This window comes from Caballeronia sordidicola, assembly GCF_000729995.1.
Classification (GTDB): domain Bacteria; phylum Pseudomonadota; class Gammaproteobacteria; order Burkholderiales; family Burkholderiaceae; genus Caballeronia; species Caballeronia sordidicola_A.
Window position 1 is genome coordinate 1 of the sequence record NZ_JNFG01000038.1, and the last position, 57,671, is coordinate 57,671.

At 61.2% G+C, this 57,671-nt stretch carries 49 protein-coding genes and 4 riboswitches (1 of these 53 running past the window's edge); of the genes, 22 read left to right on the forward strand and 27 right to left on the reverse strand.

Annotated elements, in window-relative coordinates; all coding sequences use genetic code 11:
• From FH08_RS0128770 to pdxY, 4 genes are all read right to left on the reverse strand, one after another.
• Positions 1-989: FAD-dependent oxidoreductase (locus FH08_RS0128770; protein ID WP_031361667.1), on the reverse strand; the 989-nt coding region annotated here is incomplete at its 3' end.
• A gap of 35 nt (positions 990-1,024) precedes the next feature.
• On the reverse strand, positions 1,025-2,875 hold the full coding sequence (locus FH08_RS0128775) for a glycoside hydrolase family 15 protein (RefSeq protein ID WP_031361668.1): 1,851 nt from the start codon (positions 2,873-2,875) through the stop codon (positions 1,025-1,027).
• Complete coding sequence (locus FH08_RS0128780) at positions 2,868-3,668, reverse strand: SDR family oxidoreductase (RefSeq protein WP_031361669.1); 801 nt, start codon at positions 3,666-3,668, stop codon at positions 2,868-2,870. The genes FH08_RS0128775 and FH08_RS0128780 overlap by 8 nt, the downstream gene beginning before the upstream one ends.
• A gap of 193 nt (positions 3,669-3,861) precedes the next feature.
• The gene (gene pdxY, locus FH08_RS0128785; RefSeq protein WP_031361670.1) at positions 3,862-4,725 is read right to left on the reverse strand and encodes a pyridoxal kinase PdxY; all 864 of its coding nucleotides are present in this window, start codon (positions 4,723-4,725) and stop codon (positions 3,862-3,864) included.
• Positions 4,726-5,175: 450 nt separating this feature from the next.
• Between pdxY and glgC the strand changes: the two genes are divergently transcribed.
• Both glgC and glgA read left to right on the forward strand, forming a co-directional pair.
• A complete protein-coding gene (gene glgC, locus FH08_RS0128790; protein ID WP_031361671.1) occupies positions 5,176-6,453 on the forward strand; it encodes a glucose-1-phosphate adenylyltransferase in 1,278 nt (425 codons plus the stop codon).
• Positions 6,454-6,492: 39 nt separating this feature from the next.
• Complete coding sequence (gene glgA / locus FH08_RS0128795; protein ID WP_031361672.1) at positions 6,493-7,968, forward strand: glycogen synthase GlgA; 1,476 nt, start codon at positions 6,493-6,495, stop codon at positions 7,966-7,968.
• A 7-nt stretch (positions 7,969-7,975) separates the two neighbouring features.
• Here the strand turns inward: glgA and FH08_RS0128800 are convergent, their stop codons facing one another.
• From FH08_RS0128800 to FH08_RS0128845, 10 genes are read right to left on the reverse strand one after another with little or no spacing between them, the layout of a single operon-like run.
• Entirely contained in the window at positions 7,976-8,653 is a 678-nt protein-coding gene (locus FH08_RS0128800) for a response regulator (RefSeq protein WP_031361673.1), read from the reverse strand.
• Entirely contained in the window at positions 8,650-10,632 is a 1,983-nt protein-coding gene (locus tag FH08_RS0128805) for a type IV pili methyl-accepting chemotaxis transducer N-terminal domain-containing protein (RefSeq protein WP_051888615.1), read from the reverse strand. The genes FH08_RS0128800 and FH08_RS0128805 overlap by 4 nt, the downstream gene beginning before the upstream one ends.
• 37 nt (positions 10,633-10,669) lie before the next feature.
• Positions 10,670-11,224 carry a molybdopterin-guanine dinucleotide biosynthesis protein B gene (mobB, locus tag FH08_RS0128810; protein ID WP_031361675.1) on the reverse strand — a complete coding sequence of 185 codons (555 nt, stop codon included), beginning with the start codon at positions 11,222-11,224 and terminating at the stop codon, positions 10,670-10,672.
• A complete protein-coding gene (locus FH08_RS0128815; protein ID WP_031361676.1) occupies positions 11,221-11,967 on the reverse strand; it encodes a peptidylprolyl isomerase in 747 nt (248 codons plus the stop codon). The genes mobB and FH08_RS0128815 overlap by 4 nt, the downstream gene beginning before the upstream one ends.
• A gap of 22 nt (positions 11,968-11,989) precedes the next feature.
• Positions 11,990-12,667: a respiratory nitrate reductase subunit gamma gene (gene narI, locus FH08_RS0128820; RefSeq protein ID WP_031361677.1), complete on the reverse strand. Its 678-nt coding sequence runs from the start codon at positions 12,665-12,667 to the stop codon at positions 11,990-11,992.
• Between the two features lie 18 nt (positions 12,668-12,685).
• Entirely contained in the window at positions 12,686-13,363 is a 678-nt protein-coding gene (narJ, locus tag FH08_RS0128825) for a nitrate reductase molybdenum cofactor assembly chaperone (RefSeq protein ID WP_419178029.1), read from the reverse strand.
• The gene (narH, locus tag FH08_RS0128830; RefSeq protein ID WP_031361679.1) at positions 13,360-14,913 is read right to left on the reverse strand and encodes a nitrate reductase subunit beta; all 1,554 of its coding nucleotides are present in this window, start codon (positions 14,911-14,913) and stop codon (positions 13,360-13,362) included. Before narH ends, narJ begins: the two co-directional genes overlap by 4 nt.
• On the reverse strand, positions 14,910-18,656 hold the full coding sequence (locus tag FH08_RS0128835; RefSeq protein WP_031361680.1) for a nitrate reductase subunit alpha: 3,747 nt from the start codon (positions 18,654-18,656) through the stop codon (positions 14,910-14,912). The genes narH and FH08_RS0128835 overlap by 4 nt, the downstream gene beginning before the upstream one ends.
• Positions 18,657-18,684: 28 nt before the next feature.
• A complete protein-coding gene (locus FH08_RS0128840) occupies positions 18,685-20,070 on the reverse strand; it encodes a NarK family nitrate/nitrite MFS transporter (protein WP_031361681.1) in 1,386 nt (461 codons plus the stop codon).
• A 16-nt stretch (positions 20,071-20,086) separates the two neighbouring features.
• Positions 20,087-21,379, reverse strand: coding sequence for an MFS transporter (locus tag FH08_RS0128845; RefSeq protein WP_051888616.1), 1,293 nt, complete (start codon positions 21,377-21,379; stop codon positions 20,087-20,089).
• Between the two features lie 230 nt (positions 21,380-21,609).
• Here FH08_RS0128845 and FH08_RS0128850 point away from each other — a divergent pair, with 230 nt between their 5' ends.
• A complete protein-coding gene (locus tag FH08_RS0128850) occupies positions 21,610-24,165 on the forward strand; it encodes an adenosylcobalamin-dependent ribonucleoside-diphosphate reductase (protein ID WP_031361683.1) in 2,556 nt (851 codons plus the stop codon).
• Between the two features lie 100 nt (positions 24,166-24,265).
• On the opposite strand, the gene FH08_RS52670 is transcribed toward FH08_RS0128850, so the two are convergent.
• The 3 genes from FH08_RS52670 to FH08_RS0128865 form a co-directional block, all read right to left on the reverse strand.
• Entirely contained in the window at positions 24,266-24,403 is a 138-nt protein-coding gene (locus tag FH08_RS52670) for a hypothetical protein (RefSeq protein WP_160172512.1), read from the reverse strand.
• 15 nt (positions 24,404-24,418) lie between these two features.
• A complete protein-coding gene (locus FH08_RS0128860) occupies positions 24,419-24,772 on the reverse strand; it encodes a DUF4148 domain-containing protein (RefSeq protein WP_031361684.1) in 354 nt (117 codons plus the stop codon).
• Positions 24,773-25,133: 361 nt separating this feature from the next.
• The gene (locus tag FH08_RS0128865) at positions 25,134-26,144 is read right to left on the reverse strand and encodes a LysR family transcriptional regulator (protein WP_031361685.1); all 1,011 of its coding nucleotides are present in this window, start codon (positions 26,142-26,144) and stop codon (positions 25,134-25,136) included.
• 197 nt (positions 26,145-26,341) lie between these two features.
• Here FH08_RS0128865 and FH08_RS0128870 point away from each other — a divergent pair, with 197 nt between their 5' ends.
• The 5 genes from FH08_RS0128870 (at position 26,342) to FH08_RS48680 (ending at position 33,637) form a co-directional block, all read left to right on the forward strand.
• The gene (locus FH08_RS0128870; protein ID WP_081889601.1) at positions 26,342-27,196 is read left to right on the forward strand and encodes an alpha/beta hydrolase fold domain-containing protein; all 855 of its coding nucleotides are present in this window, start codon (positions 26,342-26,344) and stop codon (positions 27,194-27,196) included.
• 12 nt (positions 27,197-27,208) lie between these two features.
• A complete protein-coding gene (locus FH08_RS0128875) occupies positions 27,209-28,399 on the forward strand; it encodes an efflux RND transporter periplasmic adaptor subunit (protein ID WP_031361687.1) in 1,191 nt (396 codons plus the stop codon).
• 139 nt (positions 28,400-28,538) lie between these two features.
• The gene (locus FH08_RS0128880; protein ID WP_031361688.1) at positions 28,539-31,733 is read left to right on the forward strand and encodes an efflux RND transporter permease subunit; all 3,195 of its coding nucleotides are present in this window, start codon (positions 28,539-28,541) and stop codon (positions 31,731-31,733) included.
• Positions 31,734-31,744: 11 nt separating this feature from the next.
• The gene (locus FH08_RS0128885) at positions 31,745-33,277 is read left to right on the forward strand and encodes an efflux transporter outer membrane subunit (RefSeq protein WP_031361689.1); all 1,533 of its coding nucleotides are present in this window, start codon (positions 31,745-31,747) and stop codon (positions 33,275-33,277) included.
• A 120-nt stretch (positions 33,278-33,397) separates the two neighbouring features.
• Positions 33,398-33,637, forward strand: a complete 240-nt coding sequence (locus tag FH08_RS48680) for a hypothetical protein (protein ID WP_035567357.1) — start codon at positions 33,398-33,400, stop codon at positions 33,635-33,637.
• 12 nt (positions 33,638-33,649) lie between these two features.
• On the opposite strand, the gene ppk2 is transcribed toward FH08_RS48680, so the two are convergent.
• Positions 33,650-34,546, reverse strand: a complete 897-nt coding sequence (gene ppk2, locus FH08_RS0128895; protein ID WP_031361690.1) for a polyphosphate kinase 2 — start codon at positions 34,544-34,546, stop codon at positions 33,650-33,652.
• A gap of 259 nt (positions 34,547-34,805) precedes the next feature.
• Between ppk2 and FH08_RS0128900 the strand changes: the two genes are divergently transcribed.
• The 3 genes from FH08_RS0128900 to FH08_RS53590 all read left to right on the forward strand — a co-directional run bounded on the left by FH08_RS0128900 (position 34,806) and on the right by FH08_RS53590 (position 36,835).
• Complete coding sequence (locus FH08_RS0128900; protein WP_051888617.1) at positions 34,806-35,375, forward strand: DUF2878 domain-containing protein; 570 nt, start codon at positions 34,806-34,808, stop codon at positions 35,373-35,375.
• 92 nt (positions 35,376-35,467) lie between these two features.
• Positions 35,468-36,415, forward strand: coding sequence for a bifunctional Delta(1)-pyrroline-2-carboxylate/Delta(1)-piperideine-2-carboxylate reductase (lhpI, locus tag FH08_RS0128905; RefSeq protein ID WP_031361692.1), 948 nt, complete (start codon positions 35,468-35,470; stop codon positions 36,413-36,415).
• A gap of 84 nt (positions 36,416-36,499) precedes the next feature.
• Positions 36,500-36,835: a hypothetical protein gene (locus FH08_RS53590; RefSeq protein WP_235210530.1), complete on the forward strand. Its 336-nt coding sequence runs from the start codon at positions 36,500-36,502 to the stop codon at positions 36,833-36,835.
• Positions 36,836-36,904: 69 nt separating this feature from the next.
• On the opposite strand, the gene FH08_RS0128915 is transcribed toward FH08_RS53590, so the two are convergent.
• Positions 36,905-37,465, reverse strand: a complete 561-nt coding sequence (locus FH08_RS0128915) for a histidine phosphatase family protein (RefSeq protein WP_051888618.1) — start codon at positions 37,463-37,465, stop codon at positions 36,905-36,907.
• Between the two features lie 53 nt (positions 37,466-37,518).
• Positions 37,519-37,666, forward strand: a riboswitch (cobalamin riboswitch).
• 30 nt (positions 37,667-37,696) lie between these two features.
• Here FH08_RS0128915 and FH08_RS0128920 point away from each other — a divergent pair.
• Both FH08_RS0128920 and FH08_RS0128925 read left to right on the forward strand, forming a co-directional pair.
• Positions 37,697-37,930: a CbtB domain-containing protein gene (locus FH08_RS0128920; RefSeq protein WP_031361695.1), complete on the forward strand. Its 234-nt coding sequence runs from the start codon at positions 37,697-37,699 to the stop codon at positions 37,928-37,930.
• A gap of 8 nt (positions 37,931-37,938) precedes the next feature.
• The gene (locus FH08_RS0128925) at positions 37,939-38,706 is read left to right on the forward strand and encodes a CbtA family protein (protein WP_031361696.1); all 768 of its coding nucleotides are present in this window, start codon (positions 37,939-37,941) and stop codon (positions 38,704-38,706) included.
• A gap of 60 nt (positions 38,707-38,766) precedes the next feature.
• On the opposite strand, the gene FH08_RS0128930 is transcribed toward FH08_RS0128925, so the two are convergent.
• Genes FH08_RS0128930 through FH08_RS0128945 form a run of 4 tightly spaced genes read right to left on the reverse strand, consistent with a single transcriptional unit; the run spans position 38,767 to position 41,309 of the window.
• Complete coding sequence (locus FH08_RS0128930; protein WP_152602944.1) at positions 38,767-39,015, reverse strand: DUF1289 domain-containing protein; 249 nt, start codon at positions 39,013-39,015, stop codon at positions 38,767-38,769.
• The gene (locus FH08_RS0128935) at positions 39,012-40,310 is read right to left on the reverse strand and encodes a cobyrinate a,c-diamide synthase (RefSeq protein WP_031361698.1); all 1,299 of its coding nucleotides are present in this window, start codon (positions 40,308-40,310) and stop codon (positions 39,012-39,014) included. The genes FH08_RS0128930 and FH08_RS0128935 overlap by 4 nt, the downstream gene beginning before the upstream one ends.
• 1 nt (position 40,311) lies before the next feature.
• On the reverse strand, positions 40,312-40,914 hold the full coding sequence (cobO, locus tag FH08_RS0128940) for a cob(I)yrinic acid a,c-diamide adenosyltransferase (RefSeq protein WP_031361699.1): 603 nt from the start codon (positions 40,912-40,914) through the stop codon (positions 40,312-40,314).
• Positions 40,911-41,309: a cobalamin biosynthesis protein gene (locus tag FH08_RS0128945; RefSeq protein WP_051888619.1), complete on the reverse strand. Its 399-nt coding sequence runs from the start codon at positions 41,307-41,309 to the stop codon at positions 40,911-40,913. The genes cobO and FH08_RS0128945 overlap by 4 nt, the downstream gene beginning before the upstream one ends.
• A 181-nt stretch (positions 41,310-41,490) precedes the next feature.
• A riboswitch (cobalamin riboswitch) is annotated at positions 41,491-41,785 on the reverse strand.
• Positions 41,786-41,945: 160 nt separating this feature from the next.
• Positions 41,946-42,225: riboswitch (cobalamin riboswitch) on the forward strand.
• Between the two features lie 170 nt (positions 42,226-42,395).
• On the opposite strand from FH08_RS0128945, the gene cobW reads away from it, so the two are divergent.
• The 4 genes from cobW (at position 42,396) to FH08_RS0128965 (ending at position 48,930) form a co-directional block, all read left to right on the forward strand.
• Positions 42,396-43,484 carry a cobalamin biosynthesis protein CobW gene (gene cobW, locus FH08_RS0128950; protein ID WP_031361701.1) on the forward strand — a complete coding sequence of 363 codons (1,089 nt, stop codon included), beginning with the start codon at positions 42,396-42,398 and terminating at the stop codon, positions 43,482-43,484.
• Between the two features lie 3 nt (positions 43,485-43,487).
• Positions 43,488-47,261 (forward strand): cobaltochelatase subunit CobN, encoded by a 3,774-nt coding sequence (cobN, locus tag FH08_RS0128955; RefSeq protein ID WP_031361702.1) that lies wholly within the window; start codon positions 43,488-43,490, stop codon positions 47,259-47,261.
• Entirely contained in the window at positions 47,258-48,256 is a 999-nt protein-coding gene (locus tag FH08_RS0128960) for an ATP-binding protein (RefSeq protein WP_031361703.1), read from the forward strand. The genes cobN and FH08_RS0128960 overlap by 4 nt, the downstream gene beginning before the upstream one ends.
• A gap of 113 nt (positions 48,257-48,369) precedes the next feature.
• A complete protein-coding gene (locus tag FH08_RS0128965) occupies positions 48,370-48,930 on the forward strand; it encodes a vWA domain-containing protein (protein ID WP_031361704.1) in 561 nt (186 codons plus the stop codon).
• 1 nt (position 48,931) lies between these two features.
• Here FH08_RS0128965 and cobJ read toward each other — a convergent pair whose 3' ends face one another.
• The 4 genes from cobJ to cobG are packed head-to-tail and all read right to left on the reverse strand — an operon-like array spanning position 48,932 to position 53,259.
• A complete protein-coding gene (gene cobJ / locus FH08_RS0128970; RefSeq protein ID WP_152602945.1) occupies positions 48,932-50,611 on the reverse strand; it encodes a precorrin-3B C(17)-methyltransferase in 1,680 nt (559 codons plus the stop codon).
• Positions 50,611-51,339 carry a precorrin-2 C(20)-methyltransferase gene (locus FH08_RS0128975; protein WP_031361706.1) on the reverse strand — a complete coding sequence of 243 codons (729 nt, stop codon included), beginning with the start codon at positions 51,337-51,339 and terminating at the stop codon, positions 50,611-50,613. Before FH08_RS0128975 ends, cobJ begins: the two co-directional genes overlap by 1 nt.
• Positions 51,336-51,962 carry a precorrin-8X methylmutase gene (locus FH08_RS0128980; protein WP_031361707.1) on the reverse strand — a complete coding sequence of 209 codons (627 nt, stop codon included), beginning with the start codon at positions 51,960-51,962 and terminating at the stop codon, positions 51,336-51,338. Before FH08_RS0128980 ends, FH08_RS0128975 begins: the two co-directional genes overlap by 4 nt.
• Entirely contained in the window at positions 51,955-53,259 is a 1,305-nt protein-coding gene (gene cobG / locus FH08_RS0128985; RefSeq protein ID WP_235210531.1) for a precorrin-3B synthase, read from the reverse strand. Before cobG ends, FH08_RS0128980 begins: the two co-directional genes overlap by 8 nt.
• 100 nt (positions 53,260-53,359) lie before the next feature.
• Positions 53,360-53,537, reverse strand: a riboswitch (cobalamin riboswitch).
• A gap of 116 nt (positions 53,538-53,653) precedes the next feature.
• Between cobG and FH08_RS0128990 the strand changes: the two genes are divergently transcribed.
• The 5 genes in view from FH08_RS0128990 to FH08_RS0129010 are tightly spaced (at most 18 nt apart) and all read left to right on the forward strand, a layout consistent with a single transcriptional unit that may run on beyond the window.
• On the forward strand, positions 53,654-54,862 hold the full coding sequence (locus FH08_RS0128990; protein WP_031361709.1) for a bifunctional cobalt-precorrin-7 (C(5))-methyltransferase/cobalt-precorrin-6B (C(15))-methyltransferase: 1,209 nt from the start codon (positions 53,654-53,656) through the stop codon (positions 54,860-54,862).
• An 18-nt stretch (positions 54,863-54,880) separates the two neighbouring features.
• Entirely contained in the window at positions 54,881-55,972 is a 1,092-nt protein-coding gene (locus FH08_RS0128995) for a cobalt-precorrin-5B (C(1))-methyltransferase (protein WP_031361710.1), read from the forward strand.
• Positions 55,969-56,721, forward strand: a complete 753-nt coding sequence (locus FH08_RS0129000) for a cobalt-precorrin-6A reductase (protein WP_031361711.1) — start codon at positions 55,969-55,971, stop codon at positions 56,719-56,721. The genes FH08_RS0128995 and FH08_RS0129000 overlap by 4 nt, the downstream gene beginning before the upstream one ends.
• Complete coding sequence (cobM, locus tag FH08_RS0129005; RefSeq protein WP_031361712.1) at positions 56,722-57,450, forward strand: precorrin-4 C(11)-methyltransferase; 729 nt, start codon at positions 56,722-56,724, stop codon at positions 57,448-57,450.
• A gap of 17 nt (positions 57,451-57,467) precedes the next feature.
• Positions 57,468-57,671, forward strand: the 5' portion of a protein-coding gene (locus tag FH08_RS0129010) for a DUF4186 domain-containing protein (RefSeq protein ID WP_051888620.1). 192 nt of this gene lie beyond the right edge of the window; the window shows 204 of its 396 coding nt (coding positions 1-204); its start codon is at positions 57,468-57,470; the stop codon falls past the right edge of the window.

Here is a 57,671-nt window from a genome sequence, read left to right on the forward strand (position 1 = left end):
GCGTCGGAGAGGAATGGACGCGTGCCGTCGCAATCGCCTGCCATGAAGATGCTGCTGTCGCCACACTGCATCGACTGTTCGTTGAAGAGGGGGACGCCCTTGTCATTGAGTTCGATGCCGGTCTTTTCAAGCTGCAGTGAACTCACTGCCGGCTTCCTGCCGGTTGCCACGAGTACCCGGTTGAAGCGCTCGGTGCGCTCGGTTCCATCGAGCGCCTTGAAGCGTATCGTGGGTTCACCATCCTGCATCGATTTTTCGAGGATGGTCGCGTCGGGATCGAGGTAAAACTCCTGCTGCAGCGCTTGAATCAATGCGTTACGCACAGGGGTGTCCGATAACGCGCCCACCTTGTTCTTCTGGCTGAACATGAATACATCCACGCCGAGTCGCGCGAACGCCTGGCCAAGTTCAAGGGCGATAGGGCCGGCACCGAATACAGCGCAGCGCTTGGGCAAGGTCTTCAGTTCGAAGACATCATCGCTCGTCATCAGACAGTCGCCGAATAGCTTGAAGTCATCCGGAATGATGGATGCCGAACCCGTCGCGATGACCACGCTCGCGGCTTCCACGCGGGCGAACTCATCGACAGGATCATCGACAAGATCATCGACAAGAAGGACGTTACGTGATTCGAAGCGGGCAAAGCCGCGGATGATCGTGTCCTGGGGAAACGAATCCGTTTCCTTCAGCACGCCCTTGACGAAATGATCGCGCTCGCTGCGCAAATAGGCGAGCACACGCTCACCGTTGGCTTCAAGGGCATGCGTCCCTTCAATGCCCCGCGGCGCCTGCGCCTTTGCGTCGTGCAGGCCATTGGCCGCTGCAATCAACAGTTTGGACGGCATGCAGCCCACGCGCGCGCAAGTCGTGCCGAACTCGGCGCCCTCTATCAGCACGACTTGCTTGCCCGCCTGCCGTGCCGCACGATACGCGGCCATGCCAGCCGTCCCGGCGCCAATGACGGCGACGTCCACTTTGATCTGCTTCATCGAACCCTTCACGGAAGTTGTACTCGAACCTGTTTTCACGACCACTCCGGATGTGCCCCGTCCAGGCTTCGGTCGAGCTGGAACGCCGCGCTGATCAGCGCAAGATGGGTCAGTGCCTGAGGGAAATTGCCGAGCGCTTCGCCGCTGATCGCGACCTCTTCGGAGTAAAGGCCCACATGGTTAGCATAAGCCAGCATCTTCTCGAACACGAGCCGGCCTTCGTTCACGCGTCCCGCTCGCACGAGTGCTTCCGCGTACCAGAACGAACATGCGCTGAACCCGCCTTCCTCGCCGGGCAGGCCGTCGAGTGCGTCCCCACGGGTATAGCGAAAGATCAGCGGATCAACGCCCAGTTCCTTACCGATTGCATCGAGCGTGGAAAGCCAGCGCGGGTCTTTCGGGCCAATGAACCGTACGAGCGGCATCATCAGCGTCGACGCATCGAGGGCCTTGGAATCCGGCGTCTGAACGAAGCTCTGTATCTCGTTGTTCCAGAAGTGCGTGTGGATATCGCCGTGAATGGCGTCACGGATCGCGTTCCATTCGGCGAACGGCGCGGGCAGCGAACGTTTTTGCGCGAGGCGTATCGCGCGGTCCATCGCGACCCAGCACATCAATCGCGAATGCAATAACGGCCGGCCGCCGTTGCGAAATTCCCAGATGCCCTGGTCCGCTTGCTGCCAGTTCTCGGCAACGAAGTTCACGGTACGTGTGACGTGGCGCCAGCCATCGTAGGAAATCGCCTCGCCGTATTTGTTGTAGAGGTAGACTGCGTCGAGCAGCGCGCCGTAAATGTCGAGCTGTGTCTGATCGCGCGCGGCATTGCCGATCAGCGGGGGCTCGGTGCCGCTGCCGTACAGTTCGGGGATGGCTTCTTCTTCCGGCGGCTCTTCGCCATCTACCGCATACATCACGCTGAATGATCCGTCCGAGTCGCACTGCCTGTTGCGCTCCGCGATCCAGTTCTTGAAGTTACGTGCCTCGCCGATATACCCGAGACGCAGCAGCGCGTAAACGGAGAACGCGGCGTCGCGAATCCAGGTGTATCTATAATCCCAGCGACGCCCCCCGTCCGATGTTTCCGGCAAGCCGAACGTGGGCGCGGCGACAATCGCGCCGGTGGCGCGCGAGCTCAGCAATTTGAGTAGCAGCGCCGAGCGCATCACGACTTCGCGATAGCGGCCCGAGTAGGTGGATTGCCCCGACCATTCACGCCAGAAGTCGATGGTGTCGGACAGCGCCTCTTTGCACGGAAGCGTTTTGCGCATCGCTTCGGATTGCGCGCCGAAGATGAAGCAGGCGGTCTCGTCCTGCTTGAGATCGAAGCTGGCGATGGCGTCGTCATGATCGATCGAGAGGGGCACGGTTGCATCTAAGGTGAGTGCTTCCGTCGAAGCGCCGGCCGCCTCGCCTGCAGGCGTGAAACGCAGCGTATTGGTATCGACCTGTGCAGTTTCATGACTGCCCCGGGCATAGTCGAAACGCGGCGCGCAGCGCATTCGCACCGACATATCGCCATAAATCGCACGCACTATCCGCACCACGCAATTGGACGTCGCCATCGCGTCGTCATCCGCGTTGACGACCGGCATGAAGTCGATGACCTCGCACACGGCCTGCGCCGACATGAAGCGGGTCAGCAGCACGTTCGTTTCCGGCAGGTACATCTGCTTCGTGCGCGATACGTCGAAGGCCGGCGTGATGCTGAACGCACCGCCATGTTCAGGGTGCAGCAGCGACCCGAACACGGTCGGCGAATCGACACGCGGAAAGCACATGAAGTCGATCACGCCCTCGGTCGACACCAGCGCGGTCGTGCGCATGTTGCCTATCAGCCCATGCGCATCGATCCCGATGCCGGGGTGGTCTCCGCGGGGGCTAACCATTGTCCGCAAAGCCCGGATACAGCGTCATGCCGCCGTCCACGAACAAGGTTGTGCCAACCACATAGTCGCTGTCGTCCGAAGCCAGCCAGACCGCCGCCCGGCCGATATCCTCGCTCTCGCCAATCCGGCCGTAGGGCACGAGTTCGAGCAGCGCCTTCAACGCTTCGGGGTTGTCCCACGCCGCCTTGTTGATCGGCGTGCGGATTGCGCCCGGCGCGATCGAATTCACGCGGATCCTGTGCGGCGCGACTTCCTGCGCGAGCGATTTCATCATCATCTGGATGCCGCCCTTTGACGACGCGTAGTTCACATGCCCGGCCCATGGAATAACTTCATGCACCGAGCTCATACAGATGATCTTGCCCAGCGCCTTCGATACCGGGCGCGGGCCGCGGCGTAGGAATTCACGCACGGCACGCTGTGCGGTGAGGAACTGGCCCGTGAGGTTCACGTTCATCACGGCGTTCCAGTCGGCGAGCGTCATGTCGACGAACTTCGCGTCCTTCTGCAAGCCGGAATTCGCGACCACGATATCCACTGTGCCGAAACGCTTGATCAGCGTGTCGAACATGGCGTCGATATCGGCTTCGTCCGAGACGTCGGCCTGGATCGCGATGGCGTGGCCGCCAGCTTTTTCTATCGATACCGCGAGCGCTTCAGCGGCTTCGCCATGCGAGTGATAGTTGATGACGACGCTCGCGCCGGCATCGGCGAGCGCCTGCGCCACGCCGTACCCTATGCCGGAACTGCCGCCGGTGACGAGTGCGACCTGACCTGCGAGTACTGGATTCATAACGTTCCCGGATGGGATGCGAAGCTTGCCATGCGCTCCGCTTGGCTGCTGCGTAGCGCGTGCTTGCGATGCATCTGTCTGCTGAGGGCCGGCCTTGACCGGAGACGTCCCGGGATGAAGCAAGTGCCGGTCCCGGCCGCAAAAGGGGCTTCAACTCGGGCCAGTCGTGGGGCAGCAGTCCGGGGCAGCAGTCCTACTCGGAGTCCACTCCAAGCGCCGGAAACCGTTCCGTGGGATAGGCGATTTCGTCTTGCGACGCGACGATCTCAAGCTCGTAGCGCCCGGCCTGGAACGTGGTCCTGACCACGGCGTTCACCGCGGCCAGCGTGTGTTCCAGCGCGTCACGCACCGAGTCGCCCAACAGAGTGCGCGCGAGAAATACAGCGCTGGTCAGGTCGCCTACGCCTACCGGTTGCCGCGCGAACGGGTAAAGCGGCCGTTGCGCGAACCACGCTTCGGTCGCGGTCACGGCAAGCATGTTGAAGGTATCGGCGCGGCTGTTCCTGTCGATCAGGTGTTTGACGAGCACCACGGACGGACCACGGGCGATCACCTCGCGGCACGCGGCGACCGCTTCGTCCACCGTCTCGATGGTGCGTCCTGTCAGCTTCTGCAATTCAACGTGATTCGGTGTCATGGCATCGCTGACTTCCGGCATGGTGGTAACCAGAAATTCCTGGATGCCGGGTTCGACGATGCAGCCGGTGGTCGTCCCCATGACGGGGTCACAAAAATAGCGCGCTTTCGGGTTGACGGCTTTCACCATCCTGACAATTTCCACAACCGCGGCGCCTTGCTCGGGTGAGCCGAGATAGCCTGACAGGATCGCATTGCAGCGCGACAACACGCCGATAGCACCAATACCCTCGATCACGCGCGTCAGTTCGTCAGCGTCGACAACCCCGCCGGTCCAGCGGCCGTACTGCGTGTGATTCGAGAACTGCACCGTATTGAGCGGCCAGACGTTGATGCCCATGCGGCGCATGGGGAAGACCGCCGCGCTGTTGCCTGCGTGGCCGAAGACCACGTGGGACTGAATACTGAGGACGTTTTGCATGATGGTTTTTAGCGAGGTGCAGGACAGCGGCCCAAAGGCCGCGCACGAAAACCGCATGCATGTTCGGCATGCCAGACATCATTGTGCCGTGGTTTTTGCCCATACCGGAAGAACCTGCTCGCAGAACGCCAACAAGAGCCGGATCCACTTGGCATGAGGATTGCTAAATCATTGAGATTTTGTGCACTGCCCGTGAATCCAAGCCACTCCGCAAGGGTATTCCATCGGATTACCAAGCGATTTTGCCGAACTCCCGCGTCAATTTCCGAAAAGCAGGTGCGAACTATTCACCTTTGCAGCAAAATCATCCCAACCGCTCAATCAACTGCCGTTTAAATCCTCTGGAGAAAGCCACCCCCACCCAACCAAGCCATTCGCCAGCAAGCCCCGGTAAACAGCTGAAACAAGCCACAAACAGGCCAGAGACAGGCCGCAAAACAGGAGGTCGGTATGGAGACGCTGACAGGAAATCGTACGGATCTGCAGAAGAACACGCTGGCTATCGTCCTAGCGGGCGGCCGGGGTACTCGACTCGGACCGCTCACGAATAAACGCGTCAAACCAGCAGTGCATTTTGGCGGCAAATACCGGATCGTGGACTTCGCGTTATCGAATTGCCTGAACTCAGGCATCCGGCGCATCGCGGTCGTCACACAGTACAAGGCGCATTCGCTCTTGCGTCACCTGCAGCGCGGCTGGGGTTTCCTGCGCGGCGAGTTCAACGAGTTCATCGATATCTGGCCGGCGCAGCAACGCGTTGATTCAAGCTGGTACAGGGGTACGGCGGACGCGGTGTTCCAGAATCTCGACATCATCCGGTCGATCGGACCCGAGTACATCATCGTGCTGGCGGGGGACCACATCTACAAGCAGGACTACACGCGCATGATTCTCGATCACGTCGAGAGCGGCGCGGATTGTACGGTCGGGTGTATTGAGGTGCCGCGCATGGAAGCCACTGCGTTCGGCGTGATGCACGTCGACGCGCAGCGCCGCGTAACGGATTTCCTGGAAAAGCCGGACGATCCTCCCGCGATGCCGGGCAAACCCGACGTCGCGCTCGCGAGCATGGGCATCTATGTGTTCAGCGCGAAGTACCTGTACAAGCTGCTTGAAGAGAACATCCTGACGTCCGATACGGATCACGATTTCGGCAAGGACATCCTGCCGCGCGTGGTGTCCAGCGGCATGGCGATCGCGCACCCGTTCGGCATGTCGTGCGTGACCTCCGAAACCGATCCGAACGTGCCGCCTTACTGGCGCGATGTCGGCACCGTGGATGCGTACTGGTCAGCGAACCTGGACCTGGCGTCGACCATTCCCGCGCTCGACCTCTATGACCGGAAATGGCCGATCTGGACCAACCAGGAGCAGTTGCCGCCGGGCAAGTTCGTGCGCGACCTGCACGGGCAGCAGGGCGCGATCAACAACCTGCTCGTGTGCGGCGGCTGTGTGATATCGGGTTCGCAGGTCGCGCGGTCGGTGTTTTCATCGGCGGTGAGGGTGCATTCGTTCTGTCATATCAACGAAGCCGTGTTGTTGCCGCAGGTGACCGTGGGCCCAAGTTGCCGCCTGAAGCGCGTCGTGATCGATCGAGGTTGCACGCTGCCCGAAGGGCTGGTCATAGGCGAAGATCCCGATTACGATGCCGAGCGGTTTTTCCGGACTGAAAATGGCGTGGTGCTCGTGACACAGGATGCGCTGACACGTCTCGGACAAGCGAAGTAGTCATAATTCGGGCGACCGGAACAAGCCAATGGGGAACTGATGACCGTATGCGTGCTGCATGTTGCAGCGGAGATGTATCCGCTTTTGAAAACCGGCGGCCTCGCCGATGTCGTGGGCGCATTGCCGCCGGCCCAGACGCAACTGGGCACGAATGCCCGCGTGATCCTGCCGGCGTTTCCTTCGGTGGTCGCGGGCCTGACGCAGATCGAGCCGGTGGCCGACCTTGGCCGGGCGTTTGGCATCGATCACGTGCGGCTCGAGCGGGGTTTGCTCGAGCCGCACGGAATCGTGGTCTACGTGGTGCGTGCAGATGCGTTCTACGACCGGCCCGGCAATCCGTATCTGGACAGCTCGCACACGCAATATGCCGACAGCGACCGGCGTTTCGCGCTGCTCGGCTGGGCGGCGGCGCGGGTCGCGACCGGTGCCGATCCCGCCTGGAAACCCGATGTCCTGCACGCGCATGACTGGCATGCGGGCTTGGCACCTGCGTATTTGAGGGCACGCGAGCGTGAGACGGGGGTTGCGCGCGTGCCGTCGGTCATGACGGTCCATAACCTCGCGTATCAGGGCGTGTTTCCCGCCGCGGAATTCAATGTGCTGCAACTGCCGGCGGATTTTTTCTCCGTCGATGGCGTCGAGTTCTACGGTCATCTGTCGTTTCTCAAAGCCGGGCTTTTCTACTCGGACCGCATCACGACCGTGAGCCCGACCTACGCGCGCGAGATTCAAACCCATGCGCAGGGCGCCGGGCTCGACGGTTTGCTGCGAACCCGCACGCACGATATCAGCGGCATTCTCAACGGCGTCGATAAAACGGTGTGGAATCCGGCGACGGATGCCGCCATCAACACCCAATACTCGCTCGCGAAGTTCACCGGAAAAGCGAAGTGCAAGGCTGCATTGCAGGAACGTGTCGGCCTCGCGCGCGAGCCGGACGCGTTGCTGTTCGGCGTGGTGAGCCGGTTGACCGAGCAGAAGGGGATTGATCTTTTGCTGTCGGCTATTCCGGATATCCTCCAGCGCGGCGGCCAACTCGTCGTGCTGGGTACCGGGGACCCGGCGCTTGAGAACGGCCTCAAGAAAGCCGCGCTGGCGCATCCCAACGCGGTTGCCGTGGAGCTTGGATTCGACGAAACGCTCTCCCATTCGATCATTGCGGGCAGCGACATCGTCATGGTCCCGTCACGCTTCGAGCCGTGCGGCCTGACGCAGTTGTACGCGCTGGCGTATGGTTCACTGCCGCTCGTTCACCACGTGGGCGGTCTTGCCGACACCGTAGTGGATTCGTCGCTGGAGAATCTCGCCGACGAGCTGGCTACTGGCTTCGTGTTCGAGAAATTTGACCGTCCGTCGATTGTTGCCGCGATCCGGCGCGCGTTTGCATTGAAGCAGCGACGGCCGGAATGGAAAGCCGTCGTGCGTCGCGCGATGGAACAGGACTTCGGCTGGGAAGCGTCTGCATTGCGCTACGTCGATGTGTATCGCGAGCTGATCGGGACGCGTACGCGTTAGTAGGTCATCAGTCGGCCAGATCGCGTGCGAGCGCGTGGATTGCGATCTGCACGCGGCTCGACAGATTGAGCTTGCGAAGCACATTGCGCACGTGGATCTTCACGGTGCTTTCGGCCAGGTCGAGTTCACGCGCGATGTCCTTGTTGCTCGCACCGCGCGCGAGGATCCGCACGATGTCGCGTTCCCTTGGCGTTAATTCAGGCGACGCAGACGAGCCGCGTGGTTCGCCCGACGGGGGCGGCGCAGTGCCTTCCGCGCGCACCGGTGTTCTAATTTGCGCGATCAGCCGCTGGGTCATGCTCTCCGCGATCACCGATTCACCTGCGGCCGCCCGACGGATCATGGTGGCGAGTGCGTCGGCTTCCATGTTTTTCAGCAGATAGCCGCACGCACCTTCACGCAACGCGCGGGTCAGTTCATCCACGTCTTCCGACACGGTCAGCATGATGACCGCGGTGTCCGGCAAATCCTGCTGCAGCAACTGCAACGTTTCGATACCCGATAACCCCGGCATGTTCAGGTCGAGCAGGACCACGTCCGGACGATGCTGCTTTGCTCGCTTGAACCCTTCGATACCATCGGCGGCGTCGTCCACGACTTCGAAGTCGGGCTGACGCTGCAATAACGCGCGCACGCCGGAGCGAAACAGCGTGTGGTCATCGATTAGAAGAATGCGGATGGTCATGCTGCTTGCCGTTCGCTGACGGACAGCAGAAGGTGGACGCGTGCGCCCTTGCCAGGTTCGCTGCTTAAGTTCAATTGCGCACCGAGCCGCGCTGCGCGTTCACGCATGATGTGAAAGCCGACGTGAGCCTCGCCGCGGCTGGCGATATGGGCGGGGTCGTAACCGTCGCCGTTGTCTTGTATGGTCAGTTCAAAATCGCGGGCGTTCTTGAGCGCGATATGGACCTGCGTGGCCGATGCATGCTTGCGAACGTTCGACAACGCCTCCTGAAGAATGAACAGCACCTGTAGCTGCTGATCGGGCGGCAAGGGCAGGCCGCCCGCTTCGTCGTAGTCGAGTCTGACCAGAGTGTCGGTTTGGCGTTCGAAGCGCGTCACCGTCTCGTCCACGGCGTCGCGAAGATTGCCGGTCGCGAACTTCGTGCGGAAATTGACAAGCAGTTCACGCACATCCTCGTAACTTTCCTCAAGACCTCCGCGTAACAATGGCGCGATTTCGCGCACTTCGTTCATGTCGTCGCGGCTGGCGGCGTCGTCGAGTAAATGCAGTTGCAGCTTCAGGAAATTCAGGCTTTGCGCGATGCTGTCATGCAGTCCCTGCGCGACCAGATGACGTTCCTGTGCGACTGCAAGCTGTCGCGCGGCCGTGGCTAGACGATGGTTCTGCAAAGCCGTGCCGAGATGTTTGCCAAGCGTGTCAAGCAGGCGCGTCTCCGATGGCAGCACCGGACGCTCGCCGCGAAAGTGCAACGAGAACGAACCCAGCGTTACATCATGCGAGACGATACCGAAGGCCGCGACCGCATCGAAACCGGCCTTGCCGCAATGGGTCATGGGACCGCTGTCAACCGCTTGCTGCATGCGTAGATCGCGCACGACCGCGAGGCCGCTGGTGGCCGCCGAGCCGCACACGCACGTGTGTGCCGGCATGCAGCGCTCGGCGCTCAGAAGCGGCCCGGGTAAACCTTCGGAGACGACGACGTGCAGGTTGTCGCCGTCTTGAGCGAGTACGCGGACAGTGCCTGCGTCGGCATTGAACTGACGCATGACACGTGCAAGAAAACCCCGGCACAGGACTTCAACGTCATGCGCGCCATGCAGGAATGCAGTCATCTCGTAGAGCGCGACCAGCTCGCCGTTGCGTGTGGCAAGTTGCGCGGTTTTGTTTGTCACGCGTAGTGCCAGGTCCCGATACAAACTCTGAAGTTCGCTCGCCATCCGGTTGAAACCCTCCGCAAGATGACCAAACTCGTCGCGAGACTCAACCGGCAAACGCGCGCTGAATTCGCGCTGTTCGATACGGGACAGACCGCGCTCCAGACGCCGTACGGGCGTGACGAACCACGCGTATAGGAGGTACACGATTGCGATCGTGCCCACGCACGCGAGTGCCGCGAGGGCAATCTGCCAGCGTCGCAGCCAGGCTGTCTTGCGCGCGTTTTCACGTTCGATCATGCGGACGAGCGCATCGGCTTCGGCAACGAACGCGGGCAGCCGGGCGAGATACAGCGAGGGGGTATCGATGGAGCTAGACGAGTCGTGCGTGATCGCCTGTTTCAACGAGTCGTGCCAGGCCTGCGATACGGCATCGAGTTGAGCGTGGATCGCGGCCGTGGCAGGAAGGAATAATGGCCGCGCGGGGTCGCCGCTTTTCAGATTGGCCAGCGTGAGGTCGAGCAGGGCGCTTTGCGAATCCACGTCGGCTTTGCGGCCGGCCCGTGCTTCGTTCAGTTGAATGGCGACGTTGCCCGCCCGCATGCGCAGGCTGCCGGCGTCGTTGATTGCCGCCCCCGCGCCTTCGAGTTGCCACGAGAGCCAGAGCGTGCCCGCGATCATGGAAAGGACCAACGCCAGCGCAACGCCGGACAACGTGACAATGCGCGTGGATAACCGGTAACGGAACGGCGTGGCGAGGGAGGTCACGGACGATGCCGCGGGCGATGCCGTGGGTGATGCGGGATAGTGCGGGAGATCGGACATGGAACCGCGTGCGTGCGCGACCGGAATGCAAAGGGCGTTAATTATCTGGCGCGTCGGCGTCCAATAGTAAGAGTCCGACTGTTTTGCATATGAACTCACCAATACGGCCAACGTCCGCCAGAGGTAGAAGCGGGATCGCGGGTGCGTCATGAAGACGCGGGGCGTCGTTGGTGGCGATCGCGAGGATTGCCATATCGGTCAGGTACAGCGGGTCCCGGCCGGCCTCGGGGCGCACGACTTCCAGACGCGGCAAGACCTCGCGCGTGAAGCCTTCGACCAGCGTCAAATCTGCTGGTGCGAGACGTGCGACAAGATCCTCCAGCGGCGGCTCAGGCTCGTCATGCAGTTCGCGCACGATGGCGTACCTGTACGGCGAGGCAATCAGCACCTCGCCTGCGCCAGCCGCGCGGAAACGTACGCTGTCCTTGCCAGGCGGCTCGAGATCGATTGAATGATGACTGTGCTTCACCACGTTCACGACCAGGCCGCGCGCGCGGAACCAGGGCAGCAGCGCCTCGATCAACGTTGTCTTGCCCTGTCCCGAACGCCCGCAAATACCGAAGATACGCAGCTTCGCCGCTGCTTCTGTCATGTCGCTACCCCGTCTTTCCAGCCTTGAATATTAGCGCGTCCCACCGCTTCCATCACATAACGGCGCTCGGCAAGATCGCGCAGCGCCTGAGTCATGGCGACGCGAATACGCAGTTCGACCTGCTCGAACGGTAACACCGAGCCCGGCGACTTGTCGTGAACCCGGATGATATGGAAGCCGAACTCCGTTTCCACAAGCACCGGACAGAGGGTACCAGCAGGCGCGGCAAACACCGCGCGTTCGAACGCCGCTACCGTGTCGCCGCGACCTATTTCGCCAAGCGCGCCGCCATCGACGCCCGATGGGCAATTCGACAAGGTACGCGCCGAGTGAACGAAGCGCAGTTCCAGGTCGTCGGCGTGCAGCAGTTCATCGAGTGTCCGTTGAGCGCGTTGACGCAGCGCCGCCAGATCCACGCTTTCCGTCACCTGGAACAGGATATGGCTCACCCGCGCGCGCTCGTTCACTCGCCAGCGCTCAAGATCTGCCAGGTAGTGGCGCTCGCACTCTTCATGCGTGGGCGCGGCGGCTTCAGCGAGCTGATGATCGAGCAACGCTTCGATCATCGCCTCGTCGCCGTGAGAGGAAGTGATGTGCAACTGAGCCGCTTCATCGAGCAGGACGCGGCGCAGGACGGCCGCGGTCAGCGCTGCCCGTTTTACATCCGGGGTCTCTGCATGAGCCGGCATTTCGCGCTCCAGGTCGGTGTCGGTGAGTTCCACGCCGTTGACAATGATTGCCATGATGTTGTCTCCTCTGATCGGGTTAGCGAGGCCGCACGAGCTGCCATGCGCGGCTTAGATACGTGACCGAAGCGAAGCCGCTCCAGACGTGCACGAGCCGGGTGAACGGGAAGATGACGAACAACGACATGCCCATGAACAGATGCGTCCGGAACACAAGCGGTGCGGCCGCCACGTACTGCGCTGCGTCGCCGCGGAAGGTGACGACGTGCTGCGCCCAGGTCATGAGCTGGACCATCATGTGGCCATCCATGTGATCCGCTGATTCCCGGATCGTCGACAAGCCGAGCAGCAAGGTAACGAGAATCCACAACAGCAGCACCTTGTCGCCGGTCCGGGTCACGGCGGAAATACGCGCATTGCTGATGCGCCGGTGAATCAGGATGACAAGGCCGACGAGGCACATTGCGCCCATCACGCCGCCCGCGATCATCGCCACAGCTTGTTTCGTGCCGTGCTCGATCCCGAGCCAGTCCCAAACTGCCACCGGCGTGAGCAGGCCGGCAAGATGCCCGAAGAAGAGCCCGAGAATACCGACGTGAAACAGGATGCTGCCGACCCGCAGATTGCCGCGATGAAGCAACTGCGAACTGTCGGCTTTCCACGTGTATTGTTCGCGCTCGAAGCGCGCGAGGCTGCCGAACAAGAAAACGGCCGCCGCAATGTACGGATAGATGCCGAACAAAAATTGAGTGAGCATGAACGTAGTCCCTGGAACTCAGTTGGCCGTAGCAGGCGGTCGCGGATGGAAGTGCATCGGCTGGGCGAGCGGCGTCGGCATGGATGGCGCGAGCAGCGGCTCGACGCCGTCGGCGCCGGGGCCGAAGCGTTCGAGCGCCTCGTCCATGTCGCGGATCGGCGGCACTTCGGCGGCTTGCGGCACGACATCGGTCATTGACCGCAGCACGGTGAATACGCCCGCGTACGGACTTTCGTCGCGTGCAAGACGATCTCCCAGCGCGGCCAGGACGTGGATGGCTTCATCAAGCAGCGCGCGCGCTTGCGCTGGATCGATGTTCCCCAGCACTTCAAGAAACAGCGGCACATGGTCGGGTAATTCATTGGTCGCCATCTCAAGACCCAGCCGACGATATTCATCCAGCAGATCGACCATCGCCTGCCCACGATCGCGGCTCTCGCCGTGAACGTGTTCGAACAGATGCAGCGAGTGCGCAGGATTGCGGTCGAACGTGGCGACGTAGTTCTCCTGCAACTCGATCAACGAATGCTCCCTGAGCAGGGCGAGCAACGGTTGCAACGCGCCTTGTACGGTCTCGGGGAAGGCTTCGAGTTCCTGGCCGATCTCCTGCATGGCGTCAAGCAGTTCGGGCTCCGGATAGTCGAGCAAAGTCGCCAGCAGCGTGTAGATCGATAAAGGTTTGGAAATTTGGCTCACGATGCGGCCTCCGTTTTCTTGCGTGACTTCGGCATGTCGGCGAACACCACGCTGCCTTGCGGTTTCTTGCCGAACAACGATCCCTCCGATACCCCGCCCGAGCAACCATTGCCGAACGTAAAGCCGCAACTGCCTCGGTCGTTGAAGCTGTCTTCAACTTGTTCCTTATGCGATGAGGGCACCACGAACCGGTCCTCGTAGTTGGCTATTGCCATGATCTGGTACATGTCTTCCACTTGCGCGGGCGTGAGGTTCAGGCCGTCGAGCAACGCGGGTTCCGCGCGGCCATGCACGACCTCAGCGCGTTTGAACGCGCGCATGGCGAGCATGCGTTCGAGCGCGGACGTGACCGGCGCTTCATCGCCGGCGGTCAGCAGGTTCGCCAGGTACTTCACCGGAATGCGCAGGCTCTTCACGTCCGGAATGATCCCGTCCATGCCAATATGGCCCGCGTCCGCCGCGGACTGAATCGGAGAAAGTGGGGGGATGTACCACACCATCGGCAAAGTCCGATATTCCGGATGCAGCGGGAACGCCACTTTCCATTCCACAGCCATCTTGTACACGGGAGACTTGACCGCGGCATCGAGCCAGCTTTGCGATATACCCTGCGCGAGCGCTTCGGCTTGCACAGCGGGATCGTGGGGATCGAGGAACACGTCCAACTGCGACTGATACAGGTCCTTTTCATGTTCGACCGATGCAGCGTCGCCAATCTTGTCCGCGTCGTACAGCAGCACGCCGAGATAGCGAATACGCCCGACGCAGGTTTCCGCGCACACGGTCGGCTGACCGGCTTCAAGTCGCGGATAACAGAAGATGCACTTCTCCGCCTTGCCGCTCTTCCAGTTGAAATAGATCTTCTTGTACGGGCAACCCGAGATGCACATGCGCCAGCCGCGGCACTTGTCCTGGTCGACGAGCACGATACCGTCGTCTTCGCGTTTGTACACTGAGCCCGACGGGCACGACGCCACGCATGCCGGGTTCAGGCAGTGTTCGCACAGGCGGGGCAGATACAACATGAACGTGTTCTCGAAGGTCGAGTACATGTCCTTCTGCACGTTCTCGAACAACGCATCGCGGCTGCGCGACGAGAACTCTCCGCCGAGGTCATCTTCCCAGTTCGGGCCCCATTCAATCTTCTCCATCTTTTTACCCGTGATGACGGACACTGGCCTTGCGGTCGGCGGCGTCTCGGACAGGCGCGCCTTTTGCAAATGCTCGTAATCGAACGTGAAGGGCTCGTAGTAGTCGTCGATGGCCGGCAGGTTCGGGTTCGCGAACAGGTTCGCGAGGACCTTTATCTTGCCGCCCTGACGCGGATGCAGCTTGCCGCTGGCGTCGCGGGTCCAGCCGCCTCGCCACTTCTTCTGGTTCTGCCATTCCTTCGGATATCCGATGCCCGGTTTGGTCTCTACGTTGTTGAACCACGCGTACTCCACCCCATCGCGCGAAGTCCACACGTTCTTGCATGTCACGGAGCAGGTATGGCAACCGATGCATTTGTCCAGGTTCAACACCATTGCAACTTGTGCACGGATCTTCATGATGCGGCTCCTTCGCCTTCATTGAGCGGGCCTTCGAGCCACGCTATCTTTTTCATCTTGCGCACGATCACATACTCATCGCGATTCGAGCCCACGGTGCCGTAGTAGTTGAAGCCATAGGCCTGCTGCGCATAACCACCAATCATGTGAGTGGGTTTGAGCACCGTGCGTGTGACCGAGTTGTGAATTCCGCCGCGCATGCCGCTTGTTTCAGCGCCCGGCACGTTGACGATTTTTTCCTGCGCGTGATACATCAGGCACATGCCGCGCGGCACGCGCTGGCTCACCACCACGCGGGCGGTCAGCGTGCCGTTTATATTGAATACTTCCACCCAGTCGTTATCGACGAGACCGGCTTCCTTTGCTTCCGCTTCCGAGACCCACACGTGAGGCCCGCCACGCGAAAGCGTCAGCATGCGCAGGTTGTCCGAATACGTGGAGTGGATGCCCCATTTCTGGTGCGGCGTGATCCAGTTGAGCACGAGTTCGTGCTCGCCGTTCGACTTCGCGCCGAGCATCGCGGCGACAGTCTTCGTATCGATAGCCGGGCGATACACGCACGAGCCCTCGCCGAAATCCAGCATCCAACGATGGTCCTGATAGAACTGCTGACGGCCCGTCAGCGTGCGCCATGGGATCAGCTCATGCACGTTCGTGTAGCCGGCGTTGTAGCTGACTTCTTCCGACTCGAGCCCGGACCATGTCGGCGCGGAGATGATCTTGCGCGGCTGCGCCTGGACATCGCGAAAACGGATCTTGTCGTGTTCACGGCCCTCGGCGAGGTGCGCGTGTTCGCGTCCCGTGATCTTCGACAACGCTTGCCACGCCTTCACCGCGACGTGACCGTTGGTTTCGGGCGCGAACGTGAGAATCATTTCAGCGGCGTCGATAGCGCTGTCAAGGCGCGGTCGTCCGTGACTTACGCCGGCTTCAGTTACCGTGCGCGTGATGTTCGCGAGTTCGCCCACTTCGTGAGCGCTGTTCCAGTTGATGCCCTTGCCGCCGTTACCTTGCGTATCGAGCAAGGGACCCACCGACGTGAACTTGCGATAGACATCCTTGTAATTACGTTCGACGACCGTCATGGACGGTGCGGTCTTGCCGGGGATCAGGTCACATTCGCCTGCCCGCCAGTCCTTCGGTTCGAATGGCTGGCCAAGCTCGCCGGGGGTATCGTGCATCAGCGGCGTGCAGACCAGATCAGTGCGCGTGCCGAGGTGCGCGCCGCCGATCTCCGCAAATTTTTCCGCGATGCCCTTATAGATTTCCCAATCGCTCTTGCTTTCCCACAATGGTTGCACGGCTTCGGACAACGGGTGAATGAACGGATGCATGTCCGATGTATTCAAGTCGTCCTTCTCGTACCACGTGGCGGTGGGCAACACGATATCGCCGTAGAGGCAGGTCGTGCTCATACGGAAATCGAGCACCGTGAGCAGGTCGAGCTTGCCTTCCGCGGCGGGACGCACGTTGACTTGCCCAGGAAGGAGCGCGTCTGTCTCGTCCGAGAACAGGGCGTTCTGTGTGCCTAGCAGATACTTCAGGAAATACTCGTGGCCCTTGCCCGAACTACCCAGGATGTTCGAACGCCAGACGAACATGTTGCGCGGGAAGTTGACGGGGTTATCGGGGTCATCGCAGGAGAACTGCAACGCGCCCGACTTCAGGCGGCCGACAACGTAGTCAATCGGTTTCATACCGGCGCGTGCCGCTTCGTCCGTCAGGTCGAGCGGATTCGCACCCAGTTGCGGCGCGCTCGGCAACCAGCCCATGCGTTCGGACTTCGCGTTCAGGTCGAGCATGGCGAGGTTCGAGTAATTCGCCTTGTTCGCGGTTGGCGCAAGCACTTCGTCCAGCGCGAGCTTTTCGTGACGCCACTGGCTTGTATGGTTATAGAAGAACGACGTGCCGTTCATCTGGCGCGGCGGCTTCGACCAGTCGAGCGCGAACGCAAGCGGCGCCCAGCCGAATTGCGGCCGCAACTTTTCCTGGCCGACATAATGCGCCCAGCCACCGCCGCTTTTACCCACGCAACCGCACATCATCAGTAAGTTGATGATGCCGCGATAAATCATGTCGTTGTGGTACCAGTGATTGAGCGCCGCGCCCACGATCACCATGCTCTTGCCCTGCGTCTGATGGGCGTTGGTGGCGAACTCGCGCGCCACCTGGATCACGAGATTACGCGGGACCGTGGTGTGCTTTTCCTGCCACGCGGGCGTGTAGGGAACATCGTCGTCGTAACTGCTGGCAACGTTCGGGCCGCTGAGGCCCTGATCCACACCGTAGTTCGCCATCTGCAAGTCGAACACAGTTGCAACGAGCGCACTTGTGCCGTCCGCGAGCGTCACACGGCGGGCGGGAACGCGACGTTCAAGCAGTGCGTTGTGTTCGCTGCCGAAGTAGGGGAAGCCGACGGCGACGACTTCATCGTGCGCGCCGCTATCGAGCAGGGAGACGCGCGGGTCGATCGCTCGTCCGCTGCCACCATCCTTGAGTTCCAGATTCCAGCGGCCGACCTTCTGGCCGTCGTTGTGTGCGGCTTCATTCCAGCGAAATCCGATGGTGCCGTTCGGCGCGACAATCTCGCCGCTGTCGGCATCGATCACGAGTGTCTTCCATTGCGCGTTGTTGGCTTCGTCGAGGTTATCGGCGAGATGCGAGGCGCGCAGGAAGTGATCGGGAACGAGCATGCCGTCGTTGTCGCGCAGGAGCACGAGCATGGGCATGTCGGTGTATTGCTTGATGTAGTTGCGAAAGTACGCGGACTTGCTCGGCGCGTTCGCGGCGTGGAATTCCTTGAGCACGACGTGGCCCATCGCCATCGCCAACGCTGCGTCGGTACCTTGCTTCGGTGCGAGCCAGATGTCGCCGAACTTGACCATCTCGCCGAAATCCGACGAGACCGCGACGGTCTTCGTGCCCTTGTAGCGCACTTCCGTATAGAAGTGGGCATCGGGCGTGCGGGTCTGAGGAATGTTCGATCCCCACACCATCAAATAGGTGGAGTTGTACCAGTCCGCGGATTCCGGCACGTCGGTCTGCTCGCCCCAGACCTGCGGCGAAGCGGGCGGGAGGTCGCAGTACCAGTCGTAGAACGACAGGCACACGCCGCCGATCAGGCTCAGGTAACGCGAGCCCGCGGCATATGACACCATCGACATCGCGGGAATCGGCGAGAAGCCAATCACGCGATCGGGTCCGAACTTGCCGATGGTGAACGCGTTGGCGGCCGCGATCATCTCGTTGGCGGTGTTCCAGTCGGCGCGTACAAAGCCGCCGAGGCCACGCACACTCTTGTAGCGTTTGGCCTTGACCGGGTCCTGACTAATCGACGCCCAGGCGGCAACCGGATCCAGAGTTTGGCGTGCTTCGCGCCACATCTCCATCAGGCGACCTCGAATCATCGGGTACTTCACGCGCTGTGCGGAATACACGTACCAGCTATACGATGCACCACGTGGACAGCCGCGCGGTTCATGATTGGGCAAGTCGGCACGGGTGCGCGGATAGTCGGTCTGCTGCGTCTCCCAGACGATCAGTCCGCTCTTCACATAGACCTTCCACGAACACGAACCCGTGCAGTTCACGCCGTGCGTGGAGCGAACGACCTTGTCGTGCTGCCAGCGATTTCTATATCCCTCTTCCCACTTGCGGTCTTCATTGACAACCGCACCGTGTCCGTTCGAAAACGTCGACTGCGTACGCCTGACGAACTTCAGGCGATCCAGAAAATGACTCATTGTTGTGTCCTGTGTCGAAGAGGGCGGGTCAGCAAGGCATGCTCGCGTTGCGGCGTGCGTAGCAGAACCACGTGATGGCGACGCACGTCACGTAGAAGGCGATAAAGACGTATAGCGCGGGAATAGCGGAGCCGGTCATGTCGAGCGCGGTGCCGAAGGTCTTAGGTATGAAGAAGCCGCCATACGCGCCGATAGCGGCGGAGAACCCAAGCACGGCCGCGGATTCCTTGCCGGCGTTATGCAGGGCCTGGCGTTGGGCCGAGGCATCGAGCCCCTTCGCGCGGCGCTGATGCTCGGTCATGAAGATCACCGGGATCATGCGGAAGGTCGAACCGTTGCCAATTCCGGTCAGCATGAAGAGCACGATGAAAGTCGCGAGGAAGCCGCCGAAGTTACCCGCGGACCCTGCGCCCGGCATGAACGAGATCACGCTGAACACAGCCGCGATCATGCCGAGGAAGGTCCAGAGCGTCACCCGCGCGCCGCCGAGGTGGTCGGAGATCCAGCCACCGACTGGACGCGCCAATGCGCCTGCAAGCGGGCCGAGAAACGCGTAGGTGGTGGGATTGATCGACGGGAATTGCGATTTGGTCAGTAGCGCAAAGCCCGCGGAGAAGCCGATGAACGAACCGAACGTGCCGATATAAAGCCAGCACATCAGCCAGTTGTGCTTGCGCTTGAAGATCACGGCTTGCTCGGCGAACGAGGCCTTCGCGTCGGCGATGTCGTTCATGCCGAACCAGGCCGCCACCGATGCCGCGACAATAAACGGCACCCAGATGAAGCCCGCGTTCTGCAGCCATATGCCGCGTTCGGCCCCGTTGGCGACGAACGTCTGGCCTTCGCCCGCGAACGAAGCGAACGCGGCCGTGGCGATCACGAGGGGCGCCACGAATTGCACGAGCGACACACCCAGGTTGCCGATGCCGGCGTTCAATCCCGTGGCAAGTCCTTTCTGCGCTTTGGGAAAGAAGAAGCTGATATTTGCCATCGACGAACTGAAGTTCGCGCCGCCGAAACCGCACAGCAAGGCGAGCACGAGCAGCGTGCCATAGCCTGTCGATGGATCGCGCAATGCAAAGCCCATGCCGATGGCCGGAATCAGCAGCGTGGCTGTGGAGAACGCGGTAAAGCGCCGGCCGCCGAAGATCGGCACTAGAAACGAATAGAAGATCCGCAGCGTGGCGCCTGACAACGCGGGCAGGGCAGTCAGCCAGAACAACTGGTTCTTCGTAAAGTGGAAACCGCCCTTGTCGAGGTTCACAACCACGACGCTCCACAACGACCACACCGCGAAGGCGAGCATCAGCGCCGGGATCGAGATCCACAGGTTGCGATTGGCAATGGCCGAGCCGCGTGTTTTCCAGAAAGCCGGATCTTCCGGCTCCCAATTTTTGAGGAGATAGTCGGACATGTTTTTATAGATTGGGTTAGACGGATGCACGCGCCACGGCAGCATCGCCGTGCGAGCGGAAAGAGAAGGTCATCCAGATGAGGCTGACGGCAGTGGCGCCGAAAAGCAGCATGAAACAGGTGCTGCTGACGCCCGTCAGGTCGGCGAGCAGCCCAAAAAGTATGGGTAAGGCGAAGCCGGCAAGACCGCCCGCGAGACCCACCACGCCGGATACCGCGCCAATGTTGCCGGTGTATTCATCGGAGACGAACTTGAAGACGGACGCCTTGCCGATCGCCATGGCAATGCCTACTGTGAACATCAGGACTGTGAACACGGTGGGCGAGAGGGCGATGTTGAAGCCCAGTGGACCGTAGCTCGACTGCACAATGAAACCGGTATCGGGATAGCTCAAAAAGAAGAAGCACGTAAGTACGGTCCACATCACGACCCACGTCGTTTTCTTCGCGCCGAAGCGATCGGACAACCATCCGCCAACAGCACGAAGGACACCGCCCGGCAGCGAGAAGCAAGCAGCCAGCAACGCGGCTTGTTCAATATGGAATCCGTAATGATTGACGTAGTAATGCGGTAGCCACAACGCCAGGCCGACATAACCGCCAAACACCACGGAGTAATACTGCGAATAGCGCCATGCGCGACGGTCTTTCATCACGCTCAGTTGACTGGCGAAGCTCGGCGGGTTGGCAATGCGATGAGCAGGATTCGTTGCCGATGTCATCCAGAAGAGCAGGGCGGTCATCAGCATGGCGATGGCATAGACCTTCGGCACGATCGTCCACGTGCCGGCTGTCACGATCAACACGGGTGCGACGAATTTGGTCAACGCAGCACCAGAATTGCCGGCACCGAAGATACCCATTGCGAGGCCCTGGCGGCCTTTGGGGAACCAACGAGCCACATACGGGGTACCTACTGAAAAGCTGGCGCCGGCGAGGCCTACGAGCAGCCCCAACGCGATGAATTGCCAGAACTGCGTGGCGTAGGTGAGCATCCAGATTGGGATGACGGTGGCGAGCATCGTCAGGAAAAAGACGATGCGGCCGCCGAAGCGATCGGTGCAGATACCGAGCGGGACACGGGCAAGCGAGCCCGACAGAACCGGGGTAGCGGCGATCAGGCCGAATTCCGTATCGGAGAGACCCAGTTGAGTCTTCAGCGGAATGCCAAGAATCGCGAACATCATCCAGATCGCGAAGCAGATGGTGAAAGCGAAGGTGCTCGACCAGAGCACGCGCCAGGCGCGCGGGTCGGCGGTCGACGCGTCGTGGACGGCTTGGGTGGCTTGAGATTTGCGTACGGCAGTCATAGTGCTTGCCTGTCGATTGAATTTGCGTTTGGTGGGGAATCGACTGCAAGATTAGGGACTACGCGCGGTGCCGCCCATTAGCCGTTGGGAGGGCGCGACTCCATGTCGCTGCTCCGGCGGGACTACTCCGAAAGGTGTAAAACTTGGGGCTGGCGCGCCGGGCGGGAAGCGTTCCCGCCACTGCGATGCAATGCAGCAATCCGCTTGCTATGAGGATATGAGGACCAGATATGGCTGAAGACGACTTGAAGATCACCGTTCTACCGCAACAGTTTTCCATCGACGTGATGCTGGAAAAATATGCGAAGGGTGACGAAACGCGCATTGACGACATTTACCGGCGGGTCGCGCGCGGCGTGGCGCTCGCCGAGCCCGAGGCGCGGCGCAAGCAGGTCGAGACCGAATTCTTCGAGAATTTCCAGCGTGGTGCGCTGGGAGCAGGCCGCATCATGAGCGCGGCCGGCACGGGTATCCAGGCAACGCTGATCAACTGCTTCGTGCAGCCGGTGGGCGACGCCATCCAGGGCGTGGACGAGGACGGTTTGCCGGGCATCTACGTTGCCTTGCTGCAGGCAGCCGAAACCATGCGGCGCGGCGGCGGGGTGGGTTACAACTTTTCCGCGATTCGTCCGAAGGGTGCACGCGTGCATTCCACGGGATCGTCGGCGTCGGGGCCGTGCAGTTACATGGATGTGTTCGACGCGTCATGCAGGACCGTTGAAAGCGCCGGCTCACGGCGCGGCGCGCAGATGGGCATTCTCGATTGCTCACATCCTGACCTGCTTGAATTTATCGCGGCAAAGCATGTGAAGGGTCGTTGGAATAACTTCAATGTATCGGTCGCGGTGACGGACGAGTTCATGCAAGCCGTTGCCGACGATACCCCGTGGCAACTCGTGCATCGTGCCGATCCGTCGCCTTCGTTCAAGGCGTCGGCTGATGCACGGCAGCGTGACGATGGGTTGTGGGTCTATCGCGAAGTGCGGGCGCGGGAAGTGTGGGACACCATCATGCGCTCGACCTATGACGTCGCGGAGCCGGGGGTGGTGTTCGTATCGCGCATGAACGACGACAACAACCTGCGTGCGGTGGAGACCATTCGCGCAACCAATCCCTGTGGTGAGCAGCCGTTGCCTGCCTATGGGTGCTGCAACCTGGGACCGTTGAACCTGACGCGTTTCGTGCGTGAACCGTTCGCGCAGCGTCATGGAGGAACGCCGGTATTCGACTGGGATGGCTTGGCGAAAAGCACCCGCACGCAGGTTCGTTTTCTCGACGATGTGCTCGACGTAACGCTCTGGCCGCTACCCGAGCAAGACCAGGAAGCGAAGGCGAAGCGGCGCATAGGCGTGGGTTTTACCGGGCTCGGCGACGCGCTTGTCATGCTCGGCGTGCGCTACAACTCGCAGGAAGGTCGCGACTTTGCGACACGCGTGGCGCGAACCATGCGCGACGAGGCGTATCGCGCGTCGGTGGAACTGGCTCGCGAGCGCGGGGCGTTTCCGCTCTTCGACGCAGAAAAGTACCTCGAAACAGGCACTTTCGCGTCGCGACTGCCCGATGACATCAAGGCGGAGATACATCGCGACGGCATCCGCAACAGCCACCTGCTTTCCATTGCGCCGACCGGCACGGTGAGTCTCGCGTTCGCTGACAACGCGTCGAACGGCATTGAGCCGGCGTTCTCGTGGACTTATCAGCGGACCAAGCGCATGGCCGATGGCAGCCGGCAATCGTTCGCGGTGGAAGACCATGCGTACCGCTTGTATCGCGAACTGGGCGGTGACGTGAAGGCGTTGCCGGCCTATTTCGTGAGCGCGCTCGATATGTCCGCGAACGATCATCTGGAAATGATGGCGGCGGTGCAGCCTTTCGTCGATACATCCATCTCGAAGACGGTCAACGTACCGGCCGATTATCCGTTCGATGCGTTCAAGGACCTTTACTTCGACGCCTGGCATCGTGGCCTGAAGGGACTCGCCACCTACCGTCCCAACGACACGCTGGGCGCGGTGCTATCAGTGACGCCCGAGACACCCACTGTCATTGCATCCGATCCCTCGGATGCGGCGGACGCAGAGGTTCAACTGGACCCGTTGCGCATTGCCATTGATCATCGTCCGCGCGGCGAGTTGCCGGCGATCATCGAGAAGGTGGAGTACCTCACGCAAGCCGGCAAGAAGTCGCTTTATGTAGCGGTGTCGTTCATGGAGATTACGGGGCGGCTGGGCGGCGAGGATGTCACTATCGAGCGTCCCATCGAGTTCTTCATTCCAACCGGGCAGCGCGACGAATCGCAGCAGTGGATTACGGCGACCATGCGGTCGTTGTCATTGGCGGCGCGGGGTGGTTTTGTCGCGCGCAATCTGCAGGATATGCGCAAGGTGTCGTGGGATCGAGGGCAGGTGCGGCTGGGTGACGTCGAGCGTCCCGGTGGCCATAAGGCGCCCCGTTGGCACGACTCGGAGGTCGCGGCGCTTGCGTATGCGATCCAGCAGATCCTGTATCGGCGAGGGTTCCTCGATATCGAGGGTGGTCAGGTGCCTTCTCGGCTGCTTGCGCAGCGTCGGCATGAAACTGCGCAGGCGGGGCTTGCATCGGCGTCATTCGATTCCGGCGATGACGACATCACGCCTGTTGTCGAGGACAACGCGGATGCTGCCAACCCGCATGCGCTACTGCCCATTCCGGGCCGCAAATGCCCGACATGCGGTGCCAACGCCATGATCCGCAAGGACGGTTGCGACTTCTGCACAGCGTGTGGCGAAGTGGGCGCGTGCGGGTGAAACATAAGCGCCTGATCACTTTCACCACCGATCAGGCGCTCAGCCCGATACCGCACGCTCACATTGTTTACGACTCGGCGCCAACAACGCGCTCAGTCGTTCAACCTGCCGCAGAATCCATCCGCTCCGGTGCCTGACGCTCGCGCGTTACTTGCGGCCGGTACGGTTGCCATTGCGCTGCTTCCGGAAGCCAGTCGTCGAGCGCGGAGAACTCTTCAAGGGATACTGATTCATTCATGATGGACTCCTTGATTTACTGAACGTGAGCGTTGCCACTTTGCGTGGCTGATCCGTTCGCGAACTCCACGATCGAACGATTACGTTGTTCAGCCGCCGCTGCGTCGCGTGCACGTTGTTCGTGCTGCTCGGCAATCGCAATTCCGGCCATACTGCGTTCAGGGTAGGTGTTGCGGTTCAGCGCCGGCAGCGTGCCGTTTGCATACGAGGCAGCCAGCTCCGCGCGGACTTGCTCGCGTGTCATGGTGCTTTGGCTGGTTACGGCCGTTTGATATGTGCCTGCATGCCCAATCCCGCCGTCAGCGAATGCAGTCGTGGAGACTATGGCTGAGATAGCGGAAAGCGAGAGTGTTGCGATAGCGGTTTTCATGCGTGCTGCTCCTGTCGTTTCATTCGATAAGCATCGAACAGAGTCGATGCAATCGGACTGATAGCGGGGCAGCGGGCGTCGGGCTAATTAATCAGTCTAAGCAATGAAAGACAATGACATCGACTAATCGACGAGCCGCGCTGCGACAGGACGAAATGTAGTCAAGCGAGCGCCGTGGATAAATGACCGTTAAGCGAAAAGATTAATCGCGCTGCGCGAATAATCGAAAAAGCCCTTATGGAAAGGGCTTTTGCGACGAAACCAGTATTGGCAGAAGGGACTAAAGCCCTTACCCGCAAGAGGGCCGAATAGGGCTTGAATGCTGAAGAAAGAGACCTGATTGAACAGGCCTCAAGCAAAACTAAACGACTACCTCAGCGGTGCCGGCAACATCCGGCGTCCCATGTTTGACAATCGATTTCGCGGGCGTAGCCGTCGGCAGGCAGCGCTGCTCGGCGTCTTCCTGGCCCGAAAGCAGAGGACACCGTTCGAATAACTCGGCGGCCCAATCGACAAACACCCGCACCTTGGGCGACAAATGCCGGTTGTGCGGATACACCACGGAAATGGGCATGGGCAACGGTTTCCACTGCGGCAGCACCTCCACCAGTTCGCCGGAGCGCAAATGCGGAAGAGCCATGAAGCGCGGTATCTGGACGATTCCGACCCCTTTGACGCCGCACGCGATATAAGCCTCGGCGTCATTCACGGCAATCTTCCCGCGCATCTTCACGTCGACGGACTTCCCATCGACAACAAAATCCATGTCCATCACGCGACCGGTGCGGCTGGAGAAATAATTCACGGCCGTGTGCTGCTGCAAATCTTCGATCGTATGCGGCACGCCATGAAGCTCGAGATAATCCGGACTTGCAGCGGTCAGGCCCTGAAACACGCCGATCCGCCGCGCGACAAGACTCGAATCCTGCAGCGTTCCCACGCGAATGACACAATCCACACCTTCCTGGATCAGGTCGACCGGTTTGTCGCCGAAACCGATCATCAACTCGATTTCCGGATAACGCGTGTGGAATTCGCAAAGCTGGGGCATGACGATCATGCGTCCGATCGACCCCGGCATATCGATCCGCAATTTACCGCGCGGACCCTTGCCGGTATTGGCGAACGAACTCTCGGTTTCCTCGATGTCCGCGAGAATTCGCACGCAGCGCTCGTAATACGCCGCGCCGTCCGGCGTGAGGTTCAGGCGTCGTGTCGTGCGTTGCAGGAGACGCACGTTCAGGAACGCTTCGAGGTTCTGAATAATCGTTGTCACCGAGGCGCGCGGCATGTCCATGGTGTCTGCTGCGCGTGAAAAACTATTGGTGTCGACGACTCTTGTAAACACCTGCATAGCTTGTAGCCGGTCCATTTTTCTCTCGCCGTCAATGCTTTGCGGCATCTGGAATAAGGATGCCGCTCAGACAGGAATGGGCAGTTTCAATCGCGATTGTTCAGTGCGACCGAATTGTGTTGCCGGATTATAGGCATTTATTTCAAATGTCGTTGCCCCCAGAATTCGTTCCATCGCAACTCGGGTGGGATGGCGCGGACGCGCTGAAAATAACCATGGCATCAACGCTGGATCTGGGCCTCTGCATAGAGGATGTTCGAATCGCGGGACATGCGCAACCCATAACCTTGCGCAGTTATCGCCCCGCGTCGGACGGCACAATCCTGCCGGTCGTGCTTTATTTTCATGGCGGCGGCTTTGTACGCGGCACGCTGGATGATGCCGACGTCACGGCCAGCACCATTGCCCGGGATACCGCGGCGTGGGTCATCTCGGTGGGCTACTCACTGGCGCCGGCTTTCCCGTTTCCTGCCGCCCCCGAGGATGCTTACCGGGCGGCGCAATGGGCCGTAGCGAACGCTCGTGCACAACGGGCAGATGCAAACCGAATCGGGGTCGCGGGGCACGATGCGGGCGGCAATCTGGCAACGTGCGTCGCGGCCATTGCGCGGGATCGCGGCGACATCGTGATCCTCGCGCAAGCGCTGCTCGCGCCGTTGCTCGACCCGAGCATGACGCGCATGGCCGACGAGAACAAGGTGCGCTCGCCGGACATCTGCATGGCGGAGTGCGCGCAGTGTTATCGCGCGTATCTGCCGAACGCTTCACAACGGCTTCATCCCTATGCGGCGCCGCTGGAGTCGCGCCGTCTTGCCGGTCTGCCGCCTGCGCTGATCGCAAGCGCCCAGCATGACCTGCTGCATATCGAGGCAGAGAAATATGCGGGCGAACTGATCGCCGCGGGCGTGCCGACGGAAGTCACGCGGCACGTCAATGCATCGCATAACGCGCTTGCAGCGGACCCGGCTGCAATCGCGGACGTAGTGGCGTTCTTCAAGAAACGGCTTCGTGCGCATACGCCTGCGCCGCTTCGCGACACTCAAAAAATTCAAACAATCTCAACGACTTAATCGGAGCAACGCATGTCCATCACTCGCAAACGTCTTACCGTCGCGCTAGGCGCCGCGCTGGTCGTCGCAGGCATCGGAACATTCACTGCCATGCATGGTTTCGGCCGCGGCGATCTGCCGGTGAACGGTGCGGAAGCCGCCATCAAGCCGTCCGCGCCCGCCATGGAAGTGGATGTCGCCACCGTGGTTTCGAAGACCATCACCGACTATCAAAACTATTCGGGCCGGCTGGAAGCAGTCGATAAAGTCGAGATCCGTCCGCTCGTGCCGGGGACTATTGTCGCGGTGCATTTTGCCGATGGCGCGCTGGTGAAGAAGGGCGATCCGCTCTTTACCATCGACCCGCGGCCGTACGTGGCGCAAGTCGATCAAGCCGCGGCGCAACTCGCGGCGGCCCAGGCTCGCAACGGTTATACATCGACCGATGCCGCACGCGCGGAGCGTTTGCTGGCGGACAACGCGATCGCCAAGCGTGATTACGACGAGAAGCAGAACGCTTCGCATGAAGCCGCGGCGAACCTGAAGGCCGCGCAAGCGGCCCTCGAGACGGCGAAGATCAACCTGACGTACACGCAGATCGTGGCGCCGGTGTCGGGCCGGGTGTCGCGTGCGGAAATGACGGTTGGCAACATTGTGTCGACGGGTTCCAGCGCGCCGTTGCTGACCACGCTGGTGTCGGTGTCGCCCATCTACGCCTCGTTCGACGTCGATGAGCAAACCTACCTGCGTTATCTCAGCCGCGACTCGCGTGCAAGCGTGCCAGTCTCGCTCGGTCTCGCGAATGAAGAGGGTTTCTCGCGTGAAGGCAAGATCGCGTCCGTTGACAACCAACTCGATACGGGCTCAGGCACGATTCGCGTGCGGGCACGTTTCGATAACGCCGACGCTTCGCTGGTGCCGGGCCTCTATGCACGCATCAAGGTAGGAGGCGGCACGCCGCATCCGGCGGTGCTGATCGACGATGCTGCCATCGGGACCGACCAGGACAAGAAGTTCGTGATGGTGGTCGACCCGGACAACCGCGTGCAATACCGCGAAGTCACGCTCGGCACGTTGAGCGACGGCCTGCGTGTAATCGCAAAGGGCTTGCAGCCGGGCGAGCGGATCGTGGTGAACGGCTTGCAGCGTGTGCGCCCGAACGACGTGGTGAAGGCCAATTCCGTAGCAATGGCGAGCGCGTCGCCGGCTAAAGACGCTTCATAAGACGCGCTTTACAGACGGCTTTTATAAGCGCTTAACAGCGGCTCCTCGTGTGCGTAGTACGTGTCCGGTTCGTTCCTCGCGGGACGGACAGGTCTGTGGCTAGGCGCGCGCAGCCTCTCATGCAAATAAAGAAAACGTCATGAACATTTCCAAGTTTTTCATCGACCGCCCGATCTTTGCGGGTGTCATGTCGGTGCTTATCCTGCTGGCGGGCATCATCGCCATGTTCAAGCTGCCGATCTCCGAATATCCGGAAGTCGTGCCGCCATCCGTGGTCGTGCATGCACAGTATCCAGGCGCGAATCCGAAGGTGATCGCCGAAACGGTGGCGTCGCCATTGGAAGAGCAGATCAACGGCGTGGAAGACATGCTGTACATGCAGTCGCAGGCCAACAGCGACGGCAACCTGAACATCACGGTGACGTTCAAGCTCGGCACGGATCCGGACAAGGCGCAGGAGCTGGTGCAGAACCGCGTGGCGCAAGCGCTGCCGCGCCTGCCGGAAGACGTGACGCGGCTCGGTGTGACGACGATCAAGTCGTCGCCGACGCTCACCATGGTGGTTCACTTGAACTCGCCCAATGATCGCTACGACATGACGTATCTGCGCAACTATGCGCTGATTAACGTGAAAGACCGGCTCGAGCGGATCCAGGGCGTGGGGCAGGTTCAGCTGTGGGGCTCGGGCGATTACTCTATGCGCATCTGGCTCGATCCGCAAAAGGTCGCTCAGCGTGGCATGACGGCGACCGACGTGGTCAATGCGATCCGCGAACAAAACGTACAAGTCGCGGCCGGGGTGATCGGTGCATCGCCTACTTCGTCAAATGTACCGTTGCAACTGAACGTGAATGCGCAAGGCCGCTTGCAGACCGAAGCGGAGTTCAGGGACATCGTGCTCAAGACTTCGCCTGACGGCGCGGTCACGCATCTGAGCGACGTGGCGCGGGTCGAGCTGGCTGCATCGGAATATGGCTTGCGTTCGCTGCTCGACAACAAGTCGGCGGTCGCGATGGCGATCAACCAGCAACCGGGTGCGAACTCGCTGCAGATCTCCGATCAGGTCCGCCAGACCATGAAGGAATTAAAGGCGGACATGCCGGCGGGCGTCGATTATCAAATCGTCTACGACCCGACGCAGTTCGTGCGCTCAAGTATTGAAGCGGTGATCCATACGCTGATCGAAGCCATCGCGCTGGTCGTGCTGGTGGTGATCGTGTTCCTGCAAACCTGGCGCGCGTCGATCATTCCGTTGCTGGCGGTGCCGGTGTCGATCATCGGTACGTTCTCGCTGCTGCTCGCCTTCGGTTTCTCGATCAACGCGTTGTCATTGTTCGGGATGGTGCTGGCAATCGGGATCGTGGTGGATGATGCGATCGTGGTGGTGGAGAACGTCGAACGCAATATTGAGGCGGGGCTATCGGCGCGAGAGGCGACTTATCAGGCCATGCGCGAAGTAAGCGGGCCAATTATCGCCATTGCACTGACGTTGACCGCCGTGTTCGTACCGCTCGCGTTCATGTCCGGGCTGACGGGTCAGTTCTACAAGCAGTTCGCGATGACCATCGCTATTTCCACCGTAATCTCGGCCTTCAACTCGCTGACGTTGTCGCCGGCGCTGGCGGCATTGCTACTGAAGGGCCATGACGAACCGAAGGACTGGCTGACGCGCGGCATGGATCGTGTGTTCGGTGGATTCTTCCGCCAGTTCAACAAGGTCTTCAAGCGCGGTTCGGAGAAATACGGCAAGGGCGTGACGGGTGTCATTAACCGCAAGGCGCTGATGATGGGCGTGTACATCGTGCTGTTGTGCGGCGCCGTGATGATGGGCAAGGTCGTGCCCGGCGGTTTCGTGCCGGCGCAGGACAAGGAGTATCTGATCAGCTTTGCGCAGTTGCCCAACGGCGCGTCGCTCGATCGTACCGAGGCAGTGATTCGCCAGATGACGGACATCGCGAGAAAGACGCCGGGCGTGCAAAGCGCGGTGGAATTTCCGGGCTTGTCGGTGAACGGCTTCACGAATTCGTCGAGCGCGGGCATTGTGTTCGTGACGCTCAAGCCATTTAACGAGCGTAAGGGCGCGGCGCTTTCGGCAGGTGCCATTGCGGGCTCGCTGAACCAGAAATATGCGGCAATCAAGGGTTCGTTCATTGCCGTGTTCCCGCCGCCGCCGGTGCTTGGGCTAGGGACGCTCGGCGGCTTCAAGCTGCAACTGGAAGACCGTGGCGCGCTGGGCTACGCCGCACTGAACGACGCTACGCAGGCGTTCATCAAGCGTGCATCGCAGACGCCTGAACTTGGGCCGACGTTCTCCAGCTATCAGATCAACGTGCCGCAACTGAACGTGGATCTGGATCGTGTGAAGGCGAAGCAACTGGGTGTATCGGTCACCGATGTATTCAGCACGATGCAGGTGTATCTCGGCTCGCTGTATGTGAACGACTTTAACCGCTTCGGCCGTGTGTACCAGGTCCGCGTGCAGGCGGATGCGCCGTTCCGCTCGAGTTCGGAGGATATCGGTCTGCTCAAGACGCGTAACGCGAATGGCGAAATGGTGCCGCTCTCGTCGCTCGTTAAAGTGACGCCGACGTATGGTCCGGAGATGGTGGTGCGCTACAACGGCTACACCGCTGCCGACATCAACGGTGGTCCTGCTCCGGGTTATTCGTCGGGCCAGGCGCAAGCTGCAGTGGAACGCATCGCGGCTGAAACGCTGCCGCGCGGCATCAAGTTCGAATGGACCGACCTGACGTACCAGCAGATCCTTGCAGGCAATGCAGCCATGTGGGTGTTCCCGATCAGCGTGCTGCTCGTGTTCCTCGTGTTGGCTGCCCTGTACGAAAGCCTGACGCTGCCGCTCGCCGTGATCCTGATCGTGCCCATGAGCATTCTCTCGGCGCTGGTGGGTGTGTGGCTCACGAAGGGTGACAACAACATCTTCACGCAGATCGGCTTGATGGTGCTGGTGGGCTTGTCGGCGAAGAACGCCATCCTGATCGTGGAATTTGCGCGAGAGCTGGAAATGCAGGGACGCTCGATCGTGGAGGCGGCTATTGAAGCCAGCCGTCTGCGCTTGCGGCCGATCCTGATGACGTCGATCGCTTTCATCATGGGTGTGGTGCCACTCGTGCTGTCGTCGGGCGCGGGTTCGGAAATGCGCCATGCAATGGGCGTGGCCGTGTTCTTCGGCATGCTTGGCGTGACGCTGTTCGGCCTGATGCTCACGCCGGTGTTTTATGTGCTGTTGAGAAAGTTGGCTGGCGGCGAACATCTCGTCGACAAGCATGGCCACAATCCGCACATGCGCGGTGTCAATGCAACGCTCGAAGCATGAGAGGGATTGAAATGAAAACGTTGAATACGAAGCGATGGCTGGGGTTGTCGGCGTTACTCGGATCGTTGCTGGTGGTGGCGGGCTGTTCGCTCGCGCCGACTTACACGAAGCCCGACGTAAGCGCGCCGGCAGCCTTCAAGGAAACACCACAGGAAACGGCGTTGGCTCCTTCGGAGCAGGGCACGTGGAAGACTGCGCAACCGTCGGAACAGGCGTTGCGCGGCGAATGGTGGACGGTCTTCAATGACCCGACGCTCAACGATCTGGAACATCAGGCGCTTGACGCGAACCAGAACCTGAAGGCAGCGGCTGCACGTGTAAAAGAATCACGCGCGATCAACCAGACCGCGCGGGCGGGGTTATTCCCGACGCTGGATGCAGGCTTCGGTCCGACGCGCGAGAAGCTCTCACCGGCATCGCAGTTCCTTCCCGCCAACGCCAACGTACCGTCACAGACTTTGTGGCGCGCGGAGGGGAGCGCGTCGTATGAAGTGGACCTGTTCGGTCGCGTGTCGGACTCGGTGAAGGCCGCGAACGCCGACACCGAGCAAAGCGAAGCGCTGTTCCGGTCCGTGCAACTCGCGTTGCAAGCGGATGTGGCGCAGAACTACTTCAACTTGCGTGAGCTCGACTCGGAAAGCGATGTCTTCACACGTACCGTCACGCTGCGCGAGCAAGCATTGAAGCTCGTGCAGAACCGCTTTAACGAAGGCGAGATCAGCGAGCTGGACGTGGCGCAGGCCAGGTCAGAGCTTGCCACGGCCAAGTCAGACGCCATGACGGTGCAGCGCTTGCGCGCCGCGTCCGAGCACAGCCTCGCGGTGCTGCTGGGTAAGGCGGCATCGCAGTTCTCGATGGCGGCCAACCCGCTCACGCCTGTCGATATCAAGATTCCGCCGGGCTTGCCCTCTTCGTTGCTCGAACGTCGTCCGGATATTGCAGCGGCCGAGCGCACCATGGCAGCAGCGAACTCGCGGATTGGCGTGGCGAAGGCGGCGTTTTTCCCCTCGCTCAACATAACGGGTTCGGGTGGATTCGAATCGGCGACCCTTGGCGACCTCTTCAACTGGTCGAGCCGCACGTTCCTGCTCGGACCGTTCGCCGGCACGGCGCTCAATCTGCCGATCTTCGACGGCGGCCGACGCAAGGGCAATCTTGCGAACGCGCGCGCGATTTACGAAGAGGATGTCGCGAACTATCGGCAGCAGGTGCTGGTGGCGTTCCAGGAAGTGGAGGACAACCTCTCGGACCTGCGCATCCTTCAGGACCAGACGCGCACGCAAGCCGAAGCGGTGAGCGCGTCGAGCCGGGCGGCGCAGCTGTCTCGTTCGCAGTACACCGAGGGTGCGGTCAACTATCTTGACGTGATCGATGCCGAGCGTACCGTGCTGCAGTCGCAGCGCGCAGCGGTTCAACTGTCGGGCGTGCAGGCGACGTCGACGGTGAACCTGATCCGCGCGCTCGGTGGTGGTTGGGGAGACATGCCGGCCGCACCTGCTGCGCCAGTTGCATCTGCAACAGACGCGAGCGTTGCGTCGCGTTAAGCATTAAACGCAGCACTGTCAGCGCGATTGTTCGAAACGCGCGACAAGTGTCTTCGATTGCAGAGGGTTTATCCGGTGGCTCCCGGTCCGTAAAATAAGACCATGGATACGGGAGCCGTCATGAAAGCCTTAATCGAACGACAACTCTACCGACCCGCCGTCGTACTACCCCTGTTGGTCTTGATGCGCCTGATGGTGACGCTCGATTTCAACCTGATGCAAGTGACGTTCGTCGTGGTCATGAAGAGTTCGCAATACATGTTTCAAGCGGTGTTCAGGCATCGCTTCGATCAAGCCGGTCGTCGCGATGTCCGGTTGCCACAGGTCAATGCCGTGCATGAGAAGACCTGCCACTGCTAACACCTTCAGCAATCAGTATATTTCCGGCACGATAATGCTCTCGGGCACGGGCTGCCGCAGGTAATCATCGTTATAAACGCGGTCAGGCAATTCGATCGTGGGGTGCTCGATCTCGTGATACGGCACCTGGCTCAGCAGATGGTGAATGCAGTTGAGCCGAGCGCGTTTCTTGTCCACAGCCTGCACGACCCACCATGGCGCTTCGGGAATATGCGAGCGCGTCAGCATGACTTCCTTCGCGTGTGTATAGGCCTCCCAGCGACGGCGGCTTTCCAGGTCCATCGGGCTCAGCTTCCACTGCTTCAACGGATCTTGAATACGCGCCTGGAAGCGGACTTCCTGTTCGTCGTCAGTGATCGAGAACCAGTACTTCAGGATCTGCACGCCGCTGCGCGCCAGCATCTTTTCGAATTCCGGCACTGAGCGAAAGAACTCTTCGTACTCGGCATCGGTACAGAAATTCATCACGCGTTCCACGCCCGCCCGGTTGTACCAGCTGCGGTCGAACAGCACGATCTCGCCGCCCGCCGGCAGATGCGACACATAGCGCTGGAAATACCATTGGGTGCGTTCGCGATTGTTCGGCGCGGGCAATGCGGCGACCCGGCAAACCCGTGGATTCAACCGCTGCGTGATGCGCTTGATAGCGCCACCCTTGCCGGCGGCGTCGCGTCCTTCAAAGATCACTACGAGCCGGTGGCCGCTCGCGACAACCCAGTCCTGCAACTTCACGAGTTCGCCTTGCAGGCGGAACAGTTCACGGAAGTAGATCTTGCGCTGCTCGCGTGCTTCGGCGGAAAGCGCACCGTCGCCGTCGAGGATGCGGTCGTCGACTTCCATCTCTAGTTCTTCGTCGTAGCTGTCGATCAGGTCTTCTTCGAAGCGGCGCTGTTTTTCCTGCGAATTCATGGGGAGCTCCGTTTGGTTGGGCATGTTGACCGCGTTGAATCGTCCCGGCAGGCAATACAAAAACCCGCAATCCTGCAAATTATCGATTATCAGGCCCGATAATTTCAGGAATGTTACGGCCGGCCCGTTAAGCGCGAGGCGACGGTTAGACGAATGATCCGCTTTTCTGCGGGCGGCGTGCATCAACGGCCGGGTGCGGTATGCGATATGCGGTAGTGTCGTCACACTTTGCGCACTTTGCCCGGAAAGCGGAAGCAGCATGCACGAACCATCCCTTGGCGCACGGCGCCGATCAACGGTCGAACGCTGGGCGCCGTCCGTCTATTTCGTGATCGGGCAGCTCGGCTGGTTCGCCTGCGTACTGAGCGCCGCGCACGACGTGCCATGGATGGGCGTGGCGGCAACCATTGTGCTCCTCGCGGTGCATCTGGCTCGGGTTGAGCGGCCGTTGCAGGAGTTCAAGCTGCTGGCCAGTGTAGTGGTGGTGGGCGCGATCTGGGAGAGCGTGCCGGTTGCTACCGGGTTGCTTGTGTACCCCAACGGCACCGTGTTGCCAGGCGCTGCACCTTACTGGATCCTTGCATTGTGGGCGCTGTTCGCGGCCCAGTTCAACACCACGTTCGGCTGGCTGAAGCAACCCGCGCAACGCATGCTGCTTGCTTCGGTGCTCGGCGCGATAGCCGGGCCGATGTCGTTTCGCGCGGGCGCCGCGCTCGGCGCGGTGCGGTTTGCGCAACCCTTGCTCGCGACGATCGTTCTGGCTATCGGCTGGGCGATTTTGATGCCGGTGCTGATCCTGCTGTCGCGGCGGTGGGACGGGGTGCACTGATCCCGGCTGAGGGCCAGTGAAGGCCGGTGACTATTTGTTTGCCTTTAGAATGCCCCCTTGCCGTTGCCAACGGTATTCTCCTTGCGACTGCCATGACCCATACCGCTCCGCTTTCATCTTCGCTTGCTCGTTTCGACGACGTGCAGACCGCGCGCTTGCTGCCCTTCGATCGCCTCGTCGATACCCTGAAGCTCACCATGCTCGACTATGCCAACGGCCTCATCACCAGCCCCGAACGCATGGTGGTGCCGCTTCAAGATGGCGCCGTAATGCTCTCCATGCCCGCTGCAGCCGCCGATCTCGCCATGCACAAGCTCGTCAATGTGTGCCCTAAAAATGGTGCGCTCGGGCTGCCGACCATTCACGGCCAGGTCACGGCATTCGATGCTGAGACCGGTGTTCCGCTTTTCATGCTTGACGGTCCCACGGTAACCGGCCGCCGCACGGCCGCGGTCACCATGATCGGCATCCAGGCGCTGCTCGGACGCGAGCCTGCGGAGGTTTTGGTCATCGGCACGGGCAAGCAGGCCGCGCATCACGTCGAGGCGCTGAGCGCGCTTTTTCCGGCTGCGAAGATCCTCGTGCAGGGCTCGCGGGTCGAACGCGCCGAGGCATTTTGTGCGGACCACGCGGGGTTATCGGCGAGATTGAGCGCGTTGAAGGACGCGGATATTCCTGCGTCGATCGATGTGGTTATCGCGACGACCACCAGCAAAGCGCCGGTCTATACGCTGCCACCCATTGAGGGCCGGCTCGTGATTGGAGTGGGTGCATTCACGCCTGATGCTGCTGAAATCGCGGCATCGACGGTGCTTGCGAGCGATGTATTCGTGGATGACCTGGCCGGTGCGCGGCATGAGGCCGGGGACCTGATTCAAGCGGATATCGATTGGGATGAGGTGCGGCCGCTTGCCAGCGCGTTGAGCGGTCAGGCGGCTGATTCGGGGATCAAGCGGCCAGTCGTGTTCAAGAGTGTGGGGTGTGCGGCGTGGGATCTGGCCGCGTGCAGGGTCGTCCGGACGATGCTCGAAGCAGGTTAAGAAAAGCGCCCGCGTATTCAGGCTGGAATAGTCCTTGCTCTAAATACCTCGCGGTGATCCGAGGATTATTTCAGGGCTTGATTAATGACCAGTAGACAAGAATTTGAACTGAGAGAAGCGGATTGGCATGCCCAATCCGATGTAGCGACCATTGCAAGGCAGGCATGGTCGAATGCCATTCCCGCCGCCACGCCAACGGCGCCTTCCCGAACTACGCCACCGGCGACTTACTTCATATCGGTGCTGGAACTGGCGACCGGCGAGAAGCTCGGCAACAACGAACGGCTTCGCGCCATCGCGATTCTTGAAGCGCATTTCGCAGCGGGCCGCCCCCGCACGCTGAAAGAAGCGATCAGGATCTGCGCGGGCGCGATTGATTCGTCGACGCTCCAGCGGATGGCGCGCGGCGCGAAAGCCTGAGCGCGCCGGCTCAGAGCGCTGCTTTGGTTTTTCCAGCATCTGGTATCTGATAAGGACGGTGTATTTTTATCATACGGAAGACTTGTATCGGAGGCGCCATGCGTCGCCCGAGCGGGTCAGTGTGATGGCCGAGAGCGGCTCCAGGTCCATGCAATAGATTGCCGTAAGCGGCGCGTCCAGCACGGTCGCAAGCACAGTCTTGACCACGATTGCATGCGTCACGATCAGCGTGACGCCAGCCTCCCGATTGCTCTCCAGCGCGTCGCGGACTCTTGTTTGAAGGGCTTCCAGACTCTCACCGCCATGCGCCGCGCTTCCAGGCTCGGAAAGCCATGCGCCCAATCCTGCCGCGTCTTCATCATGGACCTCACGGATCGGACGTCCTTGCCACAGACCGTAGTCCAGGTCGCTCCACGACGTGTCGACGCTCGTTGCAATTCCGAGCGCTCGTCCGGTTTGCATGGCGGCGTGGGCCGGGCTTGTGACGACACGATCAGGTTGAAACATCGTGGCCAGTCGCGGGAGCCGAGATAACTCAAGCTCATCAATAGCGTCGCCGCTACCCGGAAACGAGCCGGTTTTCATCGCGTGCGTAGTCGCGTGGCACAACAAGATAAGTTCAGTTTTCATGGCGCTCGATTGAGAGATTGCTAACGGATTGCTTTACATTCCACCAACTCATTTTAGAATGGCAAGCTTGCAGCGCGAGGAAGCCGGTGAAAACCCGGCACGGTCGCGCCACTGTAAGCGGATGCCGAATGGGACTAATAGCGCTTCAGTCTTCTTTCAGCATCTGCAAGTCAGACCCCCGCTGCAGCCTTTTTTTTGTCTTACGGGACGCGTATTCCCTTGGAGTCGTTCATGAACCATCCTGCCGCATCCGCCAGTTTCTCCGGCAACAATCCCGCATTTGATGCACCCATGCCCATTCCGGTGCGTGAAGTGCTGCCTTGGGCGATATTTATCGGCCTGCTTGCGCTGCTCGCGATTTATTTTGTCGGCGCCGAACAAGGTGCGACCTCGATCTTCCAGGGCATGTATATCCACGAGTTTGTTCACGACGGTCGCCATCTGCTCGGCTTTCCCTGCCACTGAGACCGACCATGATCCGAAACCTTTTGATACGCGGCATGATCGCGGGACTCGTCGCGGGCCTGCTCGGCTTTTGTGTTGCCAAAACTTTTGGTGAGCCTGCGGTCGATCGCGCGATTGCCTTTGAATCGCAGCAGGAGAAGCTGCACGAGGAAGCCGAAGCCGCGGCCGGTCATCAGCACGATCCCGCCGACGACGTCGAGCTTGTCAGTCGTGGCACGCAAGCGGGGCTGGGTTTGCTGACCGGTGTCTGCGTGTTTGGCACAGCGCTGGGCGGCCTGTTCTCGCTCGTCTTCGCTTTTTCGTATGCGCGGATTGGCGCTTTGCGGGCACGCGGTACATCGGCGTTGCTTGGCTTGTTCGGCTTCGTGACTGTCGCGATCGTGCCGTTCCTTAAATACCCGCCTAATCCGCCTTCCGTGGGAAACCCCGACACGATCGGCGCACGGACCGCGCTGTTTTTCGGCATGGTCGCTATCTCGCTGATCGTGGCGGTGTTCGCTGTGCGGTTGCAGCGACGTCTGCAAGCGCGCCACGGCAACTGGAACGCGGTGCTGATTTCCGCTGCGGTGTACATCGTGCTGATGGCGCTGGCGTACCTTGCGCTGCCGCCGATCGACGAAGTACCGAAGCTGTTCTCAGCAACGCTGCTGTGGAAGTTCCGCGTGGCGGCAATCGGTATTCAGGCTGTGATCTGGACCACGCTCGGTTTGCTGTTCGGCGCGCTCGCGCAACGTGAATTGGAAAAGGTGCCGGCACGGCGGATTGCTTCGGCCTGAGCACTTCTCTAACGCGTTAGTATGGATCCCATGAGGGGCGGCTTGCAGGCCGCCCCTTTTTCATAGCGCGGCCTTGCGCGCGAGCAGGGTATCGAACAGCGCGAGCTTGTCGACGTCGGCCATGGTTTTCCATGCCTTGATTTCTTCGCGGCTCCTGAAGCAGCCTTCGCAATGACCGGTGGTCTTGTCGAGCCGGCACACGTCCGTGCATGGCGAGCCCACGGGTTGAAGCTGTTTGGCGCGCTCGATGGTGAAGGTGAGTTCGAGCGGTACTTCGATTTCCATTGGCAGTTCCATAGGCGTTGTCATAGCGTTTCGCCGCGAAAGAGGGCGGCTGCTGCCCCCGGATTCGTCGGCCAGTAAGTGTGCATGTAGGTCGCCGTGATTGAGCCATGACGATAGATCGCTTCGCCTTCCACGCCCGTGGTGGCGTGAGTCGCGGTGAGCACCGGGGACATGCTGGTTGTCATCGACGAGTAGTGGAAGGTGTGGCCGGTGTGAGTGCCGTGGCGGCTTTCAACACGCTGCATGGCGAGCCGGGCCAGGCGTTTCTGCATCTTCGCGTGCCCGGGCAGAAGGGCAAGCATCGCATGCTGCGAACCTTCGATATCTGTCAGTGAATCGAGCAGATACAACATGCCGCCGCATTCCGCGACCACGGCTTTATCTGCTTTAACATGCGCGCGAATCGAGGCCGCACTCACTGCGTTCGCTGCAAGTTGGGCGGCATGTAATTCCGGATATCCCCCCGGCAGATAAAGCGCGTCTGCATGCGCGGGAACGGGTTCATCGGCGAGGGGTGAGAAAGGCGCGAGCGTTGCACCCATCGTCGTCAGCAGATCGAGATTCGCGGGGTAGACGAACGAAAACGCGGCATCGCGCGCAATAGCGATGCGCATGCCTTCCAGCAAACGCAGCGGCTGCTCGACGGTTTCGTGATCAAATTCGACCGTGGGCGGCAACTCGCGCAACGTTGTCTCGCCGATGGCGTCCGCTGCGCGATCCAGCCGCGCGTCGATGTCCGCTACCTCCGCTGCTTGCGTGAGGCCCAGGTGCCGTCCGGGTAGCGTCATGTCGTCGGCGCTCGACACATGTCCGCAATATCGAATGCCTTCAGGAATGGATTCGCTCAGCATTTGCGCATGGCGTGCCGACGCCACGCGATTGGCGAGCACACCGTAAAAGGGTAGATCCGCGCGGTAGCGAGCGAGCCCGAATGCCATCGCCCCGAAGGTCTGCGCCATGCCGTGCGCGCCGATCACGGCGAGCACCGGCACACCGAACGTGGTGGCGAGATCGGCGCTGCTGGGCGTACCGTCGAAGAGGCCCATCACGCCCTCGATCAGGATCAAATCGGCTTCTTGCGCCGCTTGCGCGAGCAGCGCGCGGCAGCCGCTTTCGCCGACCATCCACAAATGCAGCGAATACACCGGCGCGCCGGACGCGCGTTCCAGGACCATGGGATCGAGGAAGTCGGGGCCGGTCTTGAAGACCCGTACCCGCAGGCCACGGCGTGCGTGATAGCGCGCGAGCCCGGCGGTAACGGTGGTCTTGCCCTGGTTCGACGCAGGCGCGCTGATGAATAAAGCGGGGCAGGCGCGCACGTCAGAACTCGACGCCGCGTTGCGCCTTCACCCCTTGCTCGCGATACGGATGCTTGATCGGACGCATCTCCGTCACGAGATCGGCTGCTTCGATGAGCGCGTCCGGCGCATGGCGCCCCGTCACGACCACATGCAGCATTTCAGGCCGCGCATTGAGCACCGGGAGCACTTCTTCGAGCGGCAGGTACTCGTATTTGAGCACCGTGCAGAGCTCGTCGAGTACGACCATCTGATACTCGCCGCTTTCAATCATCTTGCGCGCCGCGTCCCAGCCCTTGCGGGCCGTGGCGATGTCGGCGTCGCGATTCTGCGTGTCCCAGGTGTAGCCGTCGCCCATGGTGATGAAGTCGCAGTTCGCAATTGCGCCGAGGAAATCGCGTTCGGACGTATGCAGCGCGCCTTTGATGAACTGCACTACGCCGAGGCGCATGCCGTGTCCGAGCACGCGAACGGCCATGCCGAACGCCGCCGTGGTCTTACCCTTGCCCGTGCCCGTATTGACGATCAGGAGGCCCTTCTCGAGGGCAGCGGCGGCCTGCTTTTTCTCGTGGCCTTCCTTGCGTCGCTGGGTCATGCGCAGATGCGATTCTTCGTCCGTTTTCATGATGTTCTCTCGTTGTCAGTCTGTTGATTCGGATCGTCTTCAGCGATAGCGACGGTCACGCCACCGGTCACTGTTTTCGGCACGATGATGCGTCCGCTGCGCGATGCCAGCAGCGCGCAGGGTTCGCAGACACCGTCGATGCCGAGCAGCGCCTGAACCTGTTCCGATACGCTAGTGTCAACCTGCGCGATGCGTTGCTTCGAAAAAAATTGCAGGGGCAAACCGTGGCGAGCGGCGAATTCAAGCAGTGCGGTTTCGTCGTTCTTGCTATCGATCGATGCCAGCGCGCGAGTGTTCGCCAGCGGCCGAGTCCCCAGCGCCGCGAACACGGCGGCATGAATCTGTTCGACGCTTACATCGCGCCGGCAGCCTATACCGATGACCCAAGCGCTCACGATTGCGCCCGGTTCGCGCGATCGGGACGAACGTCAGCGAAGCTGCGCAAAGGCGGGCGTCGAGGTGAGCTCGGTTTCGATATTGAGCGCTGAAAAATTGGATTCATGTGACACGATATAAGCACTACGTCCTTCATCCGTCCCTCGCGGATGTGGCGGCCGGCGCGCTGTTAAAGCTAAAGCGCGCCTCTTGGCGACTGGCCGGTATCCGGGCTTGGCGACCGCATTCCGCTCGCCTTCCCGCTCGTCGGAGCAGTGGCTGTGGAGGAAATGGGCACCCGGTTCGAATGTGGGTCAAAAATCAGAGTCAGTCGAAGCGGGCGCGGGTCGCGTACCGTTGCGGGGACAGCACAGGTTTTTGTCGACACGGTGCGCGGGGCCTGAGGCCTTGAAAATACGCACATGCAGATCCTGTTTCCCGTTTAACTACGCGCGCGGGAAAAGCGCGCGTGAGCACCAGACGCGGGCCAAAGATAGCACAGCGGGTGTTAGTTGCGCTGGGCTTTTACAGGCTGGAACCCTTCGGCAGCGCAGGTTTGTTGCGCCCGCAGCGGCGAGATATCTCGTCGGAAGCCAGGTACCGAAGCCCTTCCCGCACCCCGTCCAAACCTTGACGCTCATCCCCCATCAGCCTAGACTTCGCGATAGTTTTCTGGTGCTCGCGCGCGGTTTCTGCTGCGCGCAGTTAAACGGGAAGCAGGAAGCGTTGCCGGATCCCCGGCCGTGCCAACCTGCGCTGCCCCCGCAACGGTCAAGCGAAAATCGCGCGACGTGGTTTTATCCTGGTTCACGCCGGGTTCACCCCACTGCGCACGATAAAGCCAGCTTCGAAAAACCACTGCATGGCTATGTCATGCGGGAAGGTGAAGCGGCACTTTCGCCAGCCCGGATACCGGCCGGAACGAGTCAACACCTGAAGCGAACGATGTCGCGGGGATGCGGCAAACGTTCAACACTTTTCACCATGCTTTTCCGGATTACCGTCCCACATCGCGACATCCGCGAGCGCGTTTTATTGCTCGCCTCGGTCGGCACAGGGCTACGCAATCCGGCAGCAAGCAGCCAATCGATAAAACGGAGCAACGGATGCAAACGCGCAAAATCCCGGTCACGGTCGTAACGGGTTTCCTCGGCAGCGGCAAGACCACATTGATGCGGCACATCCTGCAAAACGCGAAAGGGCTGCGGATCGCGGTGATCGTGAACGAGTTCGGCGAACTGGGCATCGACGGTGAAATCCTGAAGGGCTGCAACATCGGCTGCGAGGACGAAAGCGTCACGGACCAACCGAATCTGTATGAGCTGTCGAACGGCTGTTTGTGCTGCACCGTGCAGGAAGAGTTTTATCCGGTGATGGAGCAACTCGTCGAGCGACGTGACCAGATCGATCACGTGCTGATCGAGACATCCGGCCTCGCGTTGCCCAAGCCGCTCGTTCAGGCTTTCAACTGGCCGTCCATCAAGAATGCATTCACCGTGGATGCCGTCGTGACTGTGGTCGATGGTCCCGCTGCGGCAAGCGGCCAGTTCGCGGCGAACCCGCAAGCGGTGGACGCACAACGCCGCGCCGATCCGAACCTCGATCACGAATCGCCACTGCATGAGTTGTTCGAAGATCAGCTTGCGTCAGCGGACCTGGTGATTCTCAACAAGACCGATCTGATCGATGAATCGCAGCAACGCGCGGTGGAAACGCTGATTCGCGGCGAGATTCCGGCGGGCGTGAAGATCGTGCCGGCGCAGAGGGGGCAGCTTGATCTGCATGCGCTGCTCGGGCTCGAGGCGGCTTCGGAAACGACTATTCATCTGCGGGTCGACCATCATGGCTCCGTCGACGACGAAGGCCACGCGGATCATCATCACGACGACTTCGATTCAGTCGTGGTGGAAGCGCGGGTCGAGTCGCGCGAGGCCGTGGTCGCCGCGTTACGCTCGCTGGTCGATGCCAACACGATCTATCGAGTGAAGGGTTTCGCGGCTTTGCCGGGCACGCCCATGCGGCTCGTGGTGCAGGGCGTGGGGCAGCGTTTCGATACCTACTTCGATCGCCGCTGGACCGCAGATGAGGCGAGCGAAGGAGTCAGCCGGTTCGTGCTGATTGGTGAGGACCTCGATCAACCGCGTCTGCAACAAGCGCTGGTTACCGCGCTTGCCAACGCACCTGTGCAGGCCTGACCCATGCATCTGCTACGCACGACGCCCGGTGGTTTTGTCGACGACGCAGCCGGCGTCATGCGTATCGATCAGACGCCGGCACCGATCGTCGTGCTCAGCTCTGCCGACACGACTCTCTCGCTACTCGCGAGTGTCGTGCCGCATCTGGAGGCGGACTTCCCGGCGGTTCGGCTGGCAAACCAGGCGTTCTTGCGGCAACCGGCATCGGTGGATTTTTACGTCGACGACGTGCTGAAACATGCGCGCGTGATTGTTATCGATCACCTTGGCGGCGAAGCGTACTGGCCTTACGGAATCGAGAGCATCACCACGCTAGCGCGCCGCAATGGCCAGATGCTCGTGATGTTTTCCGGCGACTTGCAGGAAGATCCGAACCTCGTAGCGAAGAGTACGGCCGAGCCGGCATTGTGCGATCAGCTCTGGCGTTATTTGCGCGAGGGCGGCGCGAAAAATGCCGAAGAGTTTCTTCGTTGCATTGCGTTTCGAGCGTTGGGGTACGGGCGCGAAGCGCGTGCGCCGAGTCCGTTGCCAGCAGTGGCAATCTATCACCCGGCGCGGCAGATCGCGACCGCTGACGACTGGAAAAAACGCTGGGTTCAAGGTGCGCCCGTCGTCGCCGTACTGTTCTATCGGGCCCATTTGCAGTCCGGCAATACGGACGTATTCGATGCGTTGATCGAGGCTCTGGAAGCGCAGGGCCTCAACCCGCTGCCGATAGCGATGGCATCGCTGAAAGATCCGCTGAGTCGCGAAGTCGTGCAGCAGCTTTGCGCGGATCATCGTGCGTCGCTGGTGCTGAACACGAGCTCGTTCGCCGCGGGCGTCATAGACGACCCTGTGCCTTTCGAACTCGCGGGCGACGCCCCTGTGCTGCAAGTCATCCTCAGCGGGGGCAATCGCGAAGACTGGTTGAAGGATAACCATGGCCTGAACTCGCGCGATGTCGCCATGCACGTTGCCTTGCCGGAGGTCGATGGCCGCATCATCACGCGGGCGATCAGCTTCAAGGGACTTGCGTATCGATGCAAGATCACGCAGGTCGACGTCGTGCGCTATCAGCCCGATCTTGAACGGGTGCGTTTCGTGGCCGAGTTGAGCCAACGCTGGTGTCGCTTGCGGCAGCTTGCTAACGCCGACAAACGCATCGCCCTTGTGCTCGCAAACTATCCGTTGAGCGAGGGCCGCATCGGCAATGGCGTGGGTCTGGATACCCCCGCGTCCGTCGTCAACATCCTTTCGATGCTCGATAAAGAAGGGTATCGAGTCGATGCAATTCCCGCCGATGGTGACGCGCTGATGCAGGCGCTGACATCGGGCGTGACAAATGACCCCGTGGTTCGAGACCTGCGTCCCGCGTTGCAGAGCCTGGCGCTCGATGATTACCTCGACGCTTTCGCGAAGCTGCCGGATAACGTTCAGCGGGAGTTGAATGCACGCTGGGGTCCGCCCGAAAGCGATCCCACGATCCGTCGCGGCCGCTTCATGATCGCGGGCTGGCGCTGCGGGCATGTGTTCATCGGCATCCAGCCGGCGCGTTCGCGTGAGCGCGGCGACTACGCCAGTTATCACGACGCGGAACTCGTGCCGCCGCACGCGTATCTCGCGTTCTACTTCTGGCTGCGGCTGCGATTCAACGTGGATGCGATCGTCCACGTCGGCAAGCACGGCAACCTTGAATGGCTGCCGGGCAAGAGCGTTGCATTGAGCGCGTCGTGCTGGCCTGACCTGACGCTGGGCGCCATGCCGCATCTGTACCCGTTCATCGTCAACGATCCAGGCGAGGGCAGCCAGGCGAAGCGGCGGGCGCAGGCGGTCATCATCGATCACTTGATGCCGCCGCTCACGCGCGCTGAAAACTACGGTCCGCTGCAGGACCTCGAGCGTCAGGTTGACGAATATTATGAAGCGCTGATGGTCGATCCGCGCCGCGCGAAACTCCTGCGCAAGACGATTCTGGCGAGCATTGTCGAGCATCGGTTGCATGAGGAACTCGGACTCGATAAACCTCGTGATTCCGATACTGAAGATGCGTTGCTGACACGCGCAGACGCGTATTTGTGCGAGCTCAAAGAGGCGCAGATCCGCGATGGCCTGCATGTGTTCGGCGCGTCGCCGCAAGGCGTGCAGCGCCGAGATACCCTGCTTGCGCTAGGCCGCTATCCAACCGGCGACGCACAAGGCGCGAACGCGAGCGTGCTCACCGCGCTGGCTCGCGACTTGAATCTGGGCGATGCATTCGATCCCCTCGATGCCGACTGGAGCGCGCCGTGGACAGGTCCTCGTCCCGCTGAACTCGAAACGGTGATCGATGCTCCGTGGCGTCATCATGGCGACACTCGCGAGCGACTTGAGTTGCTAGCAACGTCGTTGCTCGACCGTCCATCGGACGCAGCGGGGCCGAACACGTCACAGGTGCTGACGCGCCTGAATGGCGACTTGCTCGCGCGGCTCGACGCGTGCGGCCCGCAAGAGCTAAAGCAGCTTCAACGCGGTCTCGACGGACGTTTTGTACCACCGGGTCCTAGCGGATCGCCATCGCGCGGAAGGCCGGACGTGTTGCCCACCGGCCGCAATTTCTACTCAGTCGATACCCGAGCCGTGCCAACGCGCGCAGCATGGACGCTCGGCCTGAAGTCAGCCAACCTGCTGATCGAGCGCCACCTCCAGGAGCACGGCGACTACCCACGCGCGATTGGTTTATCGGTGTGGGGCACGGCCACCATGCGTACCGGCGGCGACGATATTGCCCAAGCCATGGCGCTGATCGGCGTGCGGCCTAAGTGGGCGGCGGGGAGCAATCGCGTGACTGATTTCGAAGTCTTGCCCATCACCATTTTCAATCGTCCGCGCATTGACGTAACGCTGCGGGTATCGGGATTTTTCCGCGATGCGTTCGCCAACCTGATGCATCTCTTCGACGCCGCCGTGCAAGCCGTGGCCGAACTCGACGATGAAGCCGAAGACCTCAATCCAATCCGTGCGCGCATCATGCGTGAACGCGACGAACACATGGCGCGCGGACTTGACGAGAAGGAAGCTCGCTTGCGTGCGGGATGGCGCGTGTTCAGCACGAAGCCGGGCGCATACGGCGCGGGTTTGCAGGAAATGATCGACGCGAAGCAATGGCAAAACGATGCTGACCTCGCACGCGGTTTCCAAAGCTCAGGCGGGTATGCGTATTCGCAGAAGGGCGATGGCGTAGAGGCGCGCGACACCTTTGGTGCGCGCCTGTCGACCATCGACGTGGTGGTGCAGAATCAGGACAACCGCGAACACGACCTGCTGGATTCGAACGACTATCACCAGTTCCAGGGCGGCATGGTGGCGGCCGTGCGACATCTTTCCGGCACCCAGCCGCATGCGTACAACCCTGACCACAGTAATCCCGCCGCGCCACGCATCCGCACGCTGCAGGAAGAAATCTCACGCGTGATCCGCTCACGGGTAGTCAATCCGAAATGGATCGACGGTGTGAAACGACATGGTTACAAGGGTGCGTCGGAACTCGCGGCAACAGTAGATTATCTGTTCGGTTACGACGCCACCGCGCGGGTCGTATCGGATCATCAGTACGCGCTGGTTGCCGATGCCTACGTGAACGACGCAGACACGCGCGAGTTCATGCAACAGCATAATCCGCACGCACTGCATTCGATCTGCGAGCGTTTGACCGAAGCGATACAGCGTGGCCTATGGCAAAGTCCTGGTGCGTATCAGGAACAGATTGAACGCCATCTGCTGGACGCCGAACAGCAACTAGAAGGGCAACGAACGTGAATGAACTCATCTTCCCGTTTGCCGCATTGGTCGCACAAGAACCCTTGCAGCAAGCACTTTTGTTAGCCGCCGTTGATCCCGCGCTGGGCGGCGTGCTGGTCAGCGGTCCGCGTGGCACCGCGAAATCGACGACGGCTCGCGCGCTTGCCGAACTACTGCCGGAGGGCCAGTTCGTGACCCTGCCGCTGGGGGCGAGCGAAGAACAGTTGATCGGTTCACTGGATATTCAAGCTGCGTTGCGCGAGGGTGACGTGCGCTTTTCGCCGGGCTTACTCGCGAAGGCGCATGAAGGGGTGCTGTACGTCGATGAAGTCAATCTATTGCCCAATCAACTCGTGGATCAGTTACTCGATGTAGCCGCGAGCGGTGTGAACGTGATCGAACGTGACGGCATTTCGCATCGGCATGAAGCGCGCTTCGTGCTGATCGGGACCATGAATCCGGAAGAGGGCGAACTCAGGCCGCAATTGCTGGATCGGTTCGGTCTGGCAGTGGAACTGCAGAATTGTTTCGATGCTGAAAAACGTCGGGAGATCGTTAAGGCACGTCTCGCATTCGATATGAATCCGGAAGCTTTTCGCTCGCAATTTGCGGGGCAACAGGAAGGCTTGGCGGCAAAGCTTCGCCAAGCCAGAGCGACCCTTCCATCCCTCGAATTCGACGATGCGGTTCACGCACGCGTCAGCGAGTTGTGCATCGGGGCTCATGTGGACGGCTTGCGCGCCGATCTCGTCATGCTGCGCGCAGCGCGAGCGCTGGCGGCGTATGAAGAAGCTTCAGCGGTGAACGTGGAACACGTTGAACGCGTGGCGGAATCGGTGTTGTCGCATCGGCGCAAGGAGGCCAGTGGGCCCAGCGATCAACGCGCCACTGAGCCCCGCCAGCAACAACGCTCCCAAGATGCTGATGACGCAAACTTCGGCTACATGCCGCCCGAGCCCGTAGACATAACAACGGTCAAGAACGTAAGGCCGCTTGCCGCAAAAAAATCCTGAGCCATCGAAGGCCGGATCCAGAGACCGACCCCGGTTGCCTTCGATGGCTAGAACCTTCCGCATCAGGTAGAACGCGATCACGCGCGGGCGAACCGGGCACGCGTATCGACTGGTTGCAAACGCTGCTCGCGAAACGCAATCAGCCTCTGGATGCAACTCATCTGAGATTTCATCGCGAGCAAGGCGACAGCAGCGCGTTGCATTGTTTCGTGCTCGATTGCTCGGGTTCCATGCTTGGCGGCAAGCGGCTTGCGCTGGCTAAAGGACTGGTCGTGGCGTTGTTCGACCGGGCGTACCGCGAGCGTGCAGAGGTTGCGCTGGTCTGCTTTGGCGGCGCGACGGCGCAAGTGCGTCGCGAACCCGGCGCGGCGCATTGGTGGAACGATCGGTGGATTGCACCTATAGGGGGTGGCGGAGGAACGCCGCTTGCGTTGGGCGTACGCACAGGCGCCAATGTGCTTCTCAAGGCTGCGCGCCACCGCCCTTCGCTGCGGCGCGTCCTATGGTTGCTGACCGACGGCCGCAGTCCGGAAACACCATCGCGTCCCGATGCCGCGGACCAGATTGTCATCGTCGATTTCGAGAGTGAGGCGGTGCGTTTGGGGCGTTGCGTGACGCTCGCCGGGTCATGGCAAGCGGATTATCGTACGGCCGCTTCCATGACTTCCGCTTAGTTCATTCGTACCAGCGCGGCGTGTATACCCAGTCTCCATCGCCGTTGGCCCGGGCGAAACTACGCGTGGTGGATGAACCTACGATCACCATCGTGCGCATATCGACCTGACTGGAATGGAGTTTATCCAGCGTCGTGGTGGTCAGTGTTTCACCCGGCCTGCCGATGTTTCTGCCCAAAACAATCAGTGTTTCGCCACTCCGATGCTCACGCACGATATCAAGTGCACGATCGAGTTGCCACGGCCGCGCGCGCGAGACAGGGTTATAAAACGCCATCACGAGATCGGCCTGAGCGGCGTGCCGCAAGCGCGTTTCTATCACGGCCCACGGCTTGAGGTTGTCCGAAAGCGACAACATGCAGAAGTCGTGACCAAGCGGCGCGCCAGCGCGAGCGGCTGTGGCCAGCGCCGCAGATACACCCGGTACGATCGACAATTCGACGGCGTTCCACTGCTCGTTATCCCGGGCCTGATCGAGAGCCTCAAGCACGGCCGCGGCCATTGCAAAAACACCGGGGTCTCCCGACGATACAACCACTACGTTACGCCCGGTACTCGCCAGTTCGAACGCATGACGTGCGCGCTGCATCTCTTCGCGATTGTCGGTGCAATGAAGGGTTTGATGCGGCGCGAACGGACCGGCCATGCGTACATAGGTCTCGTAGCCGAGTACATCGTCGGCTTGCGCCAAAGCCTGTCTTGCTGCAGGCACCATCAGATTTGCGCTGCCCGGGCCGAGACCGATCACCGTAAGTGTGCCGCGTGCCTGCCCGAGCATAGTGGGATCAACTGGATGTGGCGCGAGGGCAATCGTCATGCCGTCGTCACGGGACTCAAGCGTTTGGAAGCTTGCAGGAAGCGTTCCGAAGCGAAGTGGCAAATCGAGCGTCTGTGCGGCTTCAGCAAGCGGTGCAGACGCCATCATGCTCAACGGTGCGAGCACTGCCGCCAGCGACATCGATGCAATGCGCTGTTCGCGCAGGATCTGGCGCACGCGTTCGACAATCGATTGCTCCGGCGACGGCGACAACGCCGTCACGCACACGATCGCGCAGCGCGGATGAATCATCAACTCGCCCGCAACCTTGCTCGTATGCGGTGTGATACGAATCGCCAGGCCTGCGTCGGCGGCGCGTGGCAGGTCCGCTGCGTCGAGCCATGGAGCATGACCTTCTACGCGCGTCGTGGCGCCCGCAAGCAGGTCCGACACAAAACGTTTCCCCTGCTCGATATCGGCAAGCACATAACCCGCTGGCGGGTTCAAGAGGCATGTGCCGAAGCGCAGTTCGCCGCTGGTCGTGATCGCCGGTGCGACGTCCAGCGCCGCCGCGATTTCGCGCGCCATGACGTTCACACCGCCAAGCCCGCCAAGCAAAGGCACGACTGCGCTACCGTCCTCGGCCACGGCGAGTACGGGCGGTTCATGGGTCTTATCGGCGAGTGCGGACGCGAGGCATCGAATCACGATACCCGCCGCGCATAACGCGACGATCGGCGTGTTGCGTGCATAGAGTTCGCGCAGATGGGGGCCGAGTTCAGTGAACGCGACATCGGCTTTTACCCGGCCCACGAGACCGTGAACAAGCGAACCGGGATACCGCGCCTGAATGCGGCGAGCGGTGTCGATTGCCCCCATCCCCAGCACCACGATTGCCACAGGGACATCATCATTGAACGTCATCACGCCTGCCATTTTTCCCCCGGCACGACGAGCAGCGAGAAGTAGGGCGACGCCATGGGCTCGACTTCTTCCAGCGGCACGATGCGCTGGTTCGCCATGGTCGCGCGCTCGACGTAAAGCGCGCGTTTGTCGAGTCCGAGTTCGGTGAGCACACGCCGCACCTTGTCGAAGTTGCGGCCTAGTTTCATGATCACGGCGGCGTCGGCGGTGGCGAGACGTTGCCTGAGATCGGCTTCCGGCAGCACGCCCGATAACACCGACAAACTCTGGTTCCGGTACACGAGCGGCACCCCAAGCACGGCCACGCCGCCGAGCATGGAACACACGCCCGGGACCACGTGCGCTTCGAAGCGTTCGGCCAGCCGGTCATGCAGGTACATGTACGAGCCGTAGAAGAAGGGATCGCCTTCGCAGATCACGGCCACGTCGCGTCCCGCTTCCAGATGATCCGCGATACGGATGGCGGATTCATCGTAGAAGTCGCCGATGATCGTCTCATAGCAGAGCGGCGGCTCGAGTGCTTCGGTCGTCACCGGATAAACCAGCGGCAAACGCGTCTGGGTTTCCTTGAGATGCCCTTCGATGATGCCGAACGCATTGCCTTTCTTGCCCTTCGCAACGAAGTAAGCGACCACCGAGGCGGAGGTCAGCAAACGCAATGCCTTGACTGTTATCAGCTCGGGGTCTCCGGGACCGACACCGAGGCCATAGAGGCGTCCGCTCATCATTCGGTCTCCGTTGCCAGCGCGTTCACGGCAGCGGCCGCCATCGCGCTGCCGCCGCGCCGGCCGCGCAAAGCGACGAACGGCACGCCACGGCTATCGGCGGCGAGCAGCGCCTTCGATTCCGCCGCGCCGATAAAACCCACCGGAAAGCCCAGGATCAGCGCAGGTTTGGGCGCGCCTGCGTCGAGCATGTCGAGCAGATGGAAGAGCGCGGTGGGCGCATTGCCGATCACCACTACGCTGCCTTCAAGATCCGGTTGCCACAACTCGAGTGCTGCGGCTGAGCGGGTGGTGCCGAGTGCGCGAGCGCGTTCGGGTACGGATGGGTCGTTGAGCGTGCAGATCACGCGGTTGTCCGCCGGTAACCGCGCGCGCGTGATGCCTTCGGCGACCATGCGCGCATCGCAGAGAATGGGTGCGCCTCGGCTTAGCGCTGAGCGGCCCGCCGTGCCCGCGCCGGGGGAGAACACGAGGTCGTCGATCACGTCCGTCATGCCGCATGCATGGATCACGCGCACGGCAAGTTTCTCGAGATCGGCGGGAATGGGCGAGAGGTTGGCCTCGGCGCGAATGGTCGCGAACGACGCGCGATAGATCGCCTGGCCGTCGCGAATGTAATCAAGCATCAAGGGAGCTCCGGGCTAGCCAGCGGGCTGCCTGTTCAATGGTGAGATGGCGGGCGAGGGCGTCAGGCGCATCGCCGTAAAGATCGTAGCGGCCGGGTGCAACAGCAATCAAGGTGGTTTCGACGCGGTGGGCCGCTGCGCATGAACGCGCGCAGCCGCTCAGGTGGACGTCGCCCGCGGGCGGCATGGAACGAGCGAGAAGTTGGGCGTCGGCTTTGGTATCGGCGAAACTTTTTGCGCAGCCTTGAGAACCCGTGCACGCAATCAGGCGCGCGAACGGTTCACCGGGGTGGGTCGCGAGACCGAGCGCGGCGAGTTGTTCAACGACCACTAGAGCGCTAGAAGAAGGCACGTCGAGCAGCATGACGCTTTGCCAGGGCGTCATGCGCAGTCGTGGTGCGAGATCGGCGAGCGCGGACAGCATTGCTGCATCCAGACGTCCAAGCGGGACCTGAGCACCGACGCATACGTCGGAGCCCGTGCCTTGACGATGCACGCCGAAACGCAGCCTTGCATCGGATGCGGGACGACGCCAGTTTTTAACATCACGATCCAAAGCGAAGCCAAGCTTCTCCTGAACGAGACCAAGAATTTCTTCGATGGAGCACGTCGTCAGCAGATCGCGCATTCTGGTTTGCCAGGGCTGTGCGAGATCGAGAAAAGTGTTCAGCAGCGCATCGACCAGCGCGGGAACGTGCCCGGTTTCCACCGCAGCCAACGCGGGTGCATCGTTTTCGAAGCGCGGTGGACCGCCTGCGAGCCCGAACACAAACCGTTCCGCCGATATCGCTGAAAGCCACACATCGTGAGGATGATCGAGCATCGCAAGGCGCTCGCCGCCGTCGACCATCAACGCAAATTTCGGCGATAGCTGATGCAAACGTGCGTCACGCTGTAACTGATCGATTAACGTGGAAACGAGTGGCGCGACATCGAGCAACGCGTGCGGATCGAGGCCTGCCAGTGGACTGGACATGACGTTACGCTGATCGTCCGAATCCGGCGTGATCGGGCCGAGTCCCGCGTCGACGAGCCGCGAGACGAGCGCTTCCTGCGAATCTTCCCTTACGCCGCGGATCTGCAGATTTGCGCGATTGGTGACGTCGATCAAACCCGAACCGAACGTGTCCGACGCCTGTGCCACAACCCGCGCCTGCGCTGCGCTCAGCTCACCGCATGCGAGGCGAATGCGGCACAGGCCGCCGTCGCGAGCAGGCACAATCCGCATCAGGCCCGGACAAGCCGATGGCCGCAATGCTTGCGTGGATGCCTGCATAGTAGTGAGTGGTTCGTTCAAAGCGTGACCCGTTCGGTCTCGCGCGGCGCCTTGAGCATGCCGTGCCCTTTGAGGGGGCGGCATGTTCGCGGCATCGGTACACCCCGCCCGATGTTGGCTTGCACGAAGAATTCCGGTCGGCAGGTCTCTTGGCTTGCAGGTCGCCGTCCGTACCGGCCTTCCCAGTCGAAACCAGTGGCAGTGGGGTGCGGACTCGCTGCGTACAATTGCGGGGGCAGCCACAGTTTTGCTGTGTTCCCTGTTAGGCCCGTAAGGGCACCGACTAACCGCGGTATTATGCCCGTTTTTGCGGCCGCTAAAGCGCATCGGCATCAGGCCGGACGTGCTTTAACCGCGTTGTAGGCGTGGCATGATCAGCGAATGAGCTGCGAATGAATCAAGCGAGGATCGGCGGATGTCAGCGTGGTTGACCATAGTGGGAATTGGAGAGGATGGCTGGCGCGGACTGAGCCGGGACGCGCGCCAGACGCTGCTCGCGGCCGATACGATTTTCGGCGGAGCGCGGCATCTCACTTTGCTGCCAACCCGCATAGGCGGCGAACGTTGCGCATGGCCGGTGCCGTTCACCATTGCCCCCGTTCTTGAGCGCCGCCATGAAAAGCAACGGGTGTGCGTGCTGGCGAGTGGCGACCCGATGCTATTCGGCGTAGGCAGCACGTTCGCCCGCGAACTGCCCGCCGATGAGTTCAGCGTTCTGCCCGCGCCGTCTTCGTTGTCGCTTGCCGCGGCGCGCTTGCACTGGCCTCTGCAGGACGTCGCGGTGGTGTCGCTGGTCGGGCGGCCGGTCGCGGCGCTAGAAACGCAGCTTCATCCCGGTGCGCGCCTGTTCGTTCTCAGCAGTGGCGCATCGAGTCCCGCTGCCGTTGCCGAGTTGCTGACAAAGCGCGGTTTCGGCGCCAGCCACCTGAGTGTGTTCGAGCACCTGGGTGGCGAGCAGGAGCGGCGTATCGATCGCGTGGCCTGCGCGTGGACGGCGAGCGACGTGGCGGCGCTGAATCTGGTGGCAATCGAATGCATCGCAGAGAGCCATGCGCGGCGCTTGCCTCTGACGCCGGGTCTTCCCGACAACGCGTATCACCACGACGGCCAGCTCACCAAGCGCGATGTCCGCGCGATCACGCTGTCGCGGCTCGCGCCCGAGCCGGGAGAATTGCTGTGGGACGTGGGCGCGGGATGCGGGTCGATCGGTATTGAATGGATGCGCTCGCACACGGGCTGCCGTGCCATCGCGATCGAAGCGGACAGTGGGCGTCAACGCCTGATCGAACACAATCGCGATGCGCTTGGCGTGCCCGGACTGCAACTGGTCGAGGGCGAAGCACCGGGCGCGTTGGCAGGACTTCCCGAGCCCGATGCTATTTTTATAGGCGGTGGCGTGACTGCGCCGGACATGCTCGAGACGTGCTGGTCTCGTCTGAAGAAAGGCGGTCGGATGATCGTCAACGCCGTCACGATCCAGAGCGAGGTAACACTGGTGGCGTGGCGCGTGCTTCATGGCGGCGAGATGACGCGTATCGGCGTTGCCCATGCGCAGCCGCTAGGCGCCTTCGATGCCTGGCGTCAGGCGCTCCCCATTACGCTGCTGCATGCTGTTAAACCATGACGCTGATCGGTTATCGCCATGCGTGACGAAACGCCCGAACAGCCCGCGCCGCTACGCACCGGACTGACCACGGGTAGTTGCGCGACCGCGACGTCGCTTGCGGCGGCGCGGTTGCTGCTTGCGGGCCGGGTCAGCGAGCACGCAGACATTACGTTGCCGAAGGGGCAACAGGTCGTGATGCCGCTCGTGTTCTGCCGTCTCGCCGGAGACAGTCAAGCAGAAGCGGGCACCGTGAAAGACGCCGGCGATGATCCCGACGTCACCCATGGCGCAATCGTCTTTGCACGCGTACGTTTGCTCAGTGAACCGGGCGTCCGTTTTCTCGCGGGACCGGGAGTGGGCACCATCACGCGCGCCGGACTGGCGCTTCCCATAGGTGAGCCCGCCATCAATCCTGTGCCGCGCAAGATGATGACCGATCACCTTTCGGCGCTGGCAGAAGAACATAACTACGGCGGTGGCTTCGAAGTGAGCATCGGCGTGGAAGACGGCGCCGAACTCGCACTCAAGACGATGAATCCGCGCTTGGGGATTGTCGGGGGTTTATCGATTCTCGGCACGACTGGCATTGTCCGGCCGTTTTCCTGCTCGGCTTATATTGCTTCAATTCATCAAGGTATCGATGTTGCCCGCGCGAATGGTTACGCTCACATAGCCGCGTGCACGGGCAATCAGAGCGAGGACGCCATGCGTCTTCGCTACAACTTGCCGGACATCGCGCTCATTGAAATGGGCGACTTCGTGGGCGCTGTGCTCAAGCATTTGCGACGTGCACCGGTCGAGAAGTTGAGCCTGTGCGGCGGCTTCGGCAAGATCAGCAAGCTGGCCGCGGGACATATGGATCTGCATAGCCGGAACTCGAGCATCGATCTGCCGCAGCTAGCCGCGTGGGCCGCGAGCGCGGGAGCCGGCACCACCCTGCAACAGGCAATGCGTGATGCCAACACGAGCCAGGAAGCGCTGCTGCTGGCTCACGAGCAGGGAGTGCCGCTCGGTCATATCGTCTGCGAGCATGCGCGGCAATTTGCGTTGAGCGTGGTGCCGGAAGGTATCGGCGTGGAGTGTTTTGCGATCGACCGGCAGGGGCGCATCGTGGGGGCTGCGCAATGAAAAGGGTCTTGTTGTTGGGCGGCACTGGCGACGCATTGACCATCGCGCGACGGCTCGGTCCCGATCACGTCTATAGTCTTGCCGGACTAGGCCGCATACCGGGCGATCTCTTCTGCAGTGTGCGCGTGGGCGGCTTTGGCGGGATTGACGGGTTAAAGGCCTTCATTGAAGCGCAATCGATCAGCTTGATCGTCGATGCAACGCATCCTTACGCCGCGCAAATGAGCCGTCACGCGAGCGCGGTGAGTGCGTTGAAAAGCATGCCATGCTGGGCGCTTCGGCGTGCACCGTGGCAACCGCAAAGCGGTGACGCGTGGCGTGAGGCTGCCGACTTCTCGTCCATCCTCGACGCCATCGCGCCTTACCACCATCCGCTCTGGACGCTCGGCCGAGAACCGCTTTCGCATCTCGACGAGATTGCCCCATCGCAACACTGGACCATCCGGTGCCTCGACTCGCATCCCGGCAACGCGCGAGCGACCATCATTGCTGCGCGTGGCCCTTTCTCGCTCGATGGCGAACGTGCGCTCTTCGATGCACAGCAAACCGATGTGCTCATCAGCAAGAACAGCGGCGGTGCGGCAACCGAGGCGAAACTGGCGGTCGCGCGGGAACGCGGCTTGCCCGTGGTCATGCTGCAGCGGCCCGGCTTACCCCCGGTCGAGCGCGAATTTTCCGATACAAGCTCGCTTCTGAACGCACTCGAAGCATGGCTCCATCCGCATCCACTTTTCGATAAAACCCCTTAAATGACGGTCTATTTCATTGGCGCCGGACCCGGAGATCCCGAACTCATCACGGTGAAGGGGCAACGCCTCATTCGCGCGTGCCCGGTCATCCTGTATGCCGGATCGCTCGTGCCGGAAGCTGTGTTGAGCGGGCATAGCGCGCAAAGCGTGGTGAATACGGCGGATCTTCACCTCGATGAAATTGTCGCGTTGCTCGAAGCCGCGCACGCTAAAGGGCAAGACGTCGCGCGTGTACATTCCGGCGATCCGTCCTTGTATGGCGCAATCGGCGAACAGATCAGGCGTCTGAATACGCTCGCGATACCGTACGAAATCGTGCCTGGCGTAACGGCGGCAGCGGCCTGTGCTGCGTCGCTTGGCTGTGAATTCACCTTGCCCGGCATCTCGCAGACGGTGATCCTCACGCGCTTCGCCACGAAGACATCGATGCCCGAAGGCGAGCAACTTACCGATCTCGCGCGCCATCGCGCGACCATGGCGATCCACCTTGGCGTGCGCCATATCGAACGGATTGTCACTGACCTGATTCCGCATTACGGCGCTCAGTGCCCCGTGGCGGTGATCTTCCGGGCAAGCTGGCCTGACGAAGAGAAAGTCCTGGGCACCCTCGCCGATATCGCGGGAAAAGTGCTTGAAAAAGGTATCGAAAGGACAGCGCTGATCGTGGTCGGGTATGTGCTGAATGCGGAAGGTTTTACGGACTCGTCGTTGTATCGCAAGCCAGTCTGAGCCAGGTGCCACGTGCCATGCGCGATCTCGACACCGTTTTCAACGCCTTGTCGCATTCGAATTTTCGAATGCGTTTCCGGCTTGGCATACGCGAGCAAGCGTATCTGCGCGAGCACGGCATGACGGAAGTGATCGGCCACGCGCGTGAGCTGATCACGCGGCGGCTTGCACCCGAGCAACCGCCAAACGACGGCAAGCAGACGCCGTTTCGAGGCCACCCG

Coding starts and splice junctions, on each gene's coding strand:
- FH08_RS0128775 (WP_031361668.1), bottom strand. CDS start 2,875: ATGGTTAGCCCCCGCGGAGACCACCCCGGCATCGGGATCGATGCGCAT.
- FH08_RS0128780 (WP_031361669.1), bottom strand. CDS start 3,668: ATGAATCCAGTACTCGCAGGTCAGGTCGCACTCGTCACCGGCGGCAGT.
- pdxY (WP_031361670.1), bottom strand. CDS start 4,725: ATGCAAAACGTCCTCAGTATTCAGTCCCACGTGGTCTTCGGCCACGCA.
- glgC (WP_031361671.1), top strand. CDS start 5,176: ATGGAGACGCTGACAGGAAATCGTACGGATCTGCAGAAGAACACGCTG.
- glgA (WP_031361672.1), top strand. CDS start 6,493: ATGACCGTATGCGTGCTGCATGTTGCAGCGGAGATGTATCCGCTTTTG.
- FH08_RS0128800 (WP_031361673.1), bottom strand. CDS start 8,653: ATGACCATCCGCATTCTTCTAATCGATGACCACACGCTGTTTCGCTCC.
- FH08_RS0128805 (WP_051888615.1), bottom strand. CDS start 10,632: ATGTCCGATCTCCCGCACTATCCCGCATCACCCACGGCATCGCCCGCG.
- mobB (WP_031361675.1), bottom strand. CDS start 11,224: ATGACAGAAGCAGCGGCGAAGCTGCGTATCTTCGGTATTTGCGGGCGT.
- FH08_RS0128815 (WP_031361676.1), bottom strand. CDS start 11,967: ATGGCAATCATTGTCAACGGCGTGGAACTCACCGACACCGACCTGGAG.
- narI (WP_031361677.1), bottom strand. CDS start 12,667: ATGCTCACTCAATTTTTGTTCGGCATCTATCCGTACATTGCGGCGGCC.
- narH (WP_031361679.1), bottom strand. CDS start 14,913: ATGAAGATCCGTGCACAAGTTGCAATGGTGTTGAACCTGGACAAATGC.
- FH08_RS0128835 (WP_031361680.1), bottom strand. CDS start 18,656: ATGAGTCATTTTCTGGATCGCCTGAAGTTCGTCAGGCGTACGCAGTCG.
- FH08_RS0128840 (WP_031361681.1), bottom strand. CDS start 20,070: ATGTCCGACTATCTCCTCAAAAATTGGGAGCCGGAAGATCCGGCTTTC.
- FH08_RS0128845 (WP_051888616.1), bottom strand. CDS start 21,379: ATGACTGCCGTACGCAAATCTCAAGCCACCCAAGCCGTCCACGACGCG.
- FH08_RS0128850 (WP_031361683.1), top strand. CDS start 21,610: ATGGCTGAAGACGACTTGAAGATCACCGTTCTACCGCAACAGTTTTCC.
- FH08_RS52670 (WP_160172512.1), bottom strand. CDS start 24,403: ATGAATGAATCAGTATCCCTTGAAGAGTTCTCCGCGCTCGACGACTGG.
- FH08_RS0128860 (WP_031361684.1), bottom strand. CDS start 24,772: ATGAAAACCGCTATCGCAACACTCTCGCTTTCCGCTATCTCAGCCATA.
- FH08_RS0128865 (WP_031361685.1), bottom strand. CDS start 26,144: ATGGACCGGCTACAAGCTATGCAGGTGTTTACAAGAGTCGTCGACACC.
- FH08_RS0128870 (WP_081889601.1), top strand. CDS start 26,342: ATGGCATCAACGCTGGATCTGGGCCTCTGCATAGAGGATGTTCGAATC.
- FH08_RS0128875 (WP_031361687.1), top strand. CDS start 27,209: ATGTCCATCACTCGCAAACGTCTTACCGTCGCGCTAGGCGCCGCGCTG.
- FH08_RS0128880 (WP_031361688.1), top strand. CDS start 28,539: ATGAACATTTCCAAGTTTTTCATCGACCGCCCGATCTTTGCGGGTGTC.
- FH08_RS0128885 (WP_031361689.1), top strand. CDS start 31,745: ATGAAAACGTTGAATACGAAGCGATGGCTGGGGTTGTCGGCGTTACTC.
- FH08_RS48680 (WP_035567357.1), top strand. CDS start 33,398: ATGAAAGCCTTAATCGAACGACAACTCTACCGACCCGCCGTCGTACTA.
- ppk2 (WP_031361690.1), bottom strand. CDS start 34,546: ATGAATTCGCAGGAAAAACAGCGCCGCTTCGAAGAAGACCTGATCGAC.
- FH08_RS0128900 (WP_051888617.1), top strand. CDS start 34,806: ATGCACGAACCATCCCTTGGCGCACGGCGCCGATCAACGGTCGAACGC.
- lhpI (WP_031361692.1), top strand. CDS start 35,468: ATGACCCATACCGCTCCGCTTTCATCTTCGCTTGCTCGTTTCGACGAC.
- FH08_RS53590 (WP_235210530.1), top strand. CDS start 36,500: ATGACCAGTAGACAAGAATTTGAACTGAGAGAAGCGGATTGGCATGCC.
- FH08_RS0128915 (WP_051888618.1), bottom strand. CDS start 37,465: ATGAAAACTGAACTTATCTTGTTGTGCCACGCGACTACGCACGCGATG.
- FH08_RS0128920 (WP_031361695.1), top strand. CDS start 37,697: ATGAACCATCCTGCCGCATCCGCCAGTTTCTCCGGCAACAATCCCGCA.
- FH08_RS0128925 (WP_031361696.1), top strand. CDS start 37,939: ATGATCCGAAACCTTTTGATACGCGGCATGATCGCGGGACTCGTCGCG.
- FH08_RS0128930 (WP_152602944.1), bottom strand. CDS start 39,015: ATGACAACGCCTATGGAACTGCCAATGGAAATCGAAGTACCGCTCGAA.
- cobO (WP_031361699.1), bottom strand. CDS start 40,914: ATGAAAACGGACGAAGAATCGCATCTGCGCATGACCCAGCGACGCAAG.
- cobW (WP_031361701.1), top strand. CDS start 42,396: ATGCAAACGCGCAAAATCCCGGTCACGGTCGTAACGGGTTTCCTCGGC.
- cobN (WP_031361702.1), top strand. CDS start 43,488: ATGCATCTGCTACGCACGACGCCCGGTGGTTTTGTCGACGACGCAGCC.
- cobJ (WP_152602945.1), bottom strand. CDS start 50,611: ATGACGTTCAATGATGATGTCCCTGTGGCAATCGTGGTGCTGGGGATG.
- FH08_RS0128975 (WP_031361706.1), bottom strand. CDS start 51,339: ATGATGAGCGGACGCCTCTATGGCCTCGGTGTCGGTCCCGGAGACCCC.
- FH08_RS0128980 (WP_031361707.1), bottom strand. CDS start 51,962: ATGCTTGATTACATTCGCGACGGCCAGGCGATCTATCGCGCGTCGTTC.
- FH08_RS0128990 (WP_031361709.1), top strand. CDS start 53,654: ATGTCAGCGTGGTTGACCATAGTGGGAATTGGAGAGGATGGCTGGCGC.
- FH08_RS0128995 (WP_031361710.1), top strand. CDS start 54,881: ATGCGTGACGAAACGCCCGAACAGCCCGCGCCGCTACGCACCGGACTG.
- FH08_RS0129000 (WP_031361711.1), top strand. CDS start 55,969: ATGAAAAGGGTCTTGTTGTTGGGCGGCACTGGCGACGCATTGACCATC.
- cobM (WP_031361712.1), top strand. CDS start 56,722: ATGACGGTCTATTTCATTGGCGCCGGACCCGGAGATCCCGAACTCATC.